Below are 54,795 nucleotides of genomic sequence, written 5' to 3'. Positions count from 1 at the left end.
TGGCGGGCTTACGCCATGGCGCATGGCCATTTTTCGACAAGTAATCGTCCATGAAAATTGCACTCGTACTGATCTTCGTCCTCTCGATCGCCTATGTTCACCTGCGCGGTCGGGTTCGTCACAAGCTGACACGCCAGCTGGGCGACCACTCCAGCTTCCTGGCCCCGGTCAACGCCTTCCTCTACCTGTTCTCCAAGCATCCGGCCAAGCCGTACCTGCCGGTCAGCGCCTTCCCCGAGTTGCAGGTGCTGCAGGACCACTGGCAGGAAATCCGCAAGGAAGGCCAGCAGCTGCTGCAGGCCGGCGAGATCAAAAAGTCCGACAATTATGACGACGTCGGTTTCAACTCGTTCTTCAAGACCGGCTGGAAGCGCTTCTACCTGAAGTGGTACGGCGAGAGCCATCCCTCGGCGATGACCCTGTGCCCACGCACCACCGAGCTGCTCGCCGGCATCGGCACGGTCAAGGCGGCGATGTTCGCCACCCTGCCGCCGGGCGCCAAGCTGGTGCGCCACCGCGACCCGTACGCCGGCTCCTACCGCTACCACCTGGGCCTGGACACGCCCAACGACGATGGCTGCTACATCGACGTGGACGGCGAGAAGTACTCCTGGCGTGACGGCGAGGGCGTGGTGTTCGACGAGACCTACATCCACTACGCGGCCAACACCACCGAGCACAACCGCATCATCCTGTTCTGCGACGTCGAGCGCCCGCTCAAGTACCGCTGGGCCGCAGCGTTCAACCGCTGGTTCAGCCGCAACGTCATGGCCGCCGCCGCCGCGCCCAACGATGCCAGCGACAAGACCGGCGGCATCAACCGCCTGTTCACCCGCATCTACAAGATCCGCGAGCGCGGCAAGGCGATGAAGAAACGCAACCGCACCCGCTATTACCTGGAGAAGTGGGCGGTGGTCGCGGCGCTGGTGCTGGTGTTCATCTATATCTGACCTGCCACTGTCTATCGGCCGCCCCACGCCCCTGTGGGAGCGGCCGTGTGTCGCGAAAGGGCCGCAAGGCCGCTTCTACCAAGATCACCTACGCCTCATCCCCCGCCAAACATCGACTAGCCTGATAGCTCCTGTTGCCAACCTGACAAGGTGAAGACGATGAGCATGATGGACTGGGACGCCTACCGTAAGCAGTTGATGGCCGGCATCGGCGATCTCAAGCAACTCTCTCCCGATACCGTGGCCGGCTACATGACCGCCAGCGGCGCCGGGGCCAAGACCAACCACCTGGACGCCAAGACCCGCGAGCTGATCTCCCTGGCCGTGGCGGTCACCACGCGCTGCGACGGCTGCATCGCCGTGCATTCGCAACAGGCGGTCAAGCACGGCGCCACCCGCGAAGAGATTGCCGAGGCCCTGGGCGTGGCGGTGGCGATGAATGCCGGCGCCGCGCTGGTCTACTCGGCCAGGGCGCTAGACGCCGTGGGCAAGGCCGACGCCTGAGCAGGTTGCGGCGTGGGCGCCCTTGCGCGCGGGCGCCGCGACACCCAGACTTGGCGCCTCAGCCCGTGCAGGAACCACCATGATCCAGATCCGCCCCATGACCCCGGAAGACTTCGAGCGCTTCTGGCCGACCTTCCAGGCCATCGTCCAGGCCCGCCAGACCTACGCCTTCGACCCCGCCCTGGATTTCGACCAGGCGCGCCGGCTGTGGCTGGAAACCCCGCTGCGCACACTGGTGGCCGATGAAGACGGCGTGCTGCTTGGCTCCTACTTCCTCAAGGCCAATGCCGCCGGCCCCGGGGGACATGTCGGCAACTGCGGCTACATGGTCTGCGAACAGGCACGCGGCCGGGGCGTGGCCAGGCTGATGTGCGAGCACTCGCAGAAGCTGGCGCGCCAGGAGGGCTTCCTGGCCCTGCAATTCAACTCGGTGGTAGCGAGCAACGAGGTGGCCGTGGCGCTTTGGCACAAGCTCGGTTTCGAGACCGTCGGGCGACTGCCCAAGGCATACCGCCATGCCGAATTGGGCCTGGTGGACTGCCTGGTGATGTACAAGTGGCTGGCCGATGAGCCGGTCGTGGAAAAACCGGCGCTGCTGATCGGGCGCAAGAACATCGAGGCGCGGGTGTCGCGCCGACGCGGGCGATAAGAGGCAGCTGAATCCATCGCGGGCCTGCCCCGCGACGGAATCAGCGCAGGCTCAACCGATCAGAACGCCAACCCCACCTTCACCCCAAACTCGTCGCGCTTGAGCTTGGTGTTGTCGGCCACCGGTGTATCCTCGTCCAGCTTGTATTCGGTACGGGTGTAGTACGCCCCCACCTGCACCGGCATGCCGCCCTGCTGGTTCATCAGCAGCGTGACCTCCGCATACGGATTGGTGCGGTCCTTCATGTCGACGCTGTCGCTGCCGAAATCATCGACTTTGAGCCGCGCGCGGCCATCAATGGTGTGGCGCGCGCCCACCTCCACGCGCAGGGTCGACGCGTCGAACTGGTGGTTGTAGCCCAGCGCTGCCTTGGCGAACGGCGACTTGTAGGTCAGCCGTGTATCAAGATCGTTGATCTCGGGCTCGAAGCGGGTCCAGCTGTACCCGCCGCCCACCGTCAGGTCGACGAAGTTGCGCGCATCCAGTGCGGCGCGCCAGCCCAGGTCGAGGTCGGCCTGGGCTTCCTTGAGCTTGTTGTCGTTCTTCTTGCCATACTTGGCCTCGGCACCGATCTGGTAGATGAACCCGGATTCGGCGGTCATCTTGTTGCCGAACGTGGCGAACACACCGCCCTGGCCCATGTGTTCCTTGTCCGATTCGCTTCCTCCCTCGAACTTGAACTTGTCGTAGGACCCCAGCAAGCCGAGGGTGAACAGCGGGTCGGTACTCGGTGCCGCCGTGGCAGCCAGAGGGGCACCGAGCAGGGCAAGCAGGCAGGCGTGGCGCAGCAGGTTACGGGTAAACATTCGCAAAAGTCTCCATGACGTGAATGAATGGCGAACGACCGGTTCGAGACAACGGGCTTGGCAAAAGTTCGAAAAAATTTGGCAAACCGCTCTAAACCGCCCTGTCCGTCACAGTTTCCCCACCCACTCGAACGATTGACTCACTGCCCGTTCAATGGTCAGATGCGCGCCAGTTTCAGGTGTCCTGCGCCGCCGTGCGCAGGGTGAAACGGGAAGCCGGTGCGTCGTTGTCACGACAAGTCCGGCGCTGCCCCCGCAACGGTAAGCGAGTGAATCCTTCGACAGACCACTGTGCGCACGCATGGGAAGGTGAAGGCTTCATGCCCCTCGCAAGCCCGGAGACCGGCCTGAGACGCTACTTGGCAACCCGCGGTGGGCGGGCGCAGGCCGGTATCCGCGTGCGCGCCTGCGTGCGCTTGACCGTTGCGTGTTTTCCACCGGGATCCATTTCTTCCTGCAGCAGTGGAACGACATGTCCCGAATCAACAAGCTTCACACCCTGGCGGCCTGCCTGGCCGTGTCCCTGCCGGCGCTGGCCGACGATCATGAAGTAACGCCCTTCACCCTGCCCTCCACGGCAATCACCGACACCCGCGAGCCACAGGCCATCGACCTGGCCACCCCGTCCCCGACCGGTTCGCGCCTGAACCTCAGCGCCCTGGACACCCCGGCCAGCACCAGCAGCCTGACCGAGGCGCAGATCCAGCAGCGCAACAACCTCACCGTGCAGGACGCCGTGACCCGCTCGCCGGGCCTTACCTTCATCGGCACGCCGGGCGACGGCGGCACCGGCCTGTCGGCCCGCGGCTTCACCGGGCAGAGTTCGGTGATGACCCTGTTCGACGGCTCGCGCCTGTACGCCGGTGCCGGCACCCTGACCTTCCCGGTCGATCCGTGGATGGTCGAGCGGATCGACGTGATCCGCGGCCCCGCCTCGGTGCTGTACGGCGAAGGCGCCACCGGCGCGGTGGTCAACGTGGTGCCGAAGCAGCCGTTCGCTGGCGAGATCCGCAACCATCTGCGTCTGGGCTACGGCTCCTGGGACCGCCAGCAGCTGGGCCTGGACAGCGGCGGCAGCCTGAGCGAGCGCCTGAGCTACCGCGTGACCCTCAACCAGCAGGCCAGCAACGGCTGGGTCGACCGCACCGACTCGCGCAGCCTGGCCCTGAGCGCCGCCCTGCGCTTCGATGCCAGCGACGACCTGAGTTTTACCCTCGCCCACGAACGCGGCGATGCGCAACCGGCCAACTACTACGGCACCCCGCTGATCGATGGGCACCTGCGCAGCAGCGTGCGGCGCAAGAACTACAACGTCAGCAACGACGAGCAGCGCTACCACGACGAGTGGACGCGCCTGACCACCGACTGGCCCCTCAGCGACCGCGTCAGTGCCAGCAACCAGCTGTACTACATCAAGAGCCGCCGCCAGTGGCGCAATGCCGAGTCCTACACCTGGGACGCCGCCAACGGCGTGATCCAGCGCGGCAGCTTCCTCGAGATTCGCCATAACCAGGAGCAGCTCGGCGATCGCCAGAGCTTCACCTTCGACCATGGCCTGTTCGGCCTGGACAGCAAAACCGTGGTCGGCGCCGAGTACAACCGCATCCGCTTCAACGTCGACAGCAACTCGCCCTACCGCGATGGCGGCAGCGACCCGCTCGACCCGTGGCATCCGGCTCCGGGCGGCTTCCATAGCCTCAGCCCAACCCGCGCACAAACGCTGTCCAAGGTCGACACCTTCGCCCTGTTCGCCGAAAACCGCACCCAGCTGACCGACCGCCTCGCACTGGTCACCGGCATTCGCCGCGACCAGAATCACATCGACCGCGACGACCTGGCCAACAACAGCCGCAGCGACCGCAGCCTGCAGGGCGGCAACTGGCGCGCCGGCCTGGTGTTCGCTGTCACCGACGACCTGTCGCTGTATGGGCAGTTTTCGACCAGCGAGGACGGCGTCGGCGACCTGCTCACCCAGCGCCCGGACAAGCGCCTGGAACTGACCGAAGCGAAGCAGGCCGAGGTAGGCCTCAAGCAACGTTTCTGGGATACCCGTGGCGAGTGGACGCTGGCGGCCTATCACATCGTCAAGAAGAAGCTGCCGGTGTACAACCCGCTCACCCACGACAGCCAGCAGGCCGGCCAGCAGACCTCCGACGGCCTGGAGGCCAGCCTGGAACTGGCGCTGGGCAACCAGTGGCAGCTCTCGGCCAATGCCGCTTTGGTGCGGGCCAAGTACGATGATTTTCTCGAGGAAGGCGACAACGGCACGGTCCACGACCGCGCCGGCAACCGTCCGCAGGACGTGCCGCGACGCACCGCCAACCTGTGGCTGAGCAAAGGTTTCGGCCAGACCGTGGATGCCGGCATCGGCCTGCGCTACGTGGATGAGCGCTGCGCCAGCGCGGCCAACGACCAGCGCGTGCCGGGCTATACCGTGGTCGATGCCAACCTGGGCTGGCAGGTGCTGCCCGACGTGCGCCTGGGCCTGCAGTTGAACAACCTGTTCGACCGCCAGTACGCCCAGTCCAGCTACAGCGGCGAGCAATGGCTGCTGGGCACGCCGCGCTCGTATTTCGCCACGGTCGACTACCGCTTCTGAGGCGGACTCCAGCGTTCGTCGCACGGTGCTTGATCAGCACCGTGCCACCTGCTCGACTAGGGCCTACGCCTTCATCACAAGCAGCGTGCCATGACCGACATCCCGCCGATCCCCACCCCACCCGTGCACGCCCTGGATCAGCCGCGCACCTTGCTGTTCCTCGCCTACCCGCAGATGGGCCTGCTCGACCTCACCGGCGCGCAGACGGTCTTCTGGGCCGCGACCAAGGCCCGCGCCGCCCGCGGCCTGCCAGGTTACCGCCTGGTCACCGCCAGCCTCGAGGGCGGCCTGGTGCCGACCGCCGAGGGCCTGGCGGTAGGTACCGAGCCACTGGCGCCCTGGTTGCGCGAACCCTTCGACACCCTGGTGGTGCCCGGCGCGCCGGAGATCGTCCGCACCCTCCCCGATCATGCCGAGCTGGTTGCCTGGCTGGCCCAGGCCGCCCAACGCGCCCGACGCACCGCCTCGGTGTGCAGCGGCACCTTCCTGCTGGCCGCCGCCGGGCTGCTCGACGGACGCCGGGCCGCCACTCACTGGGCGATGTGCGATGCGCTGCACCGGCGCTTCCCGGCCATCGAAGTGGACGCCGAGTCGATCTTCGTGCAACAGGACCAAGTGTGGACCTCGGCCGGGGTCAGTGCCGGCATCGACCTGGCGCTGGCCCTGGTCGAGGCCGACTGTGGCCGCGAGGTGGCCATGCAGGTGGCCCGCGAGCTGGTGGTGTTCCTCAAGCGCCCCGGCGGCCAGGCGCAGTTCAGCGAACTGCTCAAGGCCCAGGGCGAGGACAGCGCCGCCTTCGAGGCCCTGCACCTGTGGCTCAACGAGCACCTGGGCGACCCGCGCCTGACGGTCGAGCGGCTGGCCGAGCAGGCCTGCGACGAGGTTGGCAACTTTGCCGTGATGTCCTGCCAGCACGCCATCCCCCTGGGCCGCTACGCCGGCAACAACGCCGCCGCCGAGCTGGTCGGCATGGCGCCGATGATCTACAGCCAGCCCAAGTATGTTACCTGCCTCGACCTCGGTGCCTGGGGCGCGGTGTACACCGAGGGTTGGGAGCGCACCGTCTCGCCACCGACGGACAAGGCCGAGGCCAAGCAGCTCAAGCAGCAGATCAACTCGGTGTGGATCTATCCGCCGGCCGCGGATCGGGCGACGGCGCTGGCGGCGGCCGATCCACTGATTCCAGTGGCCTGACAGCCCCCCTGTTGCCTCGGCGGGTGCCGACGATGATGCCCTGCCCGCGCAACTGGCGCAGCAGCTCCAGGCCCGCCTGCTGGTGCTGCTCGCCCAACGCGCGCAGGCGCTCGCGCCCGCTGCCCGGCAGGCCCACCAACAATTGCCAGGCCAGCGGCGCCAGGCGGGCGAAACGCACCTGCAGGTCGGCGTCGCGGTACACCAGCAACAGGGTGGGTTGCGCTGGCGCCTCGCCTGGCTGGTACTCCGGGCCGATGCGTTCCACCGGCCAACGGTAGGCCAGCACCCGCGCCACGCACGACAACAGTGGCTCGCCGTCGAGCAGGTCGCCGTCCGGGTCGTGCGGCGGGTCCTCGGCGTCGCTCAGGTACAGCTGCGCCTCGATCCATTCATAGTGCGCCAGTTCCAGCTGCCAAGGGGCATCGGGCTCGATGCCCTGCAGGTAGTCGATGAACGCCTCGGCAACCTCGGTGAACAGCGGTGTCTGACTGCGGTAATGGGCGTAGAAATCGCGCACGCGCGCATGCCAGCGCTGATCGCCCAAGGTACGGCGCAGCACTGGGAAGCTGCCGGCCAGCAGTCCTTCGATGGCGCCATGGAACAGCTCGCGATAGACCTTCAGACGCCGTGCCTCGATGCCGGGCGGCGGCGGATTGGCGGCCGGGTCGCGCAGGTGGCGCGCCAAGGTGAATTGCTGGGTGCGCAGGGTCTCAGTCATGGCCGGGCACTCCGTGGGCATATTGCAGGCTGCGGATACGCGCCGTCTCGGCCAGCAGCTCGGTCAGCGGCGGGTAGTTGAAATCGCGCTCGAGCACGGTGGGCTGCGCCCCGAAACGCCGGCAGGCGTCGGCGAACAGCGCCCAGACGTCCTCCTTGACCGGCGCGCCGTGGGTGTCGACCTTCAGGTCCGGGGCCTCATCGTAATGACCGGCCACATGCATGCCCACCACCCGCTCTTGGGGTATGCCGGCGAGGAAGGCGCGGGCGTCGTAGCGATGGTTGCAGGCATTGACGAAAACGTTGTTCACGTCCAGCAGCAGGTCGCAGTCGGCCTCGTCGAGCACGGCGCGGACGAAGTCCAGCTCGGGCATCGCCTGGTACGGCGCGGCGTAGTAGCTGATGTTCTCCACCGCGATGCGCCGACCAAGCATGTCCTGGGCCTGGCGGATGCGTGCGGACACATGGTGGACGGCCTCTTCGGTGAACGGGATCGGCATCAGGTCGTAGAGGTGGCCATCGTCGCTGCAGTAGCTCAGGTGCTCGCTGTACATCCGTACCTGGTGGTGGTCGAGGAACTGTCGGGTGCGCTCGAGAAAGCCGCGATCCAGCGGCGCGGTGCCGCCCAGTGACAGCGACAGGCCGTGGCAGGTGATGGGAAAACGCTCGGCCAGGCGCGCCAGGCCCTGGCCGAAGGCGCCGCCAACGCCGATCCAGTTTTCCGGGGCGCACTCTAGGAAGTCCACCGCGCCCGCCTCCATCGTCAGCAAGTCGGGCAGCAGGCCACGGCGCAGGCCGAGGCCGGTGTGCAATTTGGGTTGGGGCATGATTGCAGGCGCTCTGGGGCGTTGAACGGCAGCGCGGGGCCAGCCCGCTCCCACACATGACATCGTGGAAGCGGGCTGGCCCCGCGAGGCACTTCAGGACTGGCCGGTCAGATGGCTGAACAGCCCGTCGGGCATGGCCTTGCCGTTGGCCTTGTAGATCGCCGCCAGGTGATCGTGGGCCTCCTGCTCGGAGATGAAGCCGTCGTGATTGCGGTCGATCTTGTCGAAGTCTGCCGCCCTGTCCTTGGCCACGGCCAGGAACTCCTCGCGGGAGACCTTGCCGTCGCGGTTGCTGTCAGTGCGGGCGAACGAGGCGTCGCCACACTTGCCCTCACCGCACTTGCCCTCGGCTCCGGCCTTGGCGCTGGCGCCACACTTGCCTTCGCCGCACTTGCCCTCGCTCTGCGTGGCCTTGCCACCGGCACCGCACTTGCCTTCACCGCACTTGCCTTCGCCCGGGGTCTTGGCCGAGGCCAGCTGGTAGCCTTGGGCCAGGGGTTCTACGGCGAAGGCACTGTTGCCCAGAACCATGCCGCCTAGCAAGGTGGCGCCGAGCAGGCCGAGGGTTTGACGGGTCGTTTTCATGGTGTCGCTCCACTGTGGTTGGAAAGTGGAGCCATTGAGCCGCAGCGGTGTGTCGCTGATGTATCGAGGCAGGCGATATTTTGTATGCCAATGGGTCGCGGCGAAGCGCAGATACACAGTGATACATGAACGGCCCTCTGGTTGCGCAGAGGGCCGTGACAGAGCGGTCAGTCCTCCAGCGGCTTGGGCGGCGCTGCAGGTTTGGCGGGCTTGGCCTTGGCATCCTTGGTCTTGCTGTCCTTGGCCTTGGGCTCGGCAGGTGCGGCTGCGACGGGTTCGGGAGCGGTGACCGCCTTCTCGCTGGCCGGCAGCTCGTCGACCGCCTTGAAGATCACCTGCGGGTCGAGCTTCTCGCCGCTGTCGTCGTCCTTGAGCATGTGGCGCTCGCCGTCCTTGCCCACCAGGATCACCTTGGTGCCCTTGCTCGCGCCCAGCTTGAGCTCACGGATCAGGGCCATAGTGGTCTGCTGCTCGAGGTTCTTGTCCTCGCGCTTGCCCATCATGTTGGCGACGCTGTACAGCACCAGGCTGCGCTCCTTGAATCCGGCCTGGGTGTCGGAGTCTTTCAACGCCTCTTCCAGGCCGCGCAGGGTCGGGTCGGCCGAACTCGGGGCAATGACCACCAGTGGCCGTGCCTTGCCCAGTTCCTTGGCCAACGGTGCATCGCTGTCTGCGGCAAACAGCGGGCTAGCCAAGGCGAACAGGGTAGCGAGGGTCAGTGACCGAACGAGCATGCGCATCTCCTTGTTTTCTCTATAAACCTAAAGACTGCGGATCAGGGAGAAAGATCCGGCGTGGAGCCTAAACCAACTGGCCAGGCGCCTGCTCGCGGCAAAAGTAACCGGGCATGTCCCACACCTGACCAGAGCATAGTCCAAGGATACTGCGCGCACTCAGGGCCGTGCCGTGGCGTTGCCCATCTCGCCGGCTTCCAGCGCCAAGCGCGAGCGATGATGGCGTCCTGGAACGTTTCGTGCCCGGTTACTGATGGCGCGCGAAGCACTTGCGGCTCGTTGTTGTCCATGACTCGTCTCTGCTGAAATTAGAGACACGAGCGCATGAACTTCGGTGCATCCTCGATAGATAGCACCCGCCCCGACCTGTTCAGAAGTCGAAGGCGAGTTGATCCAGGTGCCCCAGGTCGATCGTGTGCCCCAGCACGAATGGCAGGATGGCATCCGCCACGGGTTGCAGCTGTCGGGCGACATAGTGCTCGTAATCGACCGACGATTGCAGAATCTCCAGGGGCTCTGGCCCCGAGGTGGTGATGATGTAGCTGATCCAGCCGCCGTTCTGGTACTGAGTGGGGCGCCCCACCCGTCGATTATGCTCGTCGGCCAGGCGCGCCGCGCGCACATGCGGCGGCACATTGCGCTGGTAGTCAGCCAACGGGCGACGCAGGCGCTTGCGGTAGACCAGCAATTCATCCTGCTCGCCCGCCAGGGTACGGCGCACGTATGCCTGCAGGTAGTCGCGGTAAGGCTGGCCACGGAACACCCGGCCATAGAGTTCCTGCTGGAACTGCCTGGCCAGCGGCGACCAGTCGGTGCGCACCGACTCCAGCCCCTTGAAGACCATTTCGTCCTGGCCGTCGCTGCGCCGTACCATGCCGGCGTAGCGCTTTTTGCTGCCTTCGTCGGTGCCTCGGATGGTCGGCATCAGGAAGCGTCGGTAGTGGGTTTCGAACTGCAGCTCCAGCGCGCTCTCAAGGCCCATGGAATGACGCAGGTTCTCGCGCCACCACTGGTTGACCTGCGCCACCAGCGCCTGGCCGATACTTGCGGCAGCCGCTTCGTCGTGGGCCCCCTTGAGCCAGACAAAGGTGGAGTCGGTGTCGCCGTAGATCACGTCATAGCCCCGCGCCTCGATCAGCGCCCGGGTCTGACGCATGATCTGGTGCCCGCGCATCGTGATCGACGAGGCCAGGCGTGGGTCGAAGAAGCGGCAGCCACTGGAGCCGAGCACGCCGTAGAAGGCGTTCATGATGATCTTCAGTGCCTGCGAAAGCGGGGCGTTGCCCGCGCGCTTGGCCGCCTCGCGCCCCTGCCAGACACGCTCGACGATGGCCGGCAGGCAATGCTGGCGGCGCGAGAAACGGCCACCGCGAAAGCCCTCCACCGAGTGCGCGTCGTCCGGCTGGCGCAAGCCCTCGACCAGCCCCACCGGGTCGATGAGGAAGGTGCGGATGATCGAGGGGTACAGGCTCTTGTAGTCGAGCACCAGCACCGAATCGTACAGCCCGGGCCGCGACTCCATGACGAAACCGCCCGGGCTGGCCTCGCCCTCGCCACCGACGAGGTTCGGCGCGACATAGCCCAGGCGGTGCATGTGCGGGATGTACAGGTGGCAGAACGCGGCCACCGATCCGCCGCTGCGGTCCACGGCCAGTCCGGTGACCGAGGCGCGTTCGAGGAGAAACTCCAGCAAGTGGGTATGGGCGAAGATCCGCGTCACCAGCTCACAGTCCTTGAGGTTGTAGCGGGCCAGGGCCGGCTTGTCCTCGGCGAAGCGGCGGTTGATCTCGTCCATGCGCTGGTACGGCGTGTCGATGGCCTTGCCCTCGCCCAGCAACTGCTGCGCGACGCTCTCCAGGCTGAACGAGGGGAAGTTCCAGGTCGCCGAGCGCAAGGCCTCGATGCCGTCGATCAGCAGCCGGCCCGGCGCCTCGGCGAAGAAGTGGCTGCGGGCGCCGTGCTCGCGCAGGTGCATCGGCGCGCCGTCGCGGCCCAGGCACAGCGGCACGTTCAGGCGCTGGGCATGCTCGTGCAGCAGGCGCAGGTCGAACTGCACCAGGTTCCAACCGATGATCGCGTCGGGGTCGTGGCGGGCCAACCACTGGTTGAGGCAGACGATCAGTTCAGCGCGGTCGGCGCAATAGTGCAGGTCGAAGTCCAGCTCGCCCGCCTCGCCGTTGGCCGGGCCGAGCATATAGACCTGGCGCTGGCCGCAGCCTTCCAGGGCGATGCTGTACAGCTCGCCGCGTTCGCTGGTCTCGATATCCAGTGACACCAGGCGCAGCGGCGGGCGGTAGTCCGGGTCGGGCTTGAGCTGGGCATCGTGCAGCACGCCCTGGCTGTCGGGGCGACCATCGAAACGCACCGGGGCGGTGATGAAGCGCTCCATCAGGTAGCGTTCCGGCGGGCGGATGTCGGCTTCGAACACCTCGACACCGGCAGCGCGCAGGCGCTTTTCCAGGGCGATCAGCTGGCGGTGCTGGCGGCAGTACAGGCCCATCACCGGACGCAGGTCGAAGTCGCGCAACTGCAGGGGCTTGAGTTCGACGCCCTGTTCACCGGCCAGCAGCGCCCGGGCGTGGGCAGCCTGGGCGGTGGGAATGAAGGCCACCGAGGGCTGGGCGGCCAGGCGCAGGCGCCGTGGGCCCTGGTCGGTGGCCAGCCAGAACTCCACGCAGGTGCCTTCGGGCGTGTCATGCCAGTGGCGGGTCAAGACGAAGCCTTGTTGCAACGGCACTGCGGGGACCTCGGATCGCTACGTTCTCACATGGGCGGATTGTACCGTTCCTCTTGGCATAAAGGGGTGTTTCCAGGCCCCGCGATTGCGTCCGATCAGGCTAGCGTGCGCCCGCGACGAACCCGGCCCGCCGTCCGCTGACCACCAGCAGCCACGCCAGCGCCAGCAGCCCCAGCACCACGGCGCCAAACGACTCGACTCCGGCGCCGACCAGCAACAACCCGCCAATGATCCCGCCCAAGGCGATCGCGCTGTTCCACACCGTCACCAGCATCGACTGCGCCACATCGCCGCCCTCGCCCGCCGCATCGGCGCAGGCGGTCTGCAACAGGGTCGGCGCACCGCCGTAGGTCATCCCCCACAGCGCCACGCTGACATGCACCAGCCAGGCGGCGCCCTGGGCCTGCCCCAAGGCCAGCGTCGCCAGGGCGAAGCCGGCCAGGCACAACAACACCAGCCCACGCAGATGGCGGTCGACACCCTGGCCCACCAGCACGATGCCGCCCAGCGAGGCCAAGCCGAAGGTCATCAGCACCTGGCCCACCTCGGCCGTCATGCCCGCCGCCGCCAGCAGCGGCACGATGTAGGTGTAGAGGATGTTATGCCCGAGAATCCACGCCAGGATCACCAGCAACACCCGCGCCACGCCCGGGGTGCGCAACACCGTAAGCGCTGCGGGGCGCTTGCCGGCGGCTTGGCCGGGGAAGTCCGGCACCGCCCGCACCACCCAGACGGTCAGCAGCAACGCCGCGACCGTGACCACCACGAAGGCCGCGCGCCAGCCCAGCCAGGCGCCGAGCCAGGTGCCGATTGGCAGACCTAGCGACAGCGCAATGGGCTGGCCCAGCATCGCCACCGCCATGGCCCTGCCCTGCTGGGCCGGCGCCACCATGCGCCGCGCATGGCCGGCGATCAGGCCCCAGGCCAGGCCGGCGGCGGCGCCGGTAAGAAAGCGCAGACACAGGGTGAGGGTATTGTCCGGCGACACGGCAGTCAGCCCGTTGAACAGCACGAACCCGGCGATCGCCAGCAGCAGTGCGCGGCGACGCCACCAGCCCTGGGTCAGGGTCACCAATGGAATGGCGGTGAGCAGCGACCCCAGGGCATAGGCCGTGACCCATTGCCCGGCCATGGCCTGGCTGATCTGCATACCATCGGCGATCTGGTCGAGCAGGCCGGCCGGCAGGGTTTCGCTGAGGATGGCGATGAAGCCGGTCAGGGCCAGGGCCAGCAGCCCGCTCAGGGGCAGGCGCGTGGCGCTGGCAGGGGAAGCGGCGACACACGCCGCCGGGGAAGGTGAATGCATGGTTGTCTCCGGCTATCGATTTAGGCAGGCATGGTGCGCTGCTGAGGAATTGCGGAAAAAGCCGGGTACAATTCCACTCAGTCAGGACATCAGTGTCCGCAATCGGAGCGCAGCATGGACAGCCTCAGCGGCTTCATGGTCTTCAACCGGGTCGCCGAGACCCGCAGTTTCGTCGCCGCCGGCCAGTCGCTGGGGATCAGCGCCTCCGCCGTGGGCAAGCGCGTGGCACGGCTGGAGGAACGCCTGGGCGTGCGCCTGTTTCACCGCAGCACGCGCAGCATCACCCTGACCGCCGAGGGCACGCTGTTTCTGGAACGCAGCCGACGCATCCTTGCCGAGATCGAAGCCACCGAGCAGGAGCTGTCCCAGGCCAGCGGAGCGCCCCGCGGGCGCCTGCGGGTGAGCCTGCCGCAGGTGACTGGGTTGGTGATGCCGGCTTTGGCCGAGTTCATGGCGCGTTATCCCGACATCGAGCTCGACCTGGACTTCAGCGACCGCATGGTGGATATCGTCGGCGAGGGCTTCGACGTGGTGATGCGCGGTGGCCAGCCGCTGGATTCGCGCCTCAACGCCAAGTTCCTTGGGCACTTCCAGCATCGCCTGGTGGCGTCCCCCGCCTACCTGCGCGAACGCGGCACGCCGCAGCATCCCCGTGAGCTCACCGGGCACAGCTGCCTGCACTACCGCTTCCCCAGCAGCGGCAAGCTGGAAACCTGGCCGCTGCGCCGGGAACACCCCGAGCAGGACTACGCGATTCCCATCTCGATGGTCTGCAATCACGTCGAGACGCGCATCTGCTTCGCCCTCAACCATCGCGGCATCACCTGCCTGCCGGACTTCAGCGTGCGCAAGGAACTGGCGGCCGGCAGCCTGGTGAGCGTGCTCGACAGCTTCATGGAGCGACGTGGCAGCTTCTACCTGCTGTGGCCATCAGGACGGCAGATGCCGCCCAAGCTGAGGGTGTTCATCGACTTCATGCTCGAACGGGTACTGCCTGCCACCGACCTCAGCCGTACAGGTAGCTGATGTCCTTGTGCGACAGCGGCGGCACCTGCGCCACCAGGTAGTCGCGCAACTTGTGCATCTGGTGGGCCTTGGGGCTGGCCTTGAGCCAGGTCATGTAGTAGCCGTCGCCGGTGGCCACCGCATGGGGGAATGGCGTGACCAGGTTGCCCGCCGCCAGGTCGGCACTGGCCAGCACCAGGTCGACCACCGAGATGCCCAGCCCCTGCTGGGCAGCCGAGATGCCCTGGTCGAGGGTGTCGAACACCTGGCCCTGGTCGATGCTGACGTCCAGCGCGTCCATGCGCGCCAGCCAGCGTCGCCAGTCACGCCGGTCCGGCGAGGGGTGGAGGAACTCGCAGCTGGAGAGCACCGACAGCTCCGGCCGGGCCTGCTCGAGGTAGCTTGGGTGACACACCGGGATCAGCCATTCATCGAACAGCTTCAGGCTCTCCACATCCGCCGGGAAGCGTCCGTTGCCGAGCAGGATGGCGCAGTCATAGGGTTCGGAATAGAAGTCCACCGCGTCGATGTCCATCCATACGCTCGACAGTTGCACCGAACAGCTGTTGTCGACCCGCTTGAAGCCGTCCAGGGCCCTGAGCAGCCAGCGCACGGTGAGCGTGGACGGCGCCTTGAGGCGCACGCCGTAGCGATCCTGGCGCAACAGCGCGCAGGCGTTCTCGATGATCTTGAAACCGACCTTGAGTTCCTGGGCCAGCAGCCGACCGTGCTCGGTCAGGCGCAGCTTGGGGCCGCGACGCTCGAACAGGTCGCAGCCGAACAGGGCTTCGAGGGTCTTGATGTGGTGGCTGACCGCGCCCTGGGTCAGGGCCAATTCCTGGGCCGCGCGGGTGAAGGAGCCATAGCGCGACGCCACTTCGAAGGCGCGCAGGGCGTGCAAGGCTTGAATCCGTTCCGACATGGCGCCTTCCAGAGCATGAGTGAAGCTAATAGTAGGTCATAGAACCAGGCGTTTTACAACGCGGGATCCATCTCGGAAAATGCCGGTAAATAACAATTATATATAGCAAAGCTGCCGTTATATGTCGAAAACGTTCTATTAAACGAGAAACTCTATTAAATACTGCATACGGATATGCCTGGGGAAATCATGTTTACGGGTTATGGAAACTGCTACCGCCTGGATGCGCTGGAGCTCGCCGATGAACATGTCCAGAACCGTCACCACTGGACGTACAAGACCATAGAACACTTTAAGGAAACCCTCGCCAACCCTGACTTCCCGTGCCTGTTCGGGCGCAAGGCGGTCAATGCGCGCACGTGCCACATCGTCTTCGCCCGCGCCGAACGCCTGGCAGACGATATTGCCCAAGGCCTTGGCGACTACATCAGCACCATCGAGCCGATCCCGCTCAAGCAGCGCATCGGCAACCCGCTGCTGGTGTTCCTCGAGACGGCGCCCGGCACCACGCTGCAGGCACAGCAGGCACTGGCCTGGGACGTGCTGAATCAGGTCCATGCGCGCGACCCGCAGCCCTGGCCCGAAGAAGTACCGCAGGATCCGCACGACACGCGCTGGTCGTTCTGTTTCGCCGGCATGCCGCTGTTCATCAACATGAGCTTCCCCGCCCACCGGTTGATGAAAAGCCGCAACCTGGGCCGACACATTGCCTTCGTCATCAACCCGCGGGAGAGCTTCGACGAGGTCGCCAGCGCCAGCACTGAAAGCGGCCAGCGCATTCGCGCACGCATCCGCGAGCGGGTGCGCCACTACAACGACGGGGTGATGCCCGAGACCCTGGGCTTCTTCGGCCAGGACGACAACTTCGAATGGAAGCAGTACCAATTGCAGGAGCCCGGTTCGCCGAGCCCGGCGCGCTGCCCGTTCCATGCCCACGCAACCGCTGCAACCCTCACCGAGAGCTGATCGTGAATACCGCACTGACCGCCACCTACGCCCTTACCGTCCTGCTGCTGATCGCCACGCCCGGCCCGGTGGTGGCCCTGATCGTCAACACCGCCGCCGCCTCGGGCTCGCGAAAGGCCCTGTTCACCGCGGTCGGCACCAACTGGGCCTCGCTGGTGCTGATCGGCGCGGCCGCCTGGATCATCCTTACCAGCGCGGCCATCGACAAGACCTGGCTCAGCGCCATGAGCCTGCTGGGCTGCCTGTTCATCGGCTACATCGCCCTGGGCACCCTGCGCGAAGCGCTGCAGGCCCCGGTCGACAGCGCACCGCAGGCCACGACCAGCACGCAAGCGGGCCGCGGGGGCCTGCTGCAGGGCTTCATGGTCGGTATCTCCAACCCCAAGGACATCATCTTCTTCATCGCCTTCTTCCCACAGTTCATCCAGATCACCGAGTCGTTCGGCAAGAGCATGGTGGTGCTGTCGCTGCTGTGGATCGCCATCGATTTCGCCGTGCTCAGCCTGTACATCTTCGCCATCGGCAAGATCGCCTCGCCGCGCAGCAACCGCCTGATCAGCCTGGCCTCCGGCGTTGCCCTGCTGCTGATCGCCGCCGTCGGCCTGGCCTACAACCTCAGGGAGCTGGCCGCCTGAGCCAACCCCTAACAGAAGGAGCGCCCATGACCCCGATCCCCCCCGCCACCACCGGCAGCATGGGCACGCCCGACCCCTTGGCGCAGGACTATCAGCGCTTCCTGCAACTGGGTAGCCGCCGCGCACCGCACACGCTGTATGTGCACGAGCGCGGCTACCGCTGCGCAACCATCAACACCGACGCCCTGGGCATGCGCTACAGCCATTGCGCCGGCAAGCGTTTCTCGGTGGCCGAGCGCGGCGGCGCGGCGCGGGTCAACCTGCTGGTGGGCGGTTCCACCGCCATGGGCATCGGCGCCAGCTCCGACGAACACACCGTGGCCTCGTACCTGTCGGTGCTGACCGGCGAGATCTGGTTGAGCCTCGCAGGTTGCGGCCTGAACGCAACCCAGGAACTGCTGATGTTCCTCACTCACCAGCACCGCTTTGGCCAGATCGGCCACGTGGTGGTGCTCAGTGGCCTGAACACACTGGCCCAGGAGGCCCTCGCCGAAGTCCTGGCCGGTGCGCAGGACCCGCATCGGGCACAGGCCTACCAGGATTTTCTCAACCGTTTCAACGAAGGCGTGCATGCCGGCGGCGAAGCGCGCCGCGAGTCGTTCTGGCAACGCCTTGGCCAACTGCTGGCGCCAGCCCGGGAAACCCACTGGCCGCCAGTGGAACCGCTGTCGAGCCCGGACAAGCGCCTGATCCGCGCCGCCGATGCCGTGGGCCGCACCCTGCGCCAGTGGGACCGGCTGCTGGCGGACGGCCACACCACCCTCACCTTCATCCTGCAACCGCTGCTGCCCTGGTGCCGCGAGGCACTGCCCAAGGCGGAACAGGCCATGCTCGCCAAGCTCGAGCGCCAGCCATCGAACTTCGACCGCCTGCTCGGCGACACCTTCGACAGCCAGCTGCACATGGCCTTCTTCCGCCGCATCAAGAGCCAGGCCGACCCGGTCCCCTGCTACGACATGAACAGCATGCTCAGCAGCTCGCCGGTGTTCGCCGAGCGCCTGTTCGTCGATCGCCTGCATTTCAACGACCTGGGCAACAATGCGCTGGCCAAGGTGATCACTGCCAAGCTGGGGCTGGCCCAGGAAAGACAGGCCCTGCGCAAGGTCGCACCGATCAAGCTGGTCTGATGAGCGGACGCCGGGCTTTCGGGAAAGGCACGCGGATGGATAGAATAGGCCGTCGTCGCTCCTGATTCGCCCGAGGCACCGTGTAACTGCCATGACCATTCCTGCCTTCCCCTCGCTCCTGGCCCGTCCTCGCGCTCGCCTGGCTGCGACACTCCCGTTGCTGCTGGCCGCCACAGGCGCCCAGGCCCTGGACGTGAGCATCGACCCCCATGCCGACCTGCTCTATCGCCAGGCCCTGCCGCTGCTGGAACAGGCCGACAACCAGGACGACAACGCCGGTCCGCTGCGCACCGCCAGTGGCGACCCCGAGCTCAGCCGCCAGGGCCAGGCGATGGCCCACACGCTGCCCACGGCGGTGGCCCTGCTGAAAAAGTCGGTGGAACTCGGCCACCCGGTAGCCCAGTACCGCCTGGCGCTGTACTACACCACCTATCTGCCGGCAGGACAGATCGCCGAGGCCGCCTGCCCGTTGCTGGAAGCCAGCCTCAAGCAAGGCTTCGCCCCACCCGCGCTGGCCATCGCCCACTGGTGCTCCCCGTACAATGCCAGCCCCGCCTACCGCGAGGCGCTGGAGGCGGTTCCCAGCATGGCCACCTTGTATGCCGCCTACTATCCGCAGCCGGCCACCCGCCTGGTGTGCAACCGTACCCGGCCCCAGGGCCTGCAACTGCAGTGGGGGCGCCAGCGCGACTACCAGGCCGAGATCTACCGCCTGCTCGGTGAGCTCGACCCGCGCCAGCGCCAGGCCTTCCTGCAGAAGGCGGTGGACATCAACGGCTGCGCCGCGGCGCAACAGCGCCTGACCAGCAACCGCTGAGGATCGCTACACAGCGATACATAAACCCACCACCCCCGACACACTGTCGATACCCCGCCACCACACACTCCCGGCCACGACAGCGCGACGGCAGCCCGCCGTTGCCGCCTACACCGGGATGCCTGTTCATGAAAGCCCTGCCACTGTTCACTGACTGGAAGCTGTTCAACGCCCTCGACCACACCGGCAACTGGAGCGCCGACCTGCCGTTGCGCCTGTTCCTGGCCTGGGAGTTCTTCGAATCGGGCCTGGAGAAGTTCAACGGCACCAACTGGTTCGCCGACCTGCAAAGCAGTTTTCCATTCCCGTTCAACCTGTTGCCGGTGGGTCTCAACTGGCAGCTGTCGATGTGGGCCGAAATGATCTGTCCGCTGCTCCTGCTGCTGGGGCTCGGCACCCGTCTGGCCTCGGCAGTGCTGATGGTGGTGACGGTGGTGGCGATTGCCGCCGTGCACTGGCCGAGCCAGTGGTCGAGCCTGGCGGAATTGGGGCGGGGTTATGCGATCACCGACCAGGGTTTTGGCAACTTCAAGCTACCGTTGATCTACCTGGTGGCGTTGCTGCCGCTGCTGTTGAAAGGGGCTGGAAGGTTGAGCCTGGATCACTGGCTGCGCCGGTACCTGTAGGAGCGGCCTTGTGTCGCGAAAGGGCCGCAAAGCGGCCCCAGGTCACGCAATTGTTGCATGGTTCATTGGGGCTGCTTCGCAGCCCATTCGCGACACAAGGCCGCTCCTTGCGATAGCGTTACACGTCTTCTGCCAGGTTGTCCTCATCCCGCCGATGCGCCCACTGATACAACGCTGGCAACACCAGCAAGGTCAGCGCCGTCGACGACAGGATCCCACCGATCACCACCGTCGCCAGCGGTCGCTGCACCTCGGCGCCGGTGCCGGTGGCCAGGGCCATGGGAATGAAGCCCAGCGACGCCACCAGCGCGGTCATCAGCACCGGCCGCAGGCGGGTCAACGCCCCCTCTTCCACCGCCGCGCGCAAGCTCCGGCCTTCCTCGCGCAGGTTGCGAATGAAGGCAATCATCACCAGGCCGTTGAGCACCGCGACGCCCGACAGCGCGATAAAGCCTACCCCCGCCGAGATCGACAGCGGGATATCCCGCAACCAAAGCGCCAGCACCCCGCCGGTCAGGGCGAAGGGGATGCCGGTGAACACCAGCAGGCCATCCTTGAGGTTGTTGAACATCATCAGCAGCAAGGCCATGACCAGCAGCAGCGAGACCGGCACCACCACCCGCAGGCGCTCTGCCGCCGACTGCAACTGCTCGAATTGGCCGCCCCAGCGAGTCCAGTAGCCCGGCGGGATCTGCACCTGGTCGATCAGCGTCTGCGAGGCCTGTTCGACGAACGAACCCAGGTCACGCCCACGCACGTTGGCGCTGACCACCACCACGCGCTTGCCATCCTCGCGGCTGACCTGGTTGGGGCCCAGCTGCAGGTTCAGGGTGGCCACCTGTGACAGCGGGATGAAGCCGATCTGCGAGGCACCGGCGGCGGCGCTGGCCGGCACCGGGATCAGCAGGCCGGACAAGCCGTCGACATCGGTGCGTAGCGCTTCCGACAGGCGCACCACCATGTCGAAGCGGCGGTCGCCTTCGTACAGGGTGCCGGCAGTGCGACCACCCACGGCGATGGCAATGGCGTCCTGAACATCGCCCACGTTCAGGCCGTAACGGGCGGCCTTGTCACGGTCGATATCGATGGTCAGCACCGGCAGGCCGGTGGTCTGCTCGACCTTCACCTCGGAGGCTCCCGGCACCTGCTGCAAGCTCGCGGCAATCTGCGCGGCGGTGCGGTTGAGTACCTCCATGTCGTCGCCGAACACCTTCACCGCGACATCGCTGCGCACCCCGGAGATCAGCTCGTTGAAGCGCAGCTGGATCGGCTGCGACAGCTCGTAGTTGCTACCCGGCACGCTGGCGGCGGCACGCTGTACCTCGAAGATCAGTTCATCGCGCGGCTTGCCTGGATCCTGCCATTGCTCGCGGGGCTTGAGCATCACGTAGGCGTCGGAGATGTTCGGCGGCATCGGGTCGGAAGCGATCTCGGCTGTGCCGGTACGGGCGAACACCCGCTCGACTTCCGGCACCTGGGCGATGATGGTCTTCTCCAGCCGCTGCTGCATGTCCACCGACTGCGACAGGCTGGTGCCCGGCACGCGCAGGGCCTGCAGGGCGAAATCACCCTCGCTGAGGCTGGGGATGAACTCACTGCCCATGCGACTGGCCAGCACGCCGGACAGCAGCACCACGGTGGCGGCGCCGGCGAACGCCAGGTTGCGCCGGCCCAGCACCCAGTCCAGCACCGGGGCGTAGCGGCGGCGGGCGGTGCGCATGACCGCGCCCTCCTCCTCCTTCACCTTGCCGGTGACGAACAGCGCGAGCGCCGCCGGAACGAAGGTCACCGAAAGGATCATCGCCCCCAGCAGCGCCATCACCACGGTGAAGGCCATGGGGTGGAACATCTTGCCCTCGACCCCTGTCAGGGCAAAGATCGGCAGGTACACCACCATGATGATCAACTGCCCGTAGATCAGCGGCCGACGTGCCTCGCGGGCGGCGGCGAACACTTCGTGGAAGCGCTCGGAGCGGGTCAGCATGCGGCCATGATGCTGCTGGGCATGAGCCAGGCGGCGGATGGCGTTCTCGACGATCACCACCGCGCCGTCGACGATGATGCCGAAGTCGAGTGCCCCCAGGCTCATCAGGTTGGCGCTGACCTTGTTGCTGAACATGCCGGTGAAGGTGAACAGCATCGACAGGGGGATGACCATGGCGGTGATCAACGCCGCGCGGATGTTGCCCAGGAACAGGAACAATACGGCGATGACCAGGATAGCGCCTTCGATGAGGTTCTTCTTCACCGTGGCGATGGCTTTTTCCACCAGGTTGGTGCGGTCATAGACGGTGATCGCCACCACGCCCTTGGGCAGGCTGCGGTTGATCTCCTCGAGCTTGGCCGCCACCGCCTGGGACACTGTGCGGCTGTTCTCGCCGATCAGCATGAACACCGTGCCCAGCACCACCTCGCGGCCATTCTCGGTGGCGGCGCCCGAGCGCAGCTCCTGGCCCAGGCCAACCTGGGCGACATGGCTGACGCGGATCGGCGTGCCATCGACGCTGGAGATGACGATGTTGGCGATGTCCTCGGCCGAGGCCACCTGGCCCGGGGCGCGGATCAGCAACTGCTCGCCGTTGCGCTCGATGTAGCCGGCGCCGACGTTGGCATTGTTGCGCTCGAGCGCCGCGACCAGGTCGTTGAGGGTCAGCTTGTAGGCCGCCAGGCGCTTGGGTTCAGGCGCGATCAGGTACTGCTTGGCATGGCCGCCGATGCTGTTCACCTCGGCCACACCCGGCACGTTGCGCAGCTGCGGCTTGATGATCCAGTCCTGGATCACCCGCAGATCGGTGGCGGTATAGGACGTGCCGTCGTCCTTCACCGCCCCCTCCTCGGCCTCGACCGTCCACAGGAAGATCTCGCCAAGGCCAGTGGAGATCGGCCCCATGGCCGCCTCGATGCCTTCGGGCAACCGCTCGCGGGCCACCTGCAAGCGCTCGTTGACCAGCTGGCGGGCAAAGAAGATGTCGGTGCCGTCATCGAAGATCACCGTCACCTGGGACAGCCCCGAACGCGACAGCGAGCGGGTCTGCTTGAGGCCTGGCAGGCCGGCCATGGCGGTCTCGATGGCGAAGGTGATGCGCTGCTCGGTCTCCAGCGGCGAGTAGCCGGGCGCTGCGGTGTTGATCTGCACCTGCACGTTGGTGATGTCGGGCACGGCGTCGATGGGCAGCTTCTGGTAGCTGTGGATGCCCACGGCGGCCATCAGCACCACGGCGAGCATCACCACCAGGCGTTGCTCGATGGCGAACTGGATAAGGCGTTCGAACATGAATGGCGTCCCCGGTCAGTGGCTGTGTTCGGCCGAGCCTTTGCCCAGCTCGGACTTGAGGACGAAGCTGCCGGCGGCGGCGACCACGGTGCCGGCGGCCAGCCCCTCGCGCACTTCCACCTGGCCGGCGTCGCGGCGCCCGGTCTTCACCGGGCGGGCCTCAAAGCCCTCGTCGGTACGGGCGAACACTACGGTCTGTTCATCCCAGGTCTGCAGTGCGCTTTCCGGCACCACCACGGCGGCGTCGAAACGCTCGACGGTAACCGCGATGTTGACGAACAGCCCGGGGCGCCAGGCGCCATTGGGATTGGCCAGGGTGGCGCGCACGGTGGCGGCGCGGTTCTGCTCGCCGAGCAGGCTGCCGACGTAGTTGACCTTGCCCTCCACCTGGGCGCCGAGGTCCGGCGCGCTGACGCTGACGCCACGGCCGCTGACCACCTTGTCCAGGTCGCGCGGGGCCACGGCGAAGGTGGCCCAGACCCGGCTCAGATCGGACAGGGTGAAGGCATTGCTGGTCTCGTCCACCACCTCGCCCACGGTCAGGTGCTTTTCCACCACCACCGCGTCGAACGGTGCACGCAACTCGTAGCGGTTGCCCTTGCCGGCCGGCGCCACGGCGGCGGCCTTCTGCCCGGCGTTGGCAGCGGCGATCTCGGCCTCCTGCAGCGCCTGGCGGGCCTGCAGGTAGTCCTGTTCGGCGCTGATGCGCTCCTGCCACAGCTGCTTCTCACGCTCGAAGGTCAAGCGGGCCAGCTCCAGGCGGCGCTGGGCGGCCTGCTGCTCGCTGCGCAGCTCGGAGATCTGCTGGCTGGCGATCACCGCCAGCACCTGGCCACGCTTGACCGCCTGGCCCAGCTCGGCCTGCACCGACTCGACCACGCCGGGGACGCGGGGCACCACGTGGGCGGTGCGGTCCTCGTCGAAGCGGATCTCACCGGGGAAGCTGATGGCAGTGCCCAAGGTGCGCGGGCCGGCAGTGGCCAGCTGCACGCCGGCGGCCTGGATCTGCTCGGCGGAGAGATGCAACTGGCCCTCTTCGTCGGCATGGCTTTCGCCTGCGGACTCACCGTGGCCATCGTCCTTGTCTTCGTCGTGGCCGTGGCCGGCTTCGCCGTGGTCGTCGTGCTGGGCCTGGCCGCTGCCGGCCTTACCGAGGGTGCCGGTCCAGGCGGCACCGCCGAGGCCGATAACGGCCAGGGCAGCGGCGAGGATGGCGAGCTTGCGTGGGTTGGTCATTGTTGCTCCTGCTGGAAAAGTCGTTGCAGTTCAGGGCCCATCGCGGGGCAAGCCCGCTCCCGCGGGAATGCGTGGGAGCTGGCTTGCCCCGCGATGGGTCGAGGCTCAAAGCTCGCCGTAGATCCGCTCCACCTGCGCCCGGGCATCGGTCGCCTGGGCCAGCGCTTCGAGGTACAAGCCCCGTGCATCGATCAGCGTTCGCTGGGCGTCGAGCACATCAAGGAAGGCGAACTTGCCCATCTCGAAGCCGCGTGTGGCGGTGTCCACCGCCTGCTGGGCGGCGGGCAGGATGGTGCGGTCGTAGGCCTGCACTTCGCCCATGGCCGTGCCCCACTGCTCCAGGGCGCTGCGGGTTTCGCTGCGCAGGCGCAGCTCCACGGCGTTGCGCAGGTCACGGGCCTGGTCGGCGCGACGGGCGGCGGCCAGCACGTTGCCCTGGTTGCGGTCGAACAGCGGCAGCGGCATCGACAGCCCGACCACGTTGACCCGCTCACGGTCCTCGCGGCTGTACTGGCTGCCCAGGCTGACGGTCAGGTTGGGAATGCGCTGGGCCTTCTCGGAACCGAGGCTGGCATCGCCACGCTCGATCTGTGCCGCGGCCAGGCGCCATTCGGCGGTCTGCTCGACCTTGGCCAGCAGGGGTTCGGCCTGCGGCGCCGGGCCGGGTGAGAGGTTGCTCGCGTCGAGCCGGTCGAAACGGGCCTCGGCACTGCCCGTCAGACGCGCCAGGACCTGGTTGGCCACGCCACGTTCGGTGCGTGCCCGACGCACCGCCGCCTCGGCCTGGGCCAGCTGGACCTGGGCACGGGTGGCCTCCACCGGCGAGGACTGCCCGGCGCGCACCCGCCCCTCCACCACCCGCAGGCCGCGTTCGGTCAGCGCCTGCGACTGTTGCGCCAGCTCCAGCGCGGTCTGTGCCCGCAAGGCGGCATGAAAGGCCTGGATCACATCCGCGCGCAGGCTGTTGCGCTGGCGCTCGAGCTCCAGCCGGGCGATTGCCTGGCCGGCCTTTGCGACTTCGATCCGCGCGCCGCGCTTGCCGCCCAGCTCCAGGGCCTGGCTGAGGGTCACGGTGGTGGTGCTGGTGGCGCGGCGGGTGTCCTCGACCTCCCAGGACAGCTCGGGGTTGGGGATCAACCCGGCCTGGCGGCGCTCGCCCTCGGCGATGCCGATCTCACGGCCGATGGCGGCGAAGTCCGGGTTCTGGGAGAAGGCGGCGTCGAGCGCCTGGTCCAGGCTCAGGCCCTGGGCACCGGCAGGGCCGGCCAGCAACAGGCAGAGCAAGGCGATCTTGCGGGGGATGGGCACGGCGGAAGTCCTCGTCGACAAGCGGCGGAATGCTTTGGCGAGGGACTTTAGGCAGCGGTGGTTATCGGGGCGGTGGCGGGAAGATTACAATTCTGTAATCAAGTATGCCGAGGGTGGATCGCCCTGAAATTTGGGCCTTTCAGGGTGTTCGACGTTAGCGTTGCAGCACCTATGAGATCGAGCGCCGCGCGGGCGGCGCTCGATCTCATAGGTGCTACAGAACTCTCGCCAGGCACCTCTGCGCCATCACCCAATCAAAACCACCCGCAAACACTTGCCATCAGCCCAATCCCGAAATACTGTATGAATAAACAGTTATCTCGGACACTCCCATGCAGCTCATCGCCAAGCTCGGCATCCTCGCCGACGCCGCCAAGTACGACGCGTCCTGCGCCAGCAGCGGCGCCCCCAAGCGCAGCTCTCGTGGCCGCGACGGCCTCGGCGCCACCGACGGCATGGGCATCTGCCACAGCTACACCCCGGACGGGCGCTGCGTGTCGCTGCTCAAGGTGCTGCTGACCAACTTCTGCCTGTACGACTGCCAGTACTGCGTCAACCGCCGCTCCAGCAACGTGCCGCGGGCGCGTTTCAGCCCCGAGGAAGTGGTGCGCCTGACCCTGGACTTCTACCGGCGCAACTGCATCAGCGGCCTGTTTCTCAGCTCCGGCATCATCCGCTCGGCCGACTACACCATGGAGCAACTGATCCGGGTGGCCCGTCTGCTGCGCGAGGAGCATGGCTTTCGTGGCTACATCCACCTCAAGACCATCCCCGACGCCGACCCGCTGCTGATCGAGGAAGCCGGACGCCTGGCCGACCGCTTGAGCGTGAACATCGAGCTGCCCACCGACGCCAGCCTCGAACGCCTGGCCCCGGAGAAGCGCGCCAGTACCATCCGCCAGGCCATGGGCGTAATCCACCACGGCCAGCAGGCCGTCGCCGGCGAACCACGAGCGCCACGCTTCACCCCCGCCGGGCAGAGCACCCAGGTCATCGTCGGCGCCGACGCCACCGACGACAGCGCCCTGCTGCGCAACGCCGAGTCGCTGTACCAGGGCTATGGCCTCAGGCGCGTCTACTACTCCGCCTTCAGTCCGATCCCCGACAGCCCCTCCAGCGTGCCCCTGGCCGCCCCGCCGCTGCTGCGCGAGCACCGCCTGTACCAGGCCGACTTCCTCCTGCGCGGCTACGGCTACAAGGCCGGCGAGCTTTTGGGCGAAACCGGCAACCTGGCGCTGGATATCGACCCCAAGCTGGCCTGGGCGCTGGCCAACCGCGAGGTATTCCCGCTCGACGTCAACCGCGCCGAGCCGGCCCTGCTGGCGCGCATCCCAGGTATCGGCCTGCGCAGCGTGCAGCGCCTGGTGGCCCTGCGTCGCGAGCGGCGCATCCGCTACGACGACCTGATCCAGTTGCGCTGCGTGCTGGACAAGGCCCGCCCGTTCATCGTCACCAGCGACTACCGCCCGGCCCAGGCCGAGCTGCGCAGCGGCCTGCTGCGCGCCCGCCTGCGCGAACCCCAGGCACCGGTGCAGATGGGCCTGTGGGGATGATCGCGCTGGATTGCGATGACGACTTCGCCACCTGGCGCGACCAGGCGCGGCAACTGCTCGGCCATGGCATCGACCCGGCCACGGTGACCTGGGGCCAGGCGCGCATGGACGACCTGCTGGCCGTGCCCACGCCCCTGCCCGACGGCCCCGGTCCGTTCCGCGCCCGCGTGCCGGCGGCGCTGCTGGCCCAGCTGGAACAGGCCGGGCGTTACCGCGGCGAGCAACGCTGGAACCTGCTGTACGAAGTGCTGTGGCGCGTCGCCCATGGCGACCGCACCGCCATGCTCGCCGGCGACCGCCTGGGCAGCGAGATGCAGCGGCGCATCCGCCAGGTCGGCCGCGAAGCCCATCACCTGTATGCCTTCGTGCGCTTCGTGCCACTGCCCGAGGCACTGGCCGAGCAGTTGCAACTGGACCTGGTGGCCTACCACGAACCTGCCCACGACATCCTCGACAGCGCCTGCGGGCATTTCGCCGATCGCCTGGGGCGCCAGCGCTGGTTGATCGCCACGCCCTGCGACGGCGTGCGCTTCGACGGCCAGCACCTGGACTACCGGCGCCAATGCCCGGAGCAATGGCGGCAGTGGGCGCGCAACGCCGAGGACCCCGGTGCCGAGCTGTGGCTGGCCTACTACCGGCACACCTTCAACCCCGCCCGGCTCAACCCCGGCGCGTTGCGCCAGCACCTGCCCGGGCGCTTCTGGCGTCATCTGCCGGAGGGCCCACTGATCCCCGAGCTGGTCGGCCAGGCGCGACATGGCAAACAGCGCGACGGGCAGGCGCTGGAGGTCGGGCGCCAGCGTGGCAAACGCATTGCTTCAGGGAACCACAAACCAAACGAATAGAATTTGTGAAAAGTTCACCATTTTCCGATTCGAAAGCATTGTTGCGGGCCTGACAATCCGACACACTTATTGCTAATTATTCTCATAAGCACTAGCGATAAGGATAAAGCCCGGCATGTCACCGCACATCTCCCCTCACCGCTTCACGCCCGCCCGCAACCTGTTGGCCATGGCCATCTGCATGGCAACCCTCACTCCCGCGCTGGCCGAGGAACAAGCGCCGGCCGTGATCGAGCTGGGCGCCACGGCCATCAACGACAGCAGCCTGGGCAGCACCACCGAGGGGTCGAAGTCGTACACCACCGGCTCCATGTCCACCGCCACCAAGCTGCCGTTGACCATGCGCGAAACGCCCCAGGCGGTGACCGTGATCACCCGCCAGCGCATGGACGACCAGGGCATGACCAGTATCAACGACGTGGCCAGGTACACGCCGGGGCTGTTCCTCAACCAGTCCAACGGTCCGGGCCGGCAGACCTACAAGGCCCGCGGCTTCGACGTCGACAACGTCATGTACGACGGCATCCCCAGCGCGTACACCGGCTGGGTGGTCGGCGCCCAGCCCAACCTGGCGATGTTCGACCGGGTCGAGGTGGTGCGCGGCGCCACCGGCCTGGTCACCGGTTCCGGCACGCCGTCGGCGGCCATCAACCTGGTGCGCAAGCGCCCGCTGGCGGAACAGAAGGTCACGCTCACCGGCGCCGCCGGCAGCTGGGACAACTACCGCGGCGAACTCGACGCCTCCAGCCCGCTCAACGACAGCGGCACACTGCGCGGCCGCGTGGTGGCCTCGTACCGCGACGCCAACGGCTTCCGTGATGGGCAGCAGGAAGACCACGGACTGTTCTATGCGATCACCGAGGCCGACCTGGGCGAGGACACCACCTTGACCCTCGGCCTGTCCCACCAGAAGGACAAGACCAACGTGTTCTGGGGCGCGATCCCCACCGACCTCAACGGCCACCACCAGGACCTGCCACGCTCGTACAACCCGGCCACCGACTGGGAGGTCAAGGACCAGGAGATCAACACCCTGTTCGCCGAGCTGCGCCAGCACCTGGCCAATGACTGGAAGCTGCAGGTCAACGCCATCTACAGCGAACAGAACGCGCTGTTCCGCGGCTCGTACCAATCGCGCTGGGACCTGGCCAAGCCGCTGAGCCGCACGGTCTACCAGTCGGCCCACGACGAGAACCAGCTGGGCCTGGACACCTTCGCCAGCGGCCCGTTCGAGGCCTTCGGCCGCACCCACGAGCTGGTGGTCGGTGCCAGCAAGCGCATCTACGACATGACCGAGCGCAACTACAGCCCCTACGACCTGGACTACCCCATCGACGGCGGCAAACCGGACTTCCTGCACACTGGCAGCAGCCGCTACCTGATCAACCAGGAAGGCGTGTACACCACCACCCGCCTGAGCCTGGCCGACCCGCTCAAGCTGATCCTCGGCGGGCGCCTGGACTGGTACGACTACGACCTGCGCGGCAGCAACGAGGGCGACTACAAGGTGACCCGCAACGTCACCCGCTATGCCGGCCTGATCTACGAGCTGGACGAGCACCACTCGCTGTACACCAGCTACACCGACATCTTCCAGCCTCAGGACAACAAAGACCCCAGCGGCACGCCGGTGCGACCGATCGAAGGCAAGAACTACGAAGTGGGCATCAAGGGCGAGTACTTCGACGGCGCGCTCAACGCCAGCCTCGCGGTGTTCCGTATCGACCAGCAGAACCGCGCGGTCGAGGTGGACAAGAGCCTGTGCCGGGCCGGCCAGTTCGCCTGCTACGAAGCCTCAGGCGAGGTGCGCAGCCAGGGCATCGACTTCGAGCTGCAGGGCGCGCTGACCGAGCAGTGGCAGATTGGCGCCGGCTACACCTATGCCCGTGTGCACAGGGTCAAGGACGCCAAGAACCCGCAGAACGTCAACAAGCCGTTCGAATCCGACACGCCGCAGCACCAGTTGAAGCTGTTCACCACCTACCGCTTCCAGGGCCCGCTGGAGAAACTGCGGGTCGGTGGCGGCGTTACCTGGCAAAGCCGCATGTACAACGACTTCACCGTGGCCGACGGCAGCAGCTATCGCCTCGAGCAGGGCGCCTACGCCGTCACCGACCTGATGGCCGGCTACGCGGTCACCCAGCACCTGGACCTGCAGCTCAACGCCAACAACGTGTTCGACAGGAAATACTACTCGTCGATCTCCAAGTCGGTGAACTATGGCGGCGATACCTTCGGCGATCCGCGCAACCTGATGCTGACGGCCAAGTACAGCTTCTGAATCCCTGGGCGCAAGGATGCGCCTCCAGGCCTAACGCGCTTCTACAGACTTCACGCATGCACCCACCGCCGATGCAGCCCGCGCGCCAGGGCATCGAGCATGAACCCCAGCACACCGATCAGCAGCACCATCGCCATCAGCTCCGAGTAGGCCAGCCGATCGCGGGTATCGAGGATGAAGTATCCCAAGCCGGCGCTAACCCCGAGCATTTCGCACGGCACCAGCACGATCCACAGGATGCCGATGGCCAGGCGCACACCGGTCAGCACATGGCCGATCACCCCGGGGATGACCACCTTGCACAAGGTCTCCCAGCGCGTGGCACTGAGGCTGCGGCTCAACTGCAACCAGCGCGGGTCGAGCTGGCGCACCCCGGCGGCGGTGTTCAGCAAAATCGGCCACAGCGCGGCGAAGGCCAGCAGGAAGTAGATCGGCTGGTCACCCACGCCCATCAGCATCACCACCACCGGCATCCACGACAGCGGCGAGATCATGCGCAGGAACTGGAACGCCGGCGTGGTCGCCGCCTCCAGATGCCGGTAGCTGCCCACCAGCAGGCCCAGCGGCACGCCGATCAGCAGCGCCAGCAACAGGCCAACAAGGATGCGCTTCAAGCTTACCCAGATGTGCCCATAGACCTCGCCCTGCCCCAGCAGCTCGACCAGGCTGTGCAGCGTGGCCTGGGGCGCGAAACGCGCCGACAGGCCATCGGCGGCGCCGAACAGGCGCACGCCCGCCCACCACAGCAACAACAGCGCCGCCAGGCCCGCCAGGCCCAGGGCACCATGCACGACATGCCTGCGCATCAGACCGCGAACTCCTCGCTACGCTGGAAGTCCTCGGCGATGCCGAACGCGGCCGGGCCACCCACGGCGGCGATGGCGTTGCGCACGAAACGCTCGTCCACCAGGTCGCGGGCAGTCTGCGCCGGGTCCAGACCGGCGAGGAAATCGCTCTCGCCGACGATCAGGGTGTTCTTCAGGCGCTTGACCAGTTCCTCGGTGTAGCTGGGGAAGGGGTAAGGCTGGAAGTCGATGCGCTTCTCGTCCCACTGCTGGTGCTGGATCGCGCCGCTGGCGATGTAACCGGCGCGATCTTCGGCGGAAGGCGCCAGCACCTTGGTCAGCACCGCCGGCTCGTGCGGGGTGTACTTGTTGGGGCCGGCCTTGGACAGCAGGGCTGCGGCCTCGGCGCGGTGCTCGCGGGTCCACTGCTGGGCCTTGACGATGGCGTTGACCACCTTCTGCGACCACTCCGGGCGATTGTTCAGGTCGTGCTCGTGCATGAACACCACGCAGCAGGCATGGTTGCGCCAGACATCACCGGTGAAGCGCTGCACGCGGCCAACCTTGAGGTTCTCGGCCAGGGCGTTGAACGGCTCGGCGACGATATAGCCAGCAATGCGCTTGCTGGCCAGGGCCGGCGGCATGTCCGACGGCGGCAGCACCAGCAGGTTGACCTCGTTGTCCGCCAGTTGCGCGTCGGCCGGCTTGGACACGGGCTTCAGACCGTTGTCACCGAGCATCTGCTGCAGCACCACGTTGTGGATCGAGTACCAGAACGGAATGGCCACGGTCTTGCCGCCGAGCTGCTTCATCTCGGTGATGTCCGGGGCCACGGTCAGGCCCGAGCCACCGACATGGTTCCAGGCCACGACCTTGGCCGGCACCTTGCTACCGTAGCGCGCCCACACGGTCATCGGCGACAGCAGGTGGATGACGTTGACCTGGCCGGAGATGAATGCCTCGATCACCTGCGCCCAGCTGCGCAGCAGCACCGGGCGCTCGGCCTTGATGCCCTCGGCCTCGAACAGGCCGTTGTTGTGCGCCACCAGCAAAGGTGTGGCGTCGGTAATCGGCAGGTAGCCGATACGCACGGGCGCGTCCGGCTCGGCGGCGGCGCGGGCCTGCAGGCTCGACAGCAGCGGCACGGCACCGGCGGCGGTAAGCATGGCGCTCAGCTTGAGAAAATCGCGACGGGACGTCGTGGAACAGCAGTCATCCATGCACATGGACAGCCTCCGAGGGCAAGGGGGGTGGAGTGGGTTCGGCTGTGCGGCTTGCCCGCCGAAGGGTTTTCAGGATCTCGATGCGCAGCGCGCCCAGTTCCTCGACCCGCTGCGCGCGGGGCTGCGGCAGGTCGATGTGCCACTGGCCGAGGGTGCGCGCCGGGTGGTTGCCCAGTAGCAGCACGCGATCGGACAGCAGCAGGGCTTCGTCGATATCGTGGGTAATCAGCACCGCAGCGGTATTGTGGGTGGCGATCAGTTGCAGCAGCAGTTGCTGCATGTCGGCCCGGGTCACCTCGTCCAACGCGCCGAAGGGTTCGTCCAGCAACAGCACCTCGGGCTGGCGCGCCAGGCAGCGGGCCAGCGCGGTGCGCTGGGCCATGCCGCCGGACAGCTGCGCCGGGTACTGGCCACGGGCGTGGCCCAGGCCCACCGCGTCGATGGCGTGGTCGATCCGTGCACGCCGCTCGGCCGCCGACAGCTTGGGCTGGCGGGCGAAGTCGAGGCCGAAGGCGACGTTCTTCTCAAGGGTCAGCCAGGGCAGCAGGCTGGGGTCCTGGAACGCCACCGCCAGACGCGGATGCGGCCCCTGCAGCGGCTCGCCGCGCAACTGCACGCGGCCGCCACGGGCCTGCTGCAGGCCGGCCAGCACACGCAGCAGGCTGGACTTGCCGACCCCGCTGGGGCCGAGGATGCTGACCACTTCCCCCGGCGCCAGCGCCAGGTCGAACTGCTCCAGCACCGCCTGCCAGCCACCCTCGCGCGGGTAGCCCAGGCTGATGTCACGGGCTTCGAGTAGCACGTCGGTCATGCAGAGGCCGCCTGGCGTTGCAGCTCGGCGCGCAGTTGCACCAGGCTCGGAGTGACGATCGGCACGAACGCCGACTCGCGCCAGCGGCGGGCGAAGCCCTCGCCATAGGCGGTCAGGTAGGCCTTGCCACCGCTGGCCTGCAGCTCCAGCTGCACGGCGTCGGCGGCGCATTCGGCGAGGGTGATGCGCAGTTTGAACAAGGCGGCCGGCTGGCTCTGGAAGCGGTCGTCGCGCAGCCCCTGCTTGAGCTCGGCGACGGTGTTCTCCAGGCGCTCGGCGAGCACCTGGCGGGCCTCCTCGAGGAAGGCGCCACGCCCTTGCAGGTGCGCCTGTGCCTCCTCCAGGGCGCGGCGTGCCAGGCCGATGGCCATGCCGCACTGCAGCGCCAGGAACGCCGGACGCACCCTGGGCAGAAACGCGCGGGCGTTGTCGTGTAGCAGCCAGTCGCGCGCCAAAGGCACCTGGTGGAAGGCCAGCGCCGCCGTGTTGCTCGACTGCAGGCCCATCAGTTGCAGGTCGTCGGAGCGCTCCAGGCCCGGCGCGTTCGACGGGATGGCGACCACGAACGGCGCGCCACCGGTATCATCCTCGATGGCCGCGGCCACCACGAAACCGTGCTGGCGCAGGTTGGTCACCCAGTGCAGGCGTCCTTCCAGATTCCAGCCATCGCTCGCGGCGCGGCCACGCACCTGCAAGGCCTCGATGCCGGAAAGAAACTTCATGGCGTTGGACAGGCCGGTGGCCCCGGCCAGCTCGCCCTTCAGCAGATCGGGCAGCAGCCGCTCGCACAGCGCCCGGTTGGGGCTTTGCAGCAAGTATTCGATGAAGGCGCGCTGGCCCCAGCAGACGAAGGCCGCGGCCAGCGAATGGCTGGCGATGGCGGCGATGGCCTCGACCGCCGCGGTGACGTCGCCACCCGAGCCGCCAAGGGCCGGGTCGACGCCGATGCGCAGCAGTTGCGATTCGGCGATCTGCGCCAGCACCCGGTGTGGATCGCACTGGCCCTGGTCGATGGCCTCGGCATTGGCATCCAGCCATTGTCGAAATGCATGATCAAGCATGTCCCTACTCCTGTTGAAACGCCGGGCGCGCCGGCATCAGGCCCCGATCAGGCCGATGGCTGCCAGCGGTACTTGCCGAGCTCGTCGTTGAGCGGCGTCTGGGCGAACACATTAGCAAAGTTGCACAGGGTTGCGAGGCTCACGCCGAGAATCACTTCCAGGGCGTTGCCTTCGCTGAAACCGGCATCGCGAAACGCCTGATAGGTGGTGTCAGAAACGTTGCCACGGGTGTCGATCACCTCGCGGGCGAACGCGGCCAGGGCCTCGTAGCGGGCGTCGGGCAGCTCGCCACGGGCACGCAGGGCATCGACCACTTCCTGGGGCAGCTTGGCCTTGTTCAGCGCCACAGCGGTGTGGCCGGCAACGCAGAAATCGCAGCCATGCTGGGTGGCGGCGATCAGTTGCACCACTTCGCGCTCGGCCAGGGTCAGCTCGGATTTGCCGTTGAGCGCCGAGACGGTAACGTAGGTTTCCAGCGCCGCCGGGGCGTTGGCCAGGATGCCCAGCAGGTTGGGGATGAAGCCGGAGTTCTTTTGCGCGTTCTCAAGGAATGGGCGGGCGGCTTCCGGGGCGGTCTGCAGGCTGTGTAGAGTGATGCGTGCGGACATGGAGTGGTCTCCTTTGATGTAGGTCGCTACAGTCTGTTGGTTATAAGAAGTAGCATCCATATTCATCAGTCGCCTTTCCTTGCTCCAGAGTCCTTGCATTAGATGATTTCTTCCAGCCCCCTCGTCGATTGGTTATTAGAGAGCCTGGAGCTCGACGCCAGCCTGTTCCATGTCGGCCGCTACTGCGGCGGCTGGCACGCCAGCACCCAGGGCATGGGCCGGGCCAGTTTCCACCTGGTGGTGCAGGGCCATTGCTGGCTGCATATCGATGGCCAGGCGCAGCCGCTGCGCCTGGAGAGCGGCGATGCGGTGTTCCTTTTGCGTGACCTGGCCTATCGGCTGTCCGGCGACAAGGAGGCCGGCGACGCCTGTGCCCAACCGCGCCGAAGCATGCAGCCGCTGGACCTCGAAGCCGGAGACGGCGTGGGGCTAGTGTGCGGGTTCTTCCACTTCCAGTCGGGGTTGTCGTCGCTGATCGTCGACGGGCTGGCGGACTGGATCCTGCTGCGCGCCAGCGAGCCGGCCGGCAGCGCGGCGCGGGCGCTGTTCGGGCTGATCCTCGAGGAATGCCGTCGTCCGCAGCCCTCCCAGGCGCTGCTCGAACGCCTCACCCACCTGTTGTTCCTGTATGTGCTGCGCCAGCAGGTGCACGCCGGCCAGTCGCTGGGCGGCCTGGTCGCCCTCGCCCGCCAGCCGGCCTTCGCCGGCTTGCTGGAACGCCTGATCGAGGAGCCGGGGCAGGCCTGGACGCTGGAGAGCATGGCGGCCTGCACGGGGCTTTCGCGCTCGGCCTTCTTCAAGCGCTTCAACGAGCTGGCCGGGCAATCGCCCGGGCAGGTACTGCTGGCGCTGCGCATGCGCCATGCCTGCCAATTGCTCAAGACGGGCAATACCGTCGAACAGGTGGGCGCGCAGGCGGGCTATCAGTCAGTGGCGGCCTTTACCCGGGCATTCGCCAAGGCGGTCGGCGTGCAGCCAGGAGCCTATCGCAAACAGCAGGGTGCGGGATAAGGCGCAGCCCCCTCAGGGCCGCCGCTGCATCCACGCCGCCCCCAGCCCGCTGAGGCAGATCACCGCGATGCCGACCAGGCTCGTGCCGTCCGGCACCTGGCCGAACACCACCAGGCCCAGCAACCCGGCGAACACGATCTGGCAATAGCTGAACGGCGCCAATAACGCCGGCGCCGCATGGCGGAACGCCTGGGTCAACAACAGGTGCGCGGTCATCCCGCAGCCACCCAGCGCCAGCATCAGCGGCACATGGGACCATTGCGGCGCCTGCCAGAAAAACGGCACCAGTGCCGTCATGATCAGGGTGTTGCACAACCCGGCGTAGAAGTTGCTGGTGGTCGGGCTGTCGTGGGCCGCCAGTTTGCGCGTCAGCAACTGGTAGAAACAGAACCCCAGCGCCGAGCCGAAGGGAAACAGGATGGCCGGGGTGAACATTGCTCCCCCCGGGTGCACCACCACCAGCACGCCGACAAAGCCCATCACCACCGCCAGCCACTGCCCCGGCGTCACCCGCTCCTTGAGCAGCGGCACCGACAGCGCGGTGACCAGTACCGGCGCGAGGAAGTTGACCGAAGTTGCCTCCGCCAGCGGCAGGTACTGCAACCCGGCGGTGAACAGCAGGCTGGTGCTGAGCAGGCTCAACGCGCGCAGGGTCTGCAGCAACGGCCGGCGTGTACGCAGCACCGCGAGGCCCGCCTTGGGCAGGAAGATCCCGGCCATCAGCAGGGTGTGCACCAGGTAACGCACCCAGACCACCATGATGATCGGATAGATCCCACCGAGGAATTTCGACAGTGCGTCGTGGCTGGCGAACAGGAAGGTGGCCACCACCACCAGGGCGATGCCGCGCAGTGGCTGGTTGACTCCGGACAGCGACGAACTGGAACTCATGAGGCTCTCGGGCGAGGGCCCCGGCATGGTGCCGGGGCATGGGCGGATTCTAGAAGAGAACCCGGGGACGCGACAAAGCCTTGTGGTCCAGCTGGTACATTTTGTTCGCTGATCGACCACTTTTACCCAAGTGGCCAGGATCTCAGTTGTGATGCAACGATTGCTGGGGCCGCTTTGCGGCCTGTCAGGCTCGCGGCAGCACCTGCGTCAAGCGCTCGCTCGCCGGCGCCGGCCGGCCATACAAGTAGCCCTGGAAATGCGAACACCCCTCGGCCAGCAGGCGCTCCATCTGCTCGGCCGACTCCACCCCTTCGGCCGTGGTCTTGATCATCAGGCTGTTGGACAGCTCGGTGATGGCGCGGATGATCGACATCGCCTCGCGGCTTTCGCACATGTCGTGGACGAACGACTTGTCGATCTTGATCCGGTCGAATGGGAACGAGCGCAGGTAGCCCAGCGAAGAATACCCCGTGCCGAAATCGTCGAGGGAAATCGACACCCCCAGGTCCTTCAGCGCGCGTAGGGTCCGCACGTTCTCCTCGCTGTTGCCCAGCAGCACCGACTCGGTGATCTCCAGCTCCAGGCGCGTGGCCGGCAGGCCTGAATCGGCCAGGGCCAGGGCCACGGTATGCACCAGGTTGGCATTCTTGAACTGCACCGCCGAGAGGTTGACCGATACCGTCTGCGTGGTGCCCCAGCTGGCCGCCTCCTGACACGCCAGGTTCAGCGCCCGGGCGCCGATCTCGTGGATCAGGCCGGTTTCCTCGGCGATGGGAATGAAATCCATCGGCATGATCATGCCGCGGCTCGGGTGTTCCCAGCGCAGCAGGGCCTCGTAACCGGTAACAGTGGCGCTCTGCTGGTCCACCACCGGCTGGTAGTGCAGTTGCAGCTGGCCCAGGTGCAGCGCGGTGCGCAGGTCAGTCTCGACCAGGCGGCGCTGGCGGGCGGCGACATCCAGTTCGACATGAAAGCACTCGTAGCGGTTGCGGCCGTTGCGCTTGGCCTCGTACAGGGCCATGTCGGCGTAGCCCAGCAACTGCTCGGCCTGGTGGTGGTCATCGGGCGCGACCGCCACGCCGATGCTCACCCCTACGCTGAACTGGTGCCCTTCGATATGGAACGGCGGGCAGATCGCCTCGATCAGGCGCTGGGCGGTGATGCGCGCGGCGTCACAGGTCTCCAGGCCCGACAGCACCACGGCGAACTCGTCGCCGCCAAGCCGGGCCAGGGTGTCGTGCTCGCGCAGCTCGCGGCGCAGGCGCTTGCCCAGGGCGCGCAGCAGCTTGTCGCCGAAGGCGTGGCCGAGGGTGTCGTTGATGTTCTTGAAGTTGTCCAGGTCCAGGCACAGGGCAGCGGTCAGCTTGCCGCTGTCCTCGCCGCGCAGCAACGCCTGCTTGAGACGTTCATGGAACAAGGTGCGATTGGGCAGCCCGGTCAGCGCATCGTGATGGGCCATGTGGTGGATCTGGGCATGGGCGGCCAGTTCCTCGGTGGCGTCCTCGGCGACGAACAGCACGTAGTCCCCCTGCCCTTCACGATTGTCGCAGAGCGTGGCCCGGCTGCGCAGCGTACGCGGCCCCGTGGCGGTGTCGACCCGGGTTTCGGCGGCGTAGCCCTTGGTGCTGCGCGCCCCGCGCGCCAGCTGCTGCTCGAGGTAGTCGACGGCCGCCGGCACCAGGCATTGGCGCGGCAACTGGCCGACCATGCGTGTGCCCTGGCGGCCGAACAAGCGCTCGGCCTGCTGGTTGGCCAGGAGGATCTGCTGGCTCTGCAGGTCCTGGACAATGACGCTGGCGGGAATGTTGGCGATCACCGAGTCGAGGAACTGCGACAGGGTGGTCATCTCCTGGCTGTACTGTTCGGCCAACTCCTTGGCCTTGAGCAGCTCAAGCTCATGCTGGCGGCGCTCGGAAATGTCGCGGGTGATCTTGGCATAGCCGATCAACTGGCCGCTGTGTTCATCCTTGATCGGCTCGATCACCACGCTGGTCCAGAAGTGCGACCCGTCCTTGCGCTGGCGCAGCCCTTCGGCCTGGAAACGCCCCTCGTTGCGCGCGGTGTCCAGGCTGCGTGCCGGCAGCCCGGCATGGCGGTCCTCGTCGGTATAGAACACCGAGAAGTGCTGGCCGATGATCTCCTCGGCCTGGTAGCCCTTGGCCCGCTGCGCGCCCGGGTTCCAGTTGGCGACAATGCCCTCGGGGGTGAGCTGGTAGATGGCGTAGTCCGCCACGCTCTGGATCAACAACCGGTACATCATGTCGGGATTGGCGGCGAGCGACATGGGAATGACCTGACTCCTTCACAGCAGGAATAGGAAACCTCCGGACCGTACGTCGGAACAGTCCGAAATTACGAAGTGCTGGCATTATGCCGCTCGACGCGGGGCTTTTGTGAAGCGCGTCACAAAAAATCTGCAAGGCTTCAGTGCCGCTGCCGGGTCACCAGGAAGTTGCGCAGTGGCGGCTCATCATCAAGCGTGATCTCCCGTACCGCACGCGGCAGGTCCGCCAGCACTGCCTGGCAGAACGCCAGTGCCGGGGCATCCGCGGGATAGCAGCGCACCAGCCAGTCGCTGTCGCCTTCGCACAGCGTCTGCCGCGCCACCGCCAGGCCCACGCCCTGGCGGCGGTACTTCTTGAGGATGAACAGGTCGGCCAGCTCACAGGCCTCGATGCCGGGCAGCTCGCTGCGCTCGATGAGCATGAAGCCGGCGATGAAGCCGTCCACCAGGATCAGGCTGGCGCTCCAGCCAGGGGTTTGCCAGTAGCGGGCGAAGTGCGGCTCGTGAATGTAGAAGCGCCCGTCCACCTCGACGTCCTCCTGCTCCCAGTCGGAGGATTCGTAAGCGTAGAACTGGTAGAGGTTACGCACCAGCTCGGCGTGCTCGGGGCCGGTCTGGAGCAACTCGACAGGGACAGTCATGGTGCAGGCTCGATCAATTCGCAATTCGCGAGTCTACCAGCCCAGCGTGGGGCAAGCCCTTGCACGATGGTTTGGACTACTCCCCTGTAGGGCCAGGTTATTCGGGCAGCGCCGCCATCGCATCCACTTCCACCAGCATTCCGTCCAGCGCCAGGCGCGGGACCGGAATCAGCGTGCAGGTCGGCGTCATTCGGTCACCCCAGGCGCGCTGGGCCTCGGCCACCCACTGGCTCAAGCGCGCCTCGGAATGGTCGACCACCAGCAAGGTGAGCTTGAACACGTGCTCAAGGGCAGCCCCACGGGAGGCCAGGGCGATCTTCAGATTCACCAGGGCCTGGCGCGCCTGCTCATCGAAACGCGCCGACAGGTTGCCCTGCTGGTCTTCGCCGCCCTGCCCTGCGATGTACAGCAGACGGCTGCCGGCACGCACTTCGGCGACGTGGGAATAGGCATTGCCACTGGGGTCGTAGAGGCCTTCGGGGTTGCTTAGGGCGAAGGCGGCTGGCTGGGTCATGGTATCGCTCCGTCGATGGAATGAGCGGCCGAGTATCAAACCTCAGGTTAAGTCGAGGTCAAGCCCTTCAAACCACCGCGGATCGTGCCCCCTTTAATATCCAACGCCTCTATTTTTCGTGCAGCACCGCCCGCCCCTTCACTGCCCGCGGCCCGCGCCAAGCCCAGATCAACAGGCCGGGGAACGGCGCGTAGACCACGAACACCACCCACAGCATCTTGCGTTCGGCGCGCCGGTCACTGCCGATGATATGCCAGATGGCCCAGAGCTCCAGGAGGATGACCACGAGGGCGACGACGAACCACAGTGTTCCGATTTCCATGAGTTTTCTCCTATTGGCATGTACTGGGTTGGGTCGCCGAACACAGCAAGGGTTCACTCGGATCTTGTCCGGCCTGCCACCCACTGGCACAGTGGGTAGCTGTCCAGCACCCACGCCGTGGAGCCCCCATGCCGTTCGATCCAACCTTGCTCGCCCAAGCCCGCCATGTGGTGGTGTTCACCGGCGCCGGCGTCAGCGCCGAAAGCGGCATTGCCACCTTCCGCGACAAGCTGACCGGGTTGTGGGAACGCTTCGACCCGGCGCAGCTGGCCAGTGCCGAAGGTTTTCGCGCCGACCCGGCGCTGGTCTGGGGCTGGTACCAGATGCGCCGCGCCGGGATCGCCCAGGCCACGCCAAACGCCGCCCACCTGGCCATCGCCGCGCTGGCGACGCGGGTGCCGAAGCTGACGCTGGTGACGCAGAACGTCGATGACCTGCACGAACGCGCTGGCAGCCAGAACGTGCTGCATTTGCATGGCCGGCTGGATGCGTTCCGCTGCCTGGACTGCGCGCGCCGGGTGGACGGACCGGTGGCCGTGCCCGAGGACGCCCTGCAAGGCCGGCGCATCGAGCCTCCACGTTGCACCCACTGCGCCGGGCCGGTACGCCCCGGGGTGGTATGGTTCGGCGAGAGGTTGCCGGAGCAGACGCTGGCGCGGGCATTCGACGCCGCGCAGCAATGCGATGTGCTGTTGTCGGTGGGAACGTCCGGCGTGGTGCAGCCGGCGGCCTCGATGCCACGCCTGGCGTTGGCGGCGGGGGCGACAGTGGTGCAGGTCAACCCGCAGCCTGCGAGTGAGCAGCATCCGCGGGCATTCGCGTTGGCCGGCAAGGCGGGCGAGGTGTTGCCTGAATTGATGCGCCAGGCGTTTCCCTGAACCTGCCGTGCTGTCGCCGGGCAAGCCCGCAGGTTTCAGCGGCTGGCCTGGTCCAATGCCGCTTTCAGGTCATCGGCAGCGGTATAGCTCTTCTGCCCGACCAGTACGCCATTGTCCAGCGAGAGCCACAACACCTTGCCCTGCTCCCCGGCATAGCGGCTGGCGACCCGGCCTTCACGGTCCAGCAGCACCCGGTAGCTGTAGTCGCGCATGGCCGGGATGGCGAACAGCTTGCTGATCAGTGCCGGCATGCGCTGGATATCCGCAACAAACACCGCACCACGCGCCTCAAGATAGCCCTTGGGTTGTTCGGCCAGCGCCGCCTTCACCAGCTTGGCACCGTCCATGTCGCGGGCAACCAGCAGGATGCGGGTGTCGGCGCCCAGACTGTAGGGCTGATCGTACTGGTCAAGCAGGGTCCAGGGTGCGAGGGTTTCCCCGGTCTGCACGGCATGGGCCAGCAACGGAAGCAGGCTGAGCAAGAGTGCGGCGGCGTATTTCATGGTTGGCGGTTCCGGTTCAAGAAGGTCGTCAGCATAGCCCAAGCCGCCGCTGTTGAGAGGATCAACGCAACTGTCCGGCAATCAGCCCCACGGCAATCAGGATCATCACGCCGCCGGACAGCCGCCCCACCGCCCGCGCCGCCACAGGCCGGGTGCGCAGCACGGCCTTGGCCCCATAGCCGACCATCAGGTAGACCACCAGCGAGCTGCCCAGGTGTACCAGCCCCAGCAGCAGGATCTGCAGCGGCAGCGGCCAGCTCGACTGCGGATCGGTGAACTGCGGCAACAACGCCAGGAACAACAGGAAGACCTTGGGGTTGAGCCCACTCACGCACAGGCCCTTGAACGCCCAGCGCGACCCCGAGTCTCGCTCGCCGCCTTCGCCCGCCTCGGGCACCGCCGGGCTCAGCAGCAGGTTGCCGCCCAGCCACAGCAGGTAAACGCAGCCAGCCAAGGTCAGCAGGGTGAGCGCCAGCGGGTGCCCGGCGAGCAGGCTACCGACCCCGGCCGCCACCACCAGGGTGACCAGGAAATGCCCGGAGAGCATGCCGGCCACCGCCGGTACCACCCAGCGCCCGCGCATGCCGGCCGAGATGGCATAGGCCCAGTCGGCACCAGGGGTGATCACGAACAGCAGGGAGACGGCCCAGAACGCCGCCAATACACTCATGGTCATGTCGACCCTTCCTTCCACACAGGTTTCGGTGAAAGAAAGACTACGGATATCACCCGGGGATTTTCTTTCGTATATTCCCTGCAACACGCCGAATACTGGAAGATTCTCCCCTATGGATCGAACCGATCGAAAAATCCTTGCCGAGCTGCAGAAGGACGGACGCCTGTCGGTTACCGAACTGGCCGAGCGCGTGGGCCTGAGCCTGTCGCCCTGCCACCGCCGCCTCAAGGCGCTGGAGGAATCCGGCGCCATCCTCGGCTACCACGCTCGCCTGGCCCCGGCGGCCCTGGGCCTGAATTTCGCCGCGCTGGTGTTCGTGACCCTGCGTGAAGTGACCCGCCAGCCGGTGGCGGACTTCGAGGCGGCGCTCGGGGAAATTGCGCAGATTGTCGAGGCCCAACGCCTGTTCGGCGATCCGGACTACTTGCTGCATGTGGTGGCCAAGGACCTGCCGGCGTTCCAGAAACTGTACGACGAACAGCTGACGAGCATCCCCAATGTCAAGCGCTTGAGCTCGACACTGGTGATGAAAGAAGTGATTCAGGACAGGTTGTTGCCGATGTGACCACCGGCGGGGATGGCCCTACAGGCAGGTCGCCGCCGCCGCGCGACGGCGCAGGGCCATCTGGTCGTCCTTCTGCGCGTAGTAGTCCACACGGGTGCCCCCGGCCTGGGCGTAGACATCGACGAACGACTCGGCCTCTCGGGTGTACACCGTGAACCCACCCTGCTTGCGCGCCTCCAGGTAACCGCTGGCATCGACCCCGAAGGTGTTTTCCTCCTGCCAGCTGAACTGGATGCACTGGGCGACCAGGTCCGGCGTCTTGTGCGAATCCAGGCGTGCGGTGGGCGACCCGTTGCGCGCCGCTTCCATGGTCGACGATGCACAGCCCGCCAGCAGCAGCGCCACGGTGATCGGCAGAATTGCTCGCATGTTCCATCCTCGGGATAAAAAAGAAGCTGACTCTAGCACCGCCTGGCCGACCGGGGAATCGCCGCTGCCGCTCATCGCCGCCGCGATAAAAATTTGCGCGGCAAAGAACCAAATCGATCGCCACAGGTCTCAGGAGGTACCGCGTAAACCGTTGCGGATCAAGGACCTATAACGTGATGAAACGCTTTGCCAGCCTTTCGATGATCGCCACCCTGCTGCTGCTCGGCGGCTGCTACAGCAATCACTACCACGACGATGACGACGGCTGGCGCGACCGTGACCGCGGCCACCGTCATCACCATCGCCACGACCGTGACGATGACGACCGCCAGTACCGTGACCGCTACTACCGCTGAAGCGTCATTCCAACCCTGACTCGCCGCCAATCACGCGGCACCCTACTTCTGATGACTTCCCTGAGGTTCACAACATGCGTCTGACTCTGCCTTCCCTCGCCCTCGGCCTGCTGCTCTGCCAGGGCGCCTTCGCCGGTGACGGCACTGCGGCCATCGGCGGAGGCCTGGGTGGCGCCCTGGGCAACGTCGTCGGCAAACAGATCGGCGGCAGCACCGGCGCAGCCATCGGCGCGGGCCTGGGCGGTGCGGCCGGCAGCGCGGTGGGCGCCCGCAAGGGCAACCGGGCCGAAGCCGCCATCGGTGGCGGCCTGGGTTCGGCCGGTGGCTCGCTGATCGGCGGCAAGCTCGGCGGCGCCAACGGCTCGACCATCGGCGCAGGCCTGGGCGGCGCGGCGGGCGGCGCGATCGGCAACCATATGGGCGACAGCAACCGCAAGCACAAGCATCGCCACTGATTCAGCAGTACGGGGGGGGCCGCGGGCCCGCCCCAAGCGCCCTGCCATTACGCAGCAGATCGCCAACCGGCAAAAACACTGCAGCACGTCAACGACGCATTCGCGTCGAGCTGCCACACTAGGGCCATCGCCTATCGTGCCCCTGTGTGAAGGAACATCCCCTCCCCATGAACCATGAGTTGCTCTGGGTCCTAGGCCTGCTGGCCGTCGTCGTCGTCCTGTTCATCATCAACCGTCCACGTATGGACGTGGTTGCCCTGCTGGTGATTCTCGCGCTGCCGCTGTCCGGCATTCTTACCGTGGAGCAAGCCCTGGCCGGTTTCAGCGACCCCAACGTGGTACTGATTGCCGCGCTGTTCGTGATCGGCGAGGGGCTGGTGCGCACCGGCATCGCCTACCGCATCGGTGAATGGATGAGCGAACGCGCCGGCAACAGCGAGGCGCGCCTGCTGGTGCTGCTGATGGTCGCGGTGGCTGGCCTGGGCTCGGTGATGAGTTCCACTGGCGTGGTGGCGATCTTCATCCCGGTGGTGCTGAGCATCGCCGCACGCCTGCAGCTTTCGCCCAGCCGGCTGATGATGCCGCTGAGCTTCGCCGGCCTGATCAGCGGCATGCTCAGCTTGGTCGCGACCCCGCCGAACGTGGTGGTGCACAGCGAGCTGGTGCGCCACGGCGAAAGCGGCTTCGGCTTTTTCAGCTTCACGCCCTTCGGCCTGGTGGTGCTGGTGCTGGGTATCGGCTACATGCTGCTGACCCGCCACTGGCTCAACGGCGAGGTACGCAAGGACGGCCGCGTCGAAAGCCGCCGCACCCTGCTCGACCTGGTACTGGACTACAAGCTCAGCGGCCGCGAGCGGCGCCTGCGCATTCGCCCCCATTCGCCGCTGATCGGCCACACACTGGGCGAGCTGGAGTTGCGCACCCGCCACGGCGCCAATGTGATCGGCATCGAGCGCCAGCACAAATTCACCACCCGGGTGATCACTGCCGACTCCGGTACCCTGCTGCAACAGGACGACGTGCTGCTGCTGGACCTATTCGCCAACCGCGACGACCTGCGCAGCCTGTGCCAGTCGATGCTGCTCGAACCCCTGCACTTCAAGGCGGCCTATTTCATCGACCAGTCCCAGGAAGTGGGCATGGCCGAGATCTCGTTGCCTCCGGGCTCACAACTGATCGGCAAGACCCTCCTCGAACTGACCTTCCGCACGCGCTACGACCTCAACGTGGTCGGCCTGCGCCGCGACCAGCAAGCGATCGAAGGGCAATTGGTGGAAGAGAAGCTGCGACTGGGCGACACCCTGCTGGTGGTCGGCCCATGGAAAGCGGTGCGCCAGCTGCAGGGCAAGCCCCGCGACTTCCTGGTGCTGAGCCTGCCGGCGGAAATCGACCAGGTCGCCCCGGCCCGCGCCCGCGCGCCCTACGCGTTGATCAGCCTGGCGGTGATGGTCGGGCTGATGGTCAGCGGCCTGGTGCCCAACGTCATCGCCGCCTTGATCGGCTGCCTGCTGATGGGCGCCGGCCGCTGCATCGACATGAACAGCGCCTACCGCGCCATCCACTGGCAGAGCCTGGTGCTGATCGTCGGCATGCTGCCTTTCGCCCTCGCCCTGCAGAAGACCGGCGGCATCGACCTGGCCGTCGGCGCGCTGGTCGGCGCCCTCGGCGGCGCAGGGCCGAGCGTGATCCTCGCCTGCCTGTTCGCCCTCACCGCGCTGATCGGCCTGTTCATCTCCAACACCGCGACGGCGGTGCTGATGGCCCCGGTGGCGGTCAGCACCGCGCAGCAGCTGGGCATGTCGCCCTACCCGTTCGCCATGACCGTGGCCCTGGCGGCGTCGGCGGCGTTCATGACGCCAGTGTCGTCGCCGGTCAACACCCTGGTGCTGGGGCCCGGGCAGTACCGCTTCGGGGACTTCGTCAAGGTCGGGGTGCCCTTCACCTTCCTGGTGATGCTGGTCACCGTGCTGATGGTGCCGTGGGTGTTCGGCCTGTAGTCGCCACGATCCAAGCGATTTGCGGCGAATTGACATCAATTGGGCAGTTGAAAGACACTCACAGACTATCGTCCCAGGTGCCTACGGCCGTTTTCCTGGATTCTGTCTTCGCTTGTCGGTCGAGCCCATGGTGTCATCAGCTCCGTCGCGCCTGCTGCCCCCGCTGATCCTGTTCGGCCTGACCCTGGCATTGACCCTGGCCGGCATCCTCGCCCGCCCCATCGAGTCGCTGTCGCTGTTCTGGCCGGTGAACGCCGTGCTCGCCGGGGTGCTGTTGCGCAATCCGCGCCAGGCCACCCCCTCCGGATTCGCCCTCATCTACCTGGCCATGGTGGCCGCCGACCTCGGCTGCGGCAGCGCCTGGAAACCGGCCCTGTGGTTCAACCTGTGCAACCTCGGCGCCATCGTCAGCATCTGGTACCTGATGGCCCGCCTGCCACGCGTGCATCGACGCCTGCGTACGCCCCACGGCACCCTGCGCCTGTTCGGCGCCTGCGCGGTCGGTGCCATGGTCGCCGCCAGCCTGGCCTGTGTGATGGCCACGCCCTGGTTCGAACAATCGCTGCGCGCCACATGGCTTGCCTGGTTCAGCGAGCAGTTCTCCACCAGCGTGCTGGTCCTGCCCGTGCTGCTCACCGCACCCTCGCCCCGCGCCTTGAGCGGCCACGGCAGCCAGCCGATCCGCCTGGCACCGCTGCTGGTACTGCTGGCCTCACTGGCGGTCAGCATCGTCTTCGGCGGCCCCGGGGCCATCGCCTTCCCGATCGCCGCATTGCTGTGGTGCGCGCTGAGCTATTCACCGTTCCTGGTGGCGCTGCTGGCCCTGACCGCGGGCAGTACGCTGATCGTCGCCGTGGCGCAGAACCTCATGCACTTCAGCATCCCGCAGAGCGAATCGGGGGTCACCACCCTGATGTCGGCACGCCTGGGCATCGCCATGCTGGTGCTCGGCCCGCTGGTGCTGGCCTGCGTCAGCAGCGCCAACCGCAGCCTGATGGCGCGCCTGGCGCATCAGGCAACCATCGACCACCTCACCGGCACACTGTCGCGCAGTGCCTTCACCCGCCGCGCCAACGCCCTGCTGGACAGCCGTCAGCACACGCCGCAGTTGCCCTTGACCCTGATGATGCTCGATATCGACCACTTCAAGACCATCAACGACCGCCATGGCCACGGGGTCGGCGATCAGGTGCTGCGCCAGTTCGCCATGACCCTGCAGGACCAGTTGCACGACGGCGAGCTGTTCGCCCGCCTGGGTGGCGAGGAGTTCGTCATCATCGTGCCGGGGCTGGCGCCGGAGCTGGCCAGGTTTACCGCCGAGCGCCTGCGCCGGGCAGTGCAGGACCTGCATATCGCCCAGCCAGAGCAGGCGCTGCGGATCACCGTCAGCATCGGCCTGAGCGGCTGCGCCGCCGACACCCCGGCGCCCAGCCTCGACGAACTGCTGGCCAGCGCCGACCAAGCGCTCTACCGGGCCAAGGCCCAAGGCCGCAACCGGGTCGAGCAGGCCGAAGGGCAGCGCCAGGTGCGGTGACTCATCCGACCAGCAGGTCCCAACTGAGCTTGGTGATCAACACGCACAGCAATACCAGGAACAGCCCGCGCACGAAACCCGCACCCTTGCGCACCGCCAGCCAGGTGCCGGTCAGCGCACCGAGGATGTTGAACAGCGCCATCGGCAGCGCAATGGCCCACAGCACATTGCCCGACGGGATGAAGAACACCAGCGCGGCCAGGTTGGTGGCAATGTTGACCAGCTTTGCCGAGGCCGAGGCATGCAGGAAGTCCAGGGCGAAGAAACGAATGAACAGGAAGATCAGGAAGCTGCCGGTGCCCGGCCCGAACAGCCCATCATAGAAGCCGATGGCGCCACCGATCAGCACCGCCAGGCACTGTTCCTTGCGGCCGATCACCCTCGGTTTGTGCAAGGTGCCGAAGTCCTTCTTGCAGAAGGTGTAGATGGCCATCAGCACAATGAGCACCAGCACCATCGGCCGCATCACGCTTGCCGGCACCAGCGATACCGTGGCCGCGCCAAAGAACGACATGACGAAGGCGCTCAGCGCCGCCGGCACGATCAGCCCCCAGTCCAGCGTGACCTTGCGGATGAACGAACGCGCCGCAAAGCTGGTGCCGCACACCGAGGCGAGCTTGTTGCTGCCCAGCAAGGCCGCCGGCTGGGCGTTGGGCAGCACGTTGAACAACGCCGGGATCTGGATCAGCCCGCCACCTCCAACGGCGGCGTCGATCAGGCCAGCGGCGAAGGCGAACAGCGAAAGCAGGGCGATATCCATCATCTCGAGGGTCCGGGCGGCACAAAACAGGCTGCCAGACTAATCAAAGCGGCGCGCGTGTGTTGAAATGCCATATTGCGAAAACTGCAACAAGGAGGCCCGCGATGGCACTGGACATGCTGCGTGAAATACAGGCGTTCGTCAGCGTCGCGCACAAGCGCAGCTTCGTCAGCGCCGCCCGTGCCTTGGGGCGTTCGCCCAGCGCGGTGACCCGAGCTGTGCAGGCCCTGGAGGATAACAGCGGCGCCAAGCTGTTCAACCGCAGCGCCAGTTCGGTTTCCCTGACCGAAGCTGGCGAGCGGCTACTGCCCCACGCCGAACGCTTGCTAGATGTGCAACGGGATGCCGCCGACGAACTGGCGGCGCTGACCGGCGACGCCCAAGGCTGGATTCGCCTGGCCGCGCCCGAGGTGCTGGCCCTGCAAGTGCTGCCATCGGTGCTGGCCGAATTTGCCCGGCGCCACCCCCACGTCACCCTCGACGTACAGTACGGCGACCAGGCTTTCGACCCGTTGCAAGGCAAGCTGGATTTCGTGATCCGCGGGGCCTTCCCGCAGTCCAGCGAGCTGATCGGCTATCCACTATGGCGTTACCGCCGCCATCTCTACGCCAGCCCTAAGTACCTGGCGTTGGCCGGCACACCGCAGGTACTGGAAGACCTGGAGCGGCATACGCTGATCCTGCACACCGCGCCGCGCATCCTGAAGGCCTGGCATTTCAGCAAGGATGGACACACCGTGAGCCTGCGCCCGCGGCCTCGGCTGCGCCTGGGCTCGGGGGTGGCGGTGCTGCAGAGTACCCTGGCGGGGGCCGGTATCGCCCGGCTGGCGGATTGGCTGGGGGAGCCGGAGGTACGTGCCGGGCGCCTGGTGCGGGTCTGTCCCGACTACCACCTGACATCCAGCACCGGACAGGACCCGCAGATGCACGCCGTGTACCCAGCCGGCGACCGGCCGGCGAAGGTCCGCGAACTGCTGCAAGCCCTGCGCGAAGCTGGTCTGCGCAGTGGGAAACAGCCCTGAACAGGGCTGCTCAATTTCTGCTCAATCTAACAGAGACCCTGAAAACAATGGCCTGCAGCGCTTTATCCACAGACCTACCCACGATTTTTGTGGACAGTTTCTACAAGCCTTGAAGGAATTTTTACAAGCGCAGTAAAGCCGCATTGGCCAGCTTGACCAACTCGATCCATTCGCTTGCGCTGATCACACCAGAACGCTCCAACTCTTCGGCACGGCGCAGTGCCTGATCGTAGTCCGCTTCGTGGAGGATGCCCTCACCGAGAAAACGACCGCGCCACTCCAGCATCGCTGCAGTGCCCTTCTTGCATTCCATAGTGTGTATTGTCTCCAAGGCAAGTGAACGGCCCGTGTGCCCGGGCCCTGGGATTGGGGGCGCGAGATTACACGAGCGACTTGTACTTGAGAACGACTTGCAGATACCGCTTGTCTAGACGACTGCGGCCAGGGGGGCAGGGTAAACCGGGCGACGTGTCTGGCCCGCCATTGCGCCAGGCGGGCCGGGACAAGAAAATTTTACGGCTCAGCTTGGCGGGATGGTACCCAGCAGGCCAATCATGATAGTCAGCAGCAGAAAACCACCCAGAAACAGCGCGAGCTTGCCCATCGGAACCTCTACAGTGTGATGTCGTAACGGCGGGGCTGGCCGCTGCGGCAGTGCAGCGGGGCAACCTGCCCAGCGCACACCGGGTTGGAAGGCTGGGCCTGGACGTATTGTCCGGCAGCCGCTGATACGGTTACAGATTCAGGTTCGAGGAAAAAAAGCATATCAGATGATGATTTCTCCCATCGCGGGGCAAGCACGCTCCCACGGGTAAAAGACGCGAGGTTAAGGCGATCGGCGTGGGAGCGGGCTTGCCCCGCGATGACGTCTGCGCAGGTAACACACCTGTGCTACGGTCCGAAGCCCAGACAAGGAGAACTACCGGAGATGACCGCGCTCGCCAACAACGCCGCCCTGCTGATCATCGACATGCAGAACGGCATCAACCACCCTCGCCTGGGCCGTCGCAACAACCCCGAAGCCGAACAGCGCATCAACCAACTGCTCGCTTCTTGGCGCGCGAGCATGCGCCCGGTGGTGCATGTGCGCCATGTTTCCCGCGATCCCGATTCGGTGTTCTGGCCGGGCCAACCCGGTTGCCAGTTCCAGCCCGCCTTCACTCCGCACGCCAGCGAGACCGTGTTCGAAAAACACGTGCCCGACGCCTTCTGCAACAGTGGGCTTGAACGCTGGCTGCACCAGCGCGGCATCAGCCAGCTGGTCATCGTTGGGGTGATCACCAACAACTCGGTGGAGTCGACCGCACGCTCGGCAGGTAACCTGGGGTTCGATACGGTAGTGGTGGCCGATGCCTGCTACACCTTCGACCAGCACGACTTGCAGGGCCGACTGTGGCCGGCGGAGGATGTCCATGCCCTGGCGCTGGGCAACCTGGCCATGGACTATGCGCGGATTCTCGACAGCGCGGCTGTCCTGGCCATGGCCTGAACTCAGTCCAGCAGGCGCAGCTTCGCCAGCGGCACCCAGCCAAGCTCCCCGTTACCGGCACGACGACACCAGATCCAGCCGTTCAGCGGGCGCAGGCCCTCCAGCAGCTGGCCGGGGTCAACGTCCAGCTCATGCGCCGAATAGGCCTCCACTGCCTTGCCTCGACCGACGCCCAGCCGCTCGATGAGCTGGCCGGGCACCCAGCCCGGCTCCTGACCGTGGCAACTGCACAAGTACCAGTCCTCCAAGTGCTCGTCGCCCTCGTAACGCTGGCCAATATCCAGCAACGTGCCCTGGGCAAAGGTGATGGGCGCAGGGTATTCACTGCGGTGTGCGGCAATCACGACGTAGTTCACAGGCCTCTCCCTGGCTGCGAAAAGCGTCGATGCTAGTCGAAGGCCTTTCAGAGCACCATGATCATTTCGTGCCAGGCCATGCCACCATGATCGGAGGCCGACGGGCGTACATAGGTGTAGCCCATCTTCTCGTACAGCCCGACGTGGCGATCCTTGCACATCAGGTGAATGGTCGCCTTGCCGCGCTCGCGCATCTGCTCGACGAAGCGCGCCATCAGCCGGCTGGCATGGCCCAGGCCCTGGTACGCCGGGTCGAGCACCACCGACATGATCACCACGTTAGGCGCCTGCGGGTCGTGTCCGACCAGCTCCTTGAAGGCCTCGTCGGACATCACCACCTGGTCGGCGCAGCCGCTGTTGATGAAGCCGATCACCTGGCCATCGGCCTCCAGCACCAGGAAGCCCTCCGGGTACTGGGCGATGCGCGTGGCGATCTTCTCACGGGTGGCGGCTTCGTCGCCTTCGTAGGCGCTGGTTTCGATCTGGTAGCAGCGGTCCACGTCGGTTGCCGTGGCCTGGCGGAACATCGAGGTGCTCATGGGGCGGATCCGGATAGCGGGAAACAGGGGCGACATGCTAACGGAAGTCGTCGCCCAACTGCATGCACCAGTTACACCGAACGGGTGATGCCGCCATCGACCCTCAGGTTCTGCCCAGTGATGTAGCCCGCGCCCTCGGAGGCCAGGAAGGCGACAGTGGCCGCGATCTCCTCGGCCTTGCCGTACCGCTCCATCGGAATCCGGTTACGGAATTCTTCTTTCTCCGGCAGGCTGTCGATAAAGCCCGGCAGCACGTTGTTCATGCGGATGTTCTCGGCCGCGTAACGGTCGGCGAACAGCTTGGTGAAGGCCGCGAGCCCGGCACGGAACACCCCGGAGGTCGGGAACGCCGGATCCGGCTCGAAGGCGGCGAAGGTCGAGATGTTGATGATGGCGCCGCCGCCCTGGCGCTGCATGATCGGCGTCACCAGGCGAGTCGGGCGCACCACGTTGAGGAAGTACACCTCCATGCCGCGGTGCCAGTCATCGTCGCTCAGCTCGAGGATCGGTGCGCGCGGGCCATGGCCTGCGCTGTTGACCAGCACATCAACCCGCCCCCACTGCTGTATCACGGTATCCACCAGACGCTGCAGGTCTTCGACCGACTGGTTCGAGCCGGTCACGCCGATGCCGCCCAGCTCGGCCGCCAGCGCCTCGCCCTTGCCGGACGACGACAGGATCGCCACCCTGAAGCCATCAGCGGCCAGCCGCCGTGCGGCCTCAGCGCCCATGCCACTGCCACCTGCGGTAATGATTGCGACTTTCTGCGAAGACATTTGCTGCTCCTTCAGGGAGTTGATCAAGTAGGCCCATGAAGCCAGAATCCGGCTTAACGCACCAATCACAAATACTGGCAGCAGCCTGCAGGAAATCTACTGGATGAGCGCGCCCAAGCGACGCAATGCCCCCGCCATCGTCAACCACCTGGTGGCCTTCGAGGCCGCCGCCCGCCTGGGCAGCTTCCGCGCCGCCGCCGACGAGCTGCACGTCACCCCCGGCGCCGTTGCCCAGCAGGTGCGCACCCTCGAGGACAAGCTCGGGCGCCCGCTGTTCGAACGCCTGCCCCGAGGCCTGCGACCCAACCCGGACGGCGCCGACTACCTGACCCGCGTGCGCCTGGCGTTGGACATCATCGAGGATGCCACCGGCGAACTGCTGGAGCGCGACAGCCAGCGCGATCCCCGGCAGATCCTGCTCAGCACCACCCCCGCCTTCGCCAGCCGCTGGTTGATCCCGCGCCTGGGCCTGTTGGCCCAGGCACACCCGCAGGTGGCGCTGATGATCGACGCCTCCGACACTACCCGCCCGCTGAACGGCAAGGGTGCCGTGGACCTTGCCGTGCGCTGGGGAGCGCCGCCCTTCGCCGACGCCTACGCCATGCCCCTGCTGCCCGGCGTGGCGGTACCGGTGTGCGCGCCGGCACTGCGCGGCGAGCGCCCTTGGCGGCTAGTCACGGATCTTGGGCAGCAGCCGCTGATCTCCGACAGCCACAACAACTGGAAGCGCTGGTTCGATCACTACGCGCTGCCGGGCACGCGCTTCAGCGGCCCGGTGTTCTCCCAGACCATCCTCGCCATCGAGGCCGCCGAGCAAGGCATGGGCATCGCCCTGGTACCCCGCCTGCTGGTAGAAAATGCCCTCAGGGCCGGCACCTTGGTACTGGCCCTGGAGGACCATGAGCTGCACAGCGATGCCGGCTTTCACCTGCTCGCCGGCCATGCTCCGCAGGCAGGCTCGGCCGCCGAGCAGGTGGTGCGCTGGCTGCAGGTGCAAGCGAACAAGCAAGACTGATCCTGTCTCGCCCTGCGGGGCTGCTGCGCAGCTCATCGCTGGCAAGCCGGCGATCGACCGCAATGCGGCCCTGCCTTTGTAGCGTTCTGTGTACCAACCGCCTTCCGATACACACGAACGCCCACCCCGCCAGCACCCGCCCCCCCCGGACACAGCCACCGCCTTAACTACACGCCATCCAGCCCACACCGATGGCCCGCCAAGGAGATGCACCATGTTCGCCACCGCCAACCGCATCAACCGCTCAGCCCTGCTCGCCTGCGCCGTGCTCCTCTGGCCCTGCTGGCCGCCTCCCCAGGCCTGGCCGAGGAAACCCGCACGCGTGCCGCAGCTCGCCAGGCCACTTCCTTCGGATGCCAACGGCGCACCGCCCCCATTGGCCGAGGCCTACGCCAAGCGCTTCACCGGGAAGTACGCCTATCACCTGGTGAGCGGTGGTATCGGCCACAACCGGCCGCAGGAAGCGCCCGAAGCGTTCGTCAATGCAGTGTTGGATGCCGAGCATCTGTAAGGGTAATTGCAACATATCGTTTCGGCAGGCCTCGAAGGGAGACGGGGTGCACGAATGACCTCTGCGCCCCATCTGTTTCGAGCCAGGCCCTGTACGCCGGGGCCTGCCGCGAAGTGAGCGGAAGCATGCAGAAACACCCACCCAAATCACTCTGTGAGATGTTTCTTTTATCGCTGTAGGACGTTTCAACGGATTTGTGAGCCAGTGTATGAATAATCAGTATTGGCTGGGGAATTGACCTGATACCGTCGAGCCTTTCCTACAACGGCATGGATGCCCACGGCTTGTGAGAACGACATGGACAACTACGACAGCTCGGCACTTGGACTGCAGAAATGCCTGCTGAACCTACGGCGGGATCATGCACGGATGAAGGCGGCGGGAGAGCTGGAAAGAGCGGCGATTCTGGCGCAGGTGATCGGGCGGATGGAACAGGGATTGAAGGAGGCCTCCCAAGGGATGAAGCCCGAGACCCTGCAGTGAAGTGATGCCAGCAAGATGACGATGGAGTTGCGGCTGGTCCTTCTGATGAGGCGCCGCAGAGGGTGTCAGAAATTTTGTGTTCGGGCATAACATGAGTAAGAGGTGCATGTATGCCAACCAAAAAGAAACCCTTGCGTGACCTGCCCAAAATCCCCAA

At 66.4% G+C, this 54,795-nt stretch carries 54 protein-coding genes, 1 pseudogene and 1 riboswitch; of the genes and pseudogenes, 26 read left to right on the top strand and 29 right to left on the bottom strand.

What is annotated here, in order from left to right:
* Positions 1-50 precede the first annotated feature (50 nt).
* The 3 genes from lpxO to AC25ND_RS24735 all read left to right on the top strand — a co-directional run bounded on the left by lpxO (position 51) and on the right by AC25ND_RS24735 (position 2,103).
* A complete protein-coding gene (gene lpxO, locus AC25ND_RS24745; RefSeq protein ID WP_028691801.1) occupies positions 51-950 on the top strand; it encodes a lipid A hydroxylase LpxO in 900 nt (299 codons plus the stop codon).
* Positions 951-1,109: 159 nt separating this feature from the next.
* Complete coding sequence (locus AC25ND_RS24740; protein WP_062359743.1) at positions 1,110-1,454, top strand: carboxymuconolactone decarboxylase family protein; 345 nt, start codon at positions 1,110-1,112, stop codon at positions 1,452-1,454.
* 79 nt (positions 1,455-1,533) lie between these two features.
* Positions 1,534-2,103 (top strand): GNAT family N-acetyltransferase, encoded by a 570-nt coding sequence (locus AC25ND_RS24735; RefSeq protein WP_028691803.1) that lies wholly within the window; start codon positions 1,534-1,536, stop codon positions 2,101-2,103.
* 59 nt (positions 2,104-2,162) lie between these two features.
* On the opposite strand, the gene AC25ND_RS24730 is transcribed toward AC25ND_RS24735, so the two are convergent.
* The gene (locus tag AC25ND_RS24730; RefSeq protein ID WP_028691804.1) at positions 2,163-2,909 is read right to left on the bottom strand and encodes an outer membrane beta-barrel protein; all 747 of its coding nucleotides are present in this window, start codon (positions 2,907-2,909) and stop codon (positions 2,163-2,165) included.
* Positions 2,910-3,069: 160 nt separating this feature from the next.
* Positions 3,070-3,274, top strand: a riboswitch (cobalamin riboswitch).
* A gap of 107 nt (positions 3,275-3,381) precedes the next feature.
* Between AC25ND_RS24730 and AC25ND_RS24725 the strand changes: the two genes are divergently transcribed.
* Both AC25ND_RS24725 and AC25ND_RS24720 read left to right on the top strand, forming a co-directional pair.
* Positions 3,382-5,508, top strand: coding sequence for a TonB-dependent receptor (locus AC25ND_RS24725; RefSeq protein ID WP_486976635.1), 2,127 nt, complete (start codon positions 3,382-3,384; stop codon positions 5,506-5,508).
* Between the two features lie 90 nt (positions 5,509-5,598).
* A complete protein-coding gene (locus tag AC25ND_RS24720) occupies positions 5,599-6,702 on the top strand; it encodes a GlxA family transcriptional regulator (RefSeq protein ID WP_186596787.1) in 1,104 nt (367 codons plus the stop codon).
* On the opposite strand, the gene AC25ND_RS24715 is transcribed toward AC25ND_RS24720, so the two are convergent.
* From AC25ND_RS24715 to AC25ND_RS24690, 6 genes are all read right to left on the bottom strand, one after another.
* Positions 6,620-7,420, bottom strand: a complete 801-nt coding sequence (locus tag AC25ND_RS24715) for an HvfC family RiPP maturation protein (protein WP_186596785.1) — start codon at positions 7,418-7,420, stop codon at positions 6,620-6,622. The two genes, AC25ND_RS24720 and AC25ND_RS24715, sit on opposite strands and share 83 nt — an antisense overlap.
* Positions 7,413-8,246 carry an HvfB family MNIO-type RiPP peptide maturase gene (locus AC25ND_RS24710; protein ID WP_062359739.1) on the bottom strand — a complete coding sequence of 278 codons (834 nt, stop codon included), beginning with the start codon at positions 8,244-8,246 and terminating at the stop codon, positions 7,413-7,415. The genes AC25ND_RS24715 and AC25ND_RS24710 overlap by 8 nt, the downstream gene beginning before the upstream one ends.
* Positions 8,247-8,339: 93 nt before the next feature.
* A complete protein-coding gene (locus AC25ND_RS24705) occupies positions 8,340-8,831 on the bottom strand; it encodes an HvfA family oxazolone/thioamide-modified RiPP metallophore (protein ID WP_062359738.1) in 492 nt (163 codons plus the stop codon).
* Positions 8,832-8,998: 167 nt separating this feature from the next.
* Positions 8,999-9,565 (bottom strand): DUF4174 domain-containing protein, encoded by a 567-nt coding sequence (locus AC25ND_RS24700; RefSeq protein ID WP_186596783.1) that lies wholly within the window; start codon positions 9,563-9,565, stop codon positions 8,999-9,001.
* A gap of 370 nt (positions 9,566-9,935) precedes the next feature.
* Entirely contained in the window at positions 9,936-12,302 is a 2,367-nt protein-coding gene (locus AC25ND_RS24695; protein WP_182324728.1) for a DNA polymerase II, read from the bottom strand.
* Positions 12,303-12,402: 100 nt separating this feature from the next.
* Positions 12,403-13,608, bottom strand: a complete 1,206-nt coding sequence (locus tag AC25ND_RS24690; RefSeq protein WP_186596781.1) for an MFS transporter — start codon at positions 13,606-13,608, stop codon at positions 12,403-12,405.
* A 114-nt stretch (positions 13,609-13,722) separates the two neighbouring features.
* Between AC25ND_RS24690 and AC25ND_RS24685 the strand changes: the two genes are divergently transcribed.
* Positions 13,723-14,634, top strand: a complete 912-nt coding sequence (locus tag AC25ND_RS24685) for a LysR family transcriptional regulator (protein WP_028691811.1) — start codon at positions 13,723-13,725, stop codon at positions 14,632-14,634.
* Here AC25ND_RS24685 and AC25ND_RS24680 read toward each other — a convergent pair.
* Positions 14,615-15,535, bottom strand: coding sequence for a LysR substrate-binding domain-containing protein (locus AC25ND_RS24680; protein WP_062359734.1), 921 nt, complete (start codon positions 15,533-15,535; stop codon positions 14,615-14,617). The two genes, AC25ND_RS24685 and AC25ND_RS24680, sit on opposite strands and share 20 nt — an antisense overlap.
* A gap of 189 nt (positions 15,536-15,724) precedes the next feature.
* Between AC25ND_RS24680 and AC25ND_RS24675 the strand changes: the two genes are divergently transcribed.
* The 5 genes from AC25ND_RS24675 (at position 15,725) to AC25ND_RS24655 (ending at position 19,706) form a co-directional block, all read left to right on the top strand.
* Complete coding sequence (locus tag AC25ND_RS24675) at positions 15,725-16,501, top strand: YqcI/YcgG family protein (RefSeq protein ID WP_062359764.1); 777 nt, start codon at positions 15,725-15,727, stop codon at positions 16,499-16,501.
* Between the two features lie 2 nt (positions 16,502-16,503).
* Positions 16,504-17,136, top strand: coding sequence for a LysE family translocator (locus tag AC25ND_RS24670; protein ID WP_062359732.1), 633 nt, complete (start codon positions 16,504-16,506; stop codon positions 17,134-17,136).
* A gap of 26 nt (positions 17,137-17,162) precedes the next feature.
* Positions 17,163-18,263, top strand: coding sequence for a hypothetical protein (locus AC25ND_RS24665; RefSeq protein ID WP_182324734.1), 1,101 nt, complete (start codon positions 17,163-17,165; stop codon positions 18,261-18,263).
* Between the two features lie 91 nt (positions 18,264-18,354).
* Positions 18,355-19,080, top strand: a complete 726-nt coding sequence (locus AC25ND_RS24660; RefSeq protein WP_036986331.1) for a hypothetical protein — start codon at positions 18,355-18,357, stop codon at positions 19,078-19,080.
* Between the two features lie 128 nt (positions 19,081-19,208).
* The gene (locus AC25ND_RS24655; protein ID WP_486976634.1) at positions 19,209-19,706 is read left to right on the top strand and encodes an HvfX family Cu-binding RiPP maturation protein; all 498 of its coding nucleotides are present in this window, start codon (positions 19,209-19,211) and stop codon (positions 19,704-19,706) included.
* Positions 19,707-19,824: 118 nt separating this feature from the next.
* Here AC25ND_RS24655 and AC25ND_RS24650 read toward each other — a convergent pair whose 3' ends face one another.
* The 3 genes from AC25ND_RS24650 to AC25ND_RS24640 form a co-directional block, all read right to left on the bottom strand.
* Complete coding sequence (locus tag AC25ND_RS24650; protein WP_028691818.1) at positions 19,825-22,980, bottom strand: CusA/CzcA family heavy metal efflux RND transporter; 3,156 nt, start codon at positions 22,978-22,980, stop codon at positions 19,825-19,827.
* Positions 22,981-22,995: 15 nt separating this feature from the next.
* The gene (locus AC25ND_RS24645) at positions 22,996-24,216 is read right to left on the bottom strand and encodes an efflux RND transporter periplasmic adaptor subunit (RefSeq protein ID WP_028691819.1); all 1,221 of its coding nucleotides are present in this window, start codon (positions 24,214-24,216) and stop codon (positions 22,996-22,998) included.
* Positions 24,217-24,321: 105 nt separating this feature from the next.
* Positions 24,322-25,524 (bottom strand): TolC family protein, encoded by a 1,203-nt coding sequence (locus AC25ND_RS24640; protein WP_062359723.1) that lies wholly within the window; start codon positions 25,522-25,524, stop codon positions 24,322-24,324.
* 332 nt (positions 25,525-25,856) lie between these two features.
* Here AC25ND_RS24640 and AC25ND_RS24635 point away from each other — a divergent pair, with 332 nt between their 5' ends.
* The 3 genes from AC25ND_RS24635 (at position 25,857) to AC25ND_RS24625 (ending at position 30,203) form a co-directional block, all read left to right on the top strand.
* On the top strand, positions 25,857-27,077 hold the full coding sequence (locus tag AC25ND_RS24635) for a putative DNA modification/repair radical SAM protein (RefSeq protein WP_028691821.1): 1,221 nt from the start codon (positions 25,857-25,859) through the stop codon (positions 27,075-27,077).
* A complete protein-coding gene (locus AC25ND_RS24630) occupies positions 27,068-27,922 on the top strand; it encodes a TIGR03915 family putative DNA repair protein (protein ID WP_486976633.1) in 855 nt (284 codons plus the stop codon). Before AC25ND_RS24635 ends, AC25ND_RS24630 begins: the two co-directional genes overlap by 10 nt.
* A gap of 115 nt (positions 27,923-28,037) precedes the next feature.
* Positions 28,038-30,203 (top strand): TonB-dependent siderophore receptor, encoded by a 2,166-nt coding sequence (locus AC25ND_RS24625; RefSeq protein ID WP_486976632.1) that lies wholly within the window; start codon positions 28,038-28,040, stop codon positions 30,201-30,203.
* A gap of 50 nt (positions 30,204-30,253) precedes the next feature.
* Here AC25ND_RS24625 and AC25ND_RS24620 read toward each other — a convergent pair whose 3' ends face one another.
* Genes AC25ND_RS24620 through AC25ND_RS24600 form a run of 5 tightly spaced genes read right to left on the bottom strand, consistent with a single transcriptional unit; the run spans position 30,254 to position 34,691 of the window.
* A complete protein-coding gene (locus tag AC25ND_RS24620; RefSeq protein WP_062573589.1) occupies positions 30,254-31,009 on the bottom strand; it encodes an ABC transporter permease in 756 nt (251 codons plus the stop codon).
* Entirely contained in the window at positions 31,009-32,214 is a 1,206-nt protein-coding gene (locus tag AC25ND_RS24615; RefSeq protein ID WP_028691825.1) for an ABC transporter substrate-binding protein, read from the bottom strand. Before AC25ND_RS24615 ends, AC25ND_RS24620 begins: the two co-directional genes overlap by 1 nt.
* On the bottom strand, positions 32,201-33,022 hold the full coding sequence (locus AC25ND_RS24610; RefSeq protein WP_028691826.1) for an ABC transporter ATP-binding protein: 822 nt from the start codon (positions 33,020-33,022) through the stop codon (positions 32,201-32,203). The genes AC25ND_RS24615 and AC25ND_RS24610 overlap by 14 nt, the downstream gene beginning before the upstream one ends.
* Complete coding sequence (locus AC25ND_RS24605; RefSeq protein WP_486976631.1) at positions 33,019-34,083, bottom strand: acyl-CoA dehydrogenase family protein; 1,065 nt, start codon at positions 34,081-34,083, stop codon at positions 33,019-33,021. Before AC25ND_RS24605 ends, AC25ND_RS24610 begins: the two co-directional genes overlap by 4 nt.
* Before the next feature lie 47 nt (positions 34,084-34,130).
* The gene (locus AC25ND_RS24600; RefSeq protein WP_028691828.1) at positions 34,131-34,691 is read right to left on the bottom strand and encodes a carboxymuconolactone decarboxylase family protein; all 561 of its coding nucleotides are present in this window, start codon (positions 34,689-34,691) and stop codon (positions 34,131-34,133) included.
* A gap of 102 nt (positions 34,692-34,793) precedes the next feature.
* On the opposite strand from AC25ND_RS24600, the gene AC25ND_RS24595 reads away from it, so the two are divergent.
* On the top strand, positions 34,794-35,702 hold the full coding sequence (locus tag AC25ND_RS24595; RefSeq protein ID WP_486976630.1) for an AraC family transcriptional regulator: 909 nt from the start codon (positions 34,794-34,796) through the stop codon (positions 35,700-35,702).
* A gap of 12 nt (positions 35,703-35,714) precedes the next feature.
* On the opposite strand, the gene AC25ND_RS24590 is transcribed toward AC25ND_RS24595, so the two are convergent.
* The 5 genes from AC25ND_RS24590 to AC25ND_RS24570 all read right to left on the bottom strand — a co-directional run bounded on the left by AC25ND_RS24590 (position 35,715) and on the right by AC25ND_RS24570 (position 40,354).
* Positions 35,715-36,593, bottom strand: a complete 879-nt coding sequence (locus AC25ND_RS24590; protein WP_028691830.1) for a DMT family transporter — start codon at positions 36,591-36,593, stop codon at positions 35,715-35,717.
* Between the two features lie 184 nt (positions 36,594-36,777).
* Positions 36,778-38,877: a putative bifunctional diguanylate cyclase/phosphodiesterase gene (locus tag AC25ND_RS24585; RefSeq protein ID WP_069017205.1), complete on the bottom strand. Its 2,100-nt coding sequence runs from the start codon at positions 38,875-38,877 to the stop codon at positions 36,778-36,780.
* A gap of 140 nt (positions 38,878-39,017) precedes the next feature.
* Complete coding sequence (locus tag AC25ND_RS24580; protein ID WP_036986332.1) at positions 39,018-39,518, bottom strand: acetyltransferase; 501 nt, start codon at positions 39,516-39,518, stop codon at positions 39,018-39,020.
* 97 nt (positions 39,519-39,615) lie between these two features.
* On the bottom strand, positions 39,616-40,032 hold the full coding sequence (locus AC25ND_RS24575; protein WP_307945172.1) for a RidA family protein: 417 nt from the start codon (positions 40,030-40,032) through the stop codon (positions 39,616-39,618).
* 109 nt (positions 40,033-40,141) lie between these two features.
* Entirely contained in the window at positions 40,142-40,354 is a 213-nt protein-coding gene (locus AC25ND_RS24570; RefSeq protein WP_028691834.1) for a PLDc N-terminal domain-containing protein, read from the bottom strand.
* 128 nt (positions 40,355-40,482) lie between these two features.
* On the opposite strand from AC25ND_RS24570, the gene AC25ND_RS24565 reads away from it, so the two are divergent.
* Positions 40,483-41,232, top strand: a complete 750-nt coding sequence (locus AC25ND_RS24565; protein WP_088852692.1) for an SIR2 family NAD-dependent protein deacylase — start codon at positions 40,483-40,485, stop codon at positions 41,230-41,232.
* A gap of 35 nt (positions 41,233-41,267) precedes the next feature.
* Here AC25ND_RS24565 and AC25ND_RS24560 read toward each other — a convergent pair whose 3' ends face one another.
* Both AC25ND_RS24560 and AC25ND_RS24555 read right to left on the bottom strand, forming a co-directional pair.
* A complete protein-coding gene (locus tag AC25ND_RS24560; RefSeq protein WP_062573578.1) occupies positions 41,268-41,735 on the bottom strand; it encodes a hypothetical protein in 468 nt (155 codons plus the stop codon).
* 61 nt (positions 41,736-41,796) lie between these two features.
* On the bottom strand, positions 41,797-42,411 hold the full coding sequence (locus AC25ND_RS24555; RefSeq protein WP_028691837.1) for a LysE family translocator: 615 nt from the start codon (positions 42,409-42,411) through the stop codon (positions 41,797-41,799).
* Positions 42,412-42,523: 112 nt separating this feature from the next.
* On the opposite strand from AC25ND_RS24555, the gene AC25ND_RS24550 reads away from it, so the two are divergent.
* A complete protein-coding gene (locus AC25ND_RS24550; protein ID WP_028691838.1) occupies positions 42,524-42,976 on the top strand; it encodes an Lrp/AsnC family transcriptional regulator in 453 nt (150 codons plus the stop codon).
* Between the two features lie 18 nt (positions 42,977-42,994).
* On the opposite strand, the gene AC25ND_RS24545 is transcribed toward AC25ND_RS24550, so the two are convergent.
* Entirely contained in the window at positions 42,995-43,345 is a 351-nt protein-coding gene (locus tag AC25ND_RS24545) for a hypothetical protein (protein ID WP_028691839.1), read from the bottom strand.
* 176 nt (positions 43,346-43,521) lie between these two features.
* Between AC25ND_RS24545 and AC25ND_RS24540 the strand changes: the two genes are divergently transcribed.
* The 4 genes from AC25ND_RS24540 (at position 43,522) to AC25ND_RS24525 (ending at position 47,687) form a co-directional block, all read left to right on the top strand.
* Complete coding sequence (locus tag AC25ND_RS24540) at positions 43,522-43,701, top strand: hypothetical protein (protein ID WP_028691840.1); 180 nt, start codon at positions 43,522-43,524, stop codon at positions 43,699-43,701.
* Positions 43,702-43,775: 74 nt separating this feature from the next.
* Positions 43,776-44,156 carry a glycine zipper domain-containing protein gene (locus AC25ND_RS24535; protein WP_028691841.1) on the top strand — a complete coding sequence of 127 codons (381 nt, stop codon included), beginning with the start codon at positions 43,776-43,778 and terminating at the stop codon, positions 44,154-44,156.
* A 167-nt stretch (positions 44,157-44,323) separates the two neighbouring features.
* The gene (locus tag AC25ND_RS24530) at positions 44,324-46,153 is read left to right on the top strand and encodes an SLC13 family permease (protein ID WP_069017201.1); all 1,830 of its coding nucleotides are present in this window, start codon (positions 44,324-44,326) and stop codon (positions 46,151-46,153) included.
* Positions 46,154-46,265: 112 nt separating this feature from the next.
* Positions 46,266-47,687 (top strand): GGDEF domain-containing protein, encoded by a 1,422-nt coding sequence (locus tag AC25ND_RS24525; RefSeq protein WP_028691843.1) that lies wholly within the window; start codon positions 46,266-46,268, stop codon positions 47,685-47,687.
* A gap of 1 nt (position 47,688) precedes the next feature.
* Here the strand turns inward: AC25ND_RS24525 and AC25ND_RS24520 are convergent, their stop codons facing one another.
* Positions 47,689-48,450, bottom strand: coding sequence for a sulfite exporter TauE/SafE family protein (locus tag AC25ND_RS24520; protein WP_028691844.1), 762 nt, complete (start codon positions 48,448-48,450; stop codon positions 47,689-47,691).
* Positions 48,451-48,551: 101 nt separating this feature from the next.
* Here AC25ND_RS24520 and AC25ND_RS24515 point away from each other — a divergent pair, with 101 nt between their 5' ends.
* Positions 48,552-49,469 (top strand): LysR family transcriptional regulator, encoded by a 918-nt coding sequence (locus AC25ND_RS24515; protein ID WP_486976629.1) that lies wholly within the window; start codon positions 48,552-48,554, stop codon positions 49,467-49,469.
* A gap of 121 nt (positions 49,470-49,590) precedes the next feature.
* Here the strand turns inward: AC25ND_RS24515 and AC25ND_RS24510 are convergent, their stop codons facing one another.
* A complete protein-coding gene (locus tag AC25ND_RS24510) occupies positions 49,591-49,782 on the bottom strand; it encodes a hypothetical protein (RefSeq protein WP_028691846.1) in 192 nt (63 codons plus the stop codon).
* Between the two features lie 615 nt (positions 49,783-50,397).
* Between AC25ND_RS24510 and AC25ND_RS24505 the strand changes: the two genes are divergently transcribed.
* Positions 50,398-50,958 carry a cysteine hydrolase family protein gene (locus tag AC25ND_RS24505; RefSeq protein WP_186596763.1) on the top strand — a complete coding sequence of 187 codons (561 nt, stop codon included), beginning with the start codon at positions 50,398-50,400 and terminating at the stop codon, positions 50,956-50,958.
* Between the two features lie 2 nt (positions 50,959-50,960).
* On the opposite strand, the gene AC25ND_RS24500 is transcribed toward AC25ND_RS24505, so the two are convergent.
* The 3 genes from AC25ND_RS24500 to AC25ND_RS24490 form a co-directional block, all read right to left on the bottom strand.
* On the bottom strand, positions 50,961-51,314 hold the full coding sequence (locus tag AC25ND_RS24500) for an SH3 domain-containing protein (protein ID WP_486976628.1): 354 nt from the start codon (positions 51,312-51,314) through the stop codon (positions 50,961-50,963).
* 47 nt (positions 51,315-51,361) lie between these two features.
* Positions 51,362-51,853 (bottom strand): GNAT family N-acetyltransferase, encoded by a 492-nt coding sequence (locus AC25ND_RS24495; RefSeq protein ID WP_028691849.1) that lies wholly within the window; start codon positions 51,851-51,853, stop codon positions 51,362-51,364.
* Between the two features lie 71 nt (positions 51,854-51,924).
* Positions 51,925-52,629, bottom strand: coding sequence for an SDR family oxidoreductase (locus AC25ND_RS24490; protein ID WP_028691850.1), 705 nt, complete (start codon positions 52,627-52,629; stop codon positions 51,925-51,927).
* A gap of 103 nt (positions 52,630-52,732) precedes the next feature.
* Here AC25ND_RS24490 and AC25ND_RS24485 point away from each other — a divergent pair, with 103 nt between their 5' ends.
* From AC25ND_RS24485 to AC25ND_RS24475, 3 genes and pseudogenes are all read left to right on the top strand, one after another.
* Entirely contained in the window at positions 52,733-53,644 is a 912-nt protein-coding gene (locus AC25ND_RS24485) for a LysR substrate-binding domain-containing protein (protein ID WP_486976627.1), read from the top strand.
* Between the two features lie 343 nt (positions 53,645-53,987).
* Positions 53,988-54,155, top strand: a pseudogene (locus AC25ND_RS24480) (alpha/beta hydrolase); the annotation flags it as partial.
* Positions 54,156-54,452: 297 nt separating this feature from the next.
* A complete protein-coding gene (locus AC25ND_RS24475) occupies positions 54,453-54,638 on the top strand; it encodes a hypothetical protein (RefSeq protein WP_028691853.1) in 186 nt (61 codons plus the stop codon).
* The last annotated feature ends 157 nt before the right edge of the window (positions 54,639-54,795 follow it).

Source organism: Pseudomonas sp. P110(2024), from assembly GCF_057480795.1.
Note: the sequence above shows the minus strand (reverse complement) of the source record. Positions and strands in the feature narration are given on the sequence as shown.

Excerpts from the sequence above, each read along its gene's own strand:
- AC25ND_RS24570 (WP_028691834.1), bottom strand. The coding sequence starts at position 40,354 with ATGGAAATCGGAACACTGTGGTTCGTCGTCGCCCTCGTGGTCATCCTC.
- AC25ND_RS24645 (WP_028691819.1), bottom strand. The coding sequence starts at position 24,216 with ATGACCAACCCACGCAAGCTCGCCATCCTCGCCGCTGCCCTGGCCGTT.
- AC25ND_RS24700 (WP_186596783.1), bottom strand. The coding sequence starts at position 9,565 with ATGCTCGTTCGGTCACTGACCCTCGCTACCCTGTTCGCCTTGGCTAGC.
- lpxO (WP_028691801.1), top strand. The coding sequence starts at position 51 with ATGAAAATTGCACTCGTACTGATCTTCGTCCTCTCGATCGCCTATGTT.
- AC25ND_RS24730 (WP_028691804.1), bottom strand. The coding sequence starts at position 2,909 with ATGTTTACCCGTAACCTGCTGCGCCACGCCTGCCTGCTTGCCCTGCTC.
- AC25ND_RS24495 (WP_028691849.1), bottom strand. The coding sequence starts at position 51,853 with ATGAGCACCTCGATGTTCCGCCAGGCCACGGCAACCGACGTGGACCGC.
- AC25ND_RS24515 (WP_486976629.1), top strand. The coding sequence starts at position 48,552 with ATGGCACTGGACATGCTGCGTGAAATACAGGCGTTCGTCAGCGTCGCG.
- AC25ND_RS24575 (WP_307945172.1), bottom strand. The coding sequence starts at position 40,032 with ATGACCCAGCCAGCCGCCTTCGCCCTAAGCAACCCCGAAGGCCTCTAC.
- AC25ND_RS24535 (WP_028691841.1), top strand. The coding sequence starts at position 43,776 with ATGCGTCTGACTCTGCCTTCCCTCGCCCTCGGCCTGCTGCTCTGCCAG.
- AC25ND_RS24735 (WP_028691803.1), top strand. The coding sequence starts at position 1,534 with ATGATCCAGATCCGCCCCATGACCCCGGAAGACTTCGAGCGCTTCTGG.
- AC25ND_RS24715 (WP_186596785.1), bottom strand. The coding sequence starts at position 7,420 with ATGACTGAGACCCTGCGCACCCAGCAATTCACCTTGGCGCGCCACCTG.
- AC25ND_RS24660 (WP_036986331.1), top strand. The coding sequence starts at position 18,355 with ATGACCATTCCTGCCTTCCCCTCGCTCCTGGCCCGTCCTCGCGCTCGC.
- AC25ND_RS24740 (WP_062359743.1), top strand. The coding sequence starts at position 1,110 with ATGAGCATGATGGACTGGGACGCCTACCGTAAGCAGTTGATGGCCGGC.
- AC25ND_RS24590 (WP_028691830.1), bottom strand. The coding sequence starts at position 36,593 with ATGAGTTCCAGTTCGTCGCTGTCCGGAGTCAACCAGCCACTGCGCGGC.
- AC25ND_RS24725 (WP_486976635.1), top strand. The coding sequence starts at position 3,382 with ATGTCCCGAATCAACAAGCTTCACACCCTGGCGGCCTGCCTGGCCGTG.
- AC25ND_RS24505 (WP_186596763.1), top strand. The coding sequence starts at position 50,398 with ATGACCGCGCTCGCCAACAACGCCGCCCTGCTGATCATCGACATGCAG.
- AC25ND_RS24675 (WP_062359764.1), top strand. The coding sequence starts at position 15,725 with ATGTTTACGGGTTATGGAAACTGCTACCGCCTGGATGCGCTGGAGCTC.
- AC25ND_RS24560 (WP_062573578.1), bottom strand. The coding sequence starts at position 41,735 with ATGAAATACGCCGCCGCACTCTTGCTCAGCCTGCTTCCGTTGCTGGCC.
- AC25ND_RS24655 (WP_486976634.1), top strand. The coding sequence starts at position 19,209 with ATGAAAGCCCTGCCACTGTTCACTGACTGGAAGCTGTTCAACGCCCTC.
- AC25ND_RS24530 (WP_069017201.1), top strand. The coding sequence starts at position 44,324 with ATGAACCATGAGTTGCTCTGGGTCCTAGGCCTGCTGGCCGTCGTCGTC.
- AC25ND_RS24510 (WP_028691846.1), bottom strand. The coding sequence starts at position 49,782 with ATGGAATGCAAGAAGGGCACTGCAGCGATGCTGGAGTGGCGCGGTCGT.
- AC25ND_RS24605 (WP_486976631.1), bottom strand. The coding sequence starts at position 34,083 with ATGCTTGATCATGCATTTCGACAATGGCTGGATGCCAATGCCGAGGCC.
- AC25ND_RS24720 (WP_186596787.1), top strand. The coding sequence starts at position 5,599 with ATGACCGACATCCCGCCGATCCCCACCCCACCCGTGCACGCCCTGGAT.
- AC25ND_RS24685 (WP_028691811.1), top strand. The coding sequence starts at position 13,723 with ATGGACAGCCTCAGCGGCTTCATGGTCTTCAACCGGGTCGCCGAGACC.
- AC25ND_RS24625 (WP_486976632.1), top strand. The coding sequence starts at position 28,038 with ATGTCACCGCACATCTCCCCTCACCGCTTCACGCCCGCCCGCAACCTG.
- AC25ND_RS24600 (WP_028691828.1), bottom strand. The coding sequence starts at position 34,691 with ATGTCCGCACGCATCACTCTACACAGCCTGCAGACCGCCCCGGAAGCC.
- AC25ND_RS24710 (WP_062359739.1), bottom strand. The coding sequence starts at position 8,246 with ATGCCCCAACCCAAATTGCACACCGGCCTCGGCCTGCGCCGTGGCCTG.
- AC25ND_RS24690 (WP_186596781.1), bottom strand. The coding sequence starts at position 13,608 with ATGCATTCACCTTCCCCGGCGGCGTGTGTCGCCGCTTCCCCTGCCAGC.
- AC25ND_RS24595 (WP_486976630.1), top strand. The coding sequence starts at position 34,794 with ATGATTTCTTCCAGCCCCCTCGTCGATTGGTTATTAGAGAGCCTGGAG.
- AC25ND_RS24475 (WP_028691853.1), top strand. The coding sequence starts at position 54,453 with ATGGACAACTACGACAGCTCGGCACTTGGACTGCAGAAATGCCTGCTG.
- AC25ND_RS24585 (WP_069017205.1), bottom strand. The coding sequence starts at position 38,877 with ATGTCGCTCGCCGCCAATCCCGACATGATGTACCGGTTGTTGATCCAG.
- AC25ND_RS24680 (WP_062359734.1), bottom strand. The coding sequence starts at position 15,535 with ATGTCGGAACGGATTCAAGCCTTGCACGCCCTGCGCGCCTTCGAAGTG.
- AC25ND_RS24520 (WP_028691844.1), bottom strand. The coding sequence starts at position 48,450 with ATGATGGATATCGCCCTGCTTTCGCTGTTCGCCTTCGCCGCTGGCCTG.
- AC25ND_RS24485 (WP_486976627.1), top strand. The coding sequence starts at position 52,733 with ATGAGCGCGCCCAAGCGACGCAATGCCCCCGCCATCGTCAACCACCTG.
- AC25ND_RS24610 (WP_028691826.1), bottom strand. The coding sequence starts at position 33,022 with ATGACCGACGTGCTACTCGAAGCCCGTGACATCAGCCTGGGCTACCCG.
- AC25ND_RS24615 (WP_028691825.1), bottom strand. The coding sequence starts at position 32,214 with ATGTGCATGGATGACTGCTGTTCCACGACGTCCCGTCGCGATTTTCTC.
- AC25ND_RS24635 (WP_028691821.1), top strand. The coding sequence starts at position 25,857 with ATGCAGCTCATCGCCAAGCTCGGCATCCTCGCCGACGCCGCCAAGTAC.
- AC25ND_RS24555 (WP_028691837.1), bottom strand. The coding sequence starts at position 42,411 with ATGACCATGAGTGTATTGGCGGCGTTCTGGGCCGTCTCCCTGCTGTTC.
- AC25ND_RS24580 (WP_036986332.1), bottom strand. The coding sequence starts at position 39,518 with ATGACTGTCCCTGTCGAGTTGCTCCAGACCGGCCCCGAGCACGCCGAG.
- AC25ND_RS24705 (WP_062359738.1), bottom strand. The coding sequence starts at position 8,831 with ATGAAAACGACCCGTCAAACCCTCGGCCTGCTCGGCGCCACCTTGCTA.
- AC25ND_RS24550 (WP_028691838.1), top strand. The coding sequence starts at position 42,524 with ATGGATCGAACCGATCGAAAAATCCTTGCCGAGCTGCAGAAGGACGGA.
- AC25ND_RS24565 (WP_088852692.1), top strand. The coding sequence starts at position 40,483 with ATGCCGTTCGATCCAACCTTGCTCGCCCAAGCCCGCCATGTGGTGGTG.
- AC25ND_RS24650 (WP_028691818.1), bottom strand. The coding sequence starts at position 22,980 with ATGTTCGAACGCCTTATCCAGTTCGCCATCGAGCAACGCCTGGTGGTG.
- AC25ND_RS24540 (WP_028691840.1), top strand. The coding sequence starts at position 43,522 with ATGAAACGCTTTGCCAGCCTTTCGATGATCGCCACCCTGCTGCTGCTC.
- AC25ND_RS24620 (WP_062573589.1), bottom strand. The coding sequence starts at position 31,009 with ATGCGCAGGCATGTCGTGCATGGTGCCCTGGGCCTGGCGGGCCTGGCG.
- AC25ND_RS24545 (WP_028691839.1), bottom strand. The coding sequence starts at position 43,345 with ATGCGAGCAATTCTGCCGATCACCGTGGCGCTGCTGCTGGCGGGCTGT.
- AC25ND_RS24665 (WP_182324734.1), top strand. The coding sequence starts at position 17,163 with ATGACCCCGATCCCCCCCGCCACCACCGGCAGCATGGGCACGCCCGAC.
- AC25ND_RS24490 (WP_028691850.1), bottom strand. The coding sequence starts at position 52,629 with ATGTCTTCGCAGAAAGTCGCAATCATTACCGCAGGTGGCAGTGGCATG.